At 33.3% G+C, this 57,671-nt stretch carries 35 protein-coding genes, 1 tRNA gene and 2 pseudogenes (2 of these 38 only partly in view); 23 read left to right on the top strand and 15 right to left on the bottom strand.

What is annotated here, in order from left to right; translation table 11 throughout:
* On the top strand, nucleotides 1-485 hold the 3' portion of the coding sequence (locus ACNC7R_RS11835) for a DUF2264 domain-containing protein (protein WP_417941287.1). Its footprint begins 1,522 nt before the window's first position; only the last 485 of its 2,007 coding nucleotides appear in the window; its start codon lies beyond the left edge, outside the window; its stop codon occupies nucleotides 483-485.
* Nucleotides 486-796: 311 nt separating this feature from the next.
* Here the strand turns inward: ACNC7R_RS11835 and ACNC7R_RS11830 are convergent, their stop codons facing one another.
* From ACNC7R_RS11830 to ACNC7R_RS11800, 7 genes are all read right to left on the bottom strand, one after another.
* Entirely contained in the window at nucleotides 797-3,604 is a 2,808-nt protein-coding gene (locus tag ACNC7R_RS11830; protein WP_417941286.1) for a M16 family metallopeptidase, read from the bottom strand.
* Nucleotides 3,605-3,716: 112 nt separating this feature from the next.
* Nucleotides 3,717-5,978, bottom strand: a complete 2,262-nt coding sequence (locus ACNC7R_RS11825; protein WP_417941285.1) for a Gldg family protein — start codon at nucleotides 5,976-5,978, stop codon at nucleotides 3,717-3,719.
* Nucleotides 5,979-5,989: 11 nt separating this feature from the next.
* Complete coding sequence (locus ACNC7R_RS11820; RefSeq protein ID WP_417941284.1) at nucleotides 5,990-6,937, bottom strand: ABC transporter ATP-binding protein; 948 nt, start codon at nucleotides 6,935-6,937, stop codon at nucleotides 5,990-5,992.
* Nucleotides 6,938-7,001: 64 nt separating this feature from the next.
* Nucleotides 7,002-8,375 (bottom strand): RagB/SusD family nutrient uptake outer membrane protein, encoded by a 1,374-nt coding sequence (locus tag ACNC7R_RS11815; RefSeq protein ID WP_417941283.1) that lies wholly within the window; start codon nucleotides 8,373-8,375, stop codon nucleotides 7,002-7,004.
* 11 nt (nucleotides 8,376-8,386) lie between these two features.
* On the bottom strand, nucleotides 8,387-11,788 hold the full coding sequence (locus ACNC7R_RS11810; protein WP_417941282.1) for a SusC/RagA family TonB-linked outer membrane protein: 3,402 nt from the start codon (nucleotides 11,786-11,788) through the stop codon (nucleotides 8,387-8,389).
* 181 nt (nucleotides 11,789-11,969) lie between these two features.
* The gene (locus ACNC7R_RS11805) at nucleotides 11,970-13,013 is read right to left on the bottom strand and encodes a FecR family protein (RefSeq protein WP_417941281.1); all 1,044 of its coding nucleotides are present in this window, start codon (nucleotides 13,011-13,013) and stop codon (nucleotides 11,970-11,972) included.
* A 203-nt stretch (nucleotides 13,014-13,216) separates the two neighbouring features.
* Nucleotides 13,217-13,804: an RNA polymerase sigma factor gene (locus tag ACNC7R_RS11800; RefSeq protein WP_417941280.1), complete on the bottom strand. Its 588-nt coding sequence runs from the start codon at nucleotides 13,802-13,804 to the stop codon at nucleotides 13,217-13,219.
* Between the two features lie 342 nt (nucleotides 13,805-14,146).
* On the opposite strand from ACNC7R_RS11800, the gene ACNC7R_RS11795 reads away from it, so the two are divergent.
* Both ACNC7R_RS11795 and ACNC7R_RS11790 read left to right on the top strand, forming a co-directional pair.
* Complete coding sequence (locus ACNC7R_RS11795) at nucleotides 14,147-15,619, top strand: M28 family peptidase (protein ID WP_417941279.1); 1,473 nt, start codon at nucleotides 14,147-14,149, stop codon at nucleotides 15,617-15,619.
* A gap of 317 nt (nucleotides 15,620-15,936) precedes the next feature.
* Nucleotides 15,937-16,044, top strand: a complete 108-nt coding sequence (locus tag ACNC7R_RS11790; RefSeq protein WP_417943170.1) for a DDE-type integrase/transposase/recombinase — start codon at nucleotides 15,937-15,939, stop codon at nucleotides 16,042-16,044.
* 492 nt (nucleotides 16,045-16,536) lie between these two features.
* Here ACNC7R_RS11790 and ACNC7R_RS11785 read toward each other — a convergent pair whose 3' ends face one another.
* Complete coding sequence (locus tag ACNC7R_RS11785; RefSeq protein ID WP_417941278.1) at nucleotides 16,537-17,592, bottom strand: GntR family transcriptional regulator; 1,056 nt, start codon at nucleotides 17,590-17,592, stop codon at nucleotides 16,537-16,539.
* Nucleotides 17,593-18,264: 672 nt separating this feature from the next.
* Between ACNC7R_RS11785 and ACNC7R_RS11780 the strand changes: the two genes are divergently transcribed.
* From ACNC7R_RS11780 to ACNC7R_RS11765, 4 genes are read left to right on the top strand one after another with little or no spacing between them, the layout of a single operon-like run.
* Nucleotides 18,265-21,510, top strand: a complete 3,246-nt coding sequence (locus tag ACNC7R_RS11780; protein WP_417941277.1) for a SusC/RagA family TonB-linked outer membrane protein — start codon at nucleotides 18,265-18,267, stop codon at nucleotides 21,508-21,510.
* A gap of 12 nt (nucleotides 21,511-21,522) precedes the next feature.
* The gene (locus ACNC7R_RS11775) at nucleotides 21,523-23,496 is read left to right on the top strand and encodes a RagB/SusD family nutrient uptake outer membrane protein (RefSeq protein WP_417941276.1); all 1,974 of its coding nucleotides are present in this window, start codon (nucleotides 21,523-21,525) and stop codon (nucleotides 23,494-23,496) included.
* A 21-nt stretch (nucleotides 23,497-23,517) separates the two neighbouring features.
* Nucleotides 23,518-24,732, top strand: a complete 1,215-nt coding sequence (locus ACNC7R_RS11770) for a DUF5000 domain-containing lipoprotein (RefSeq protein WP_417941275.1) — start codon at nucleotides 23,518-23,520, stop codon at nucleotides 24,730-24,732.
* 16 nt (nucleotides 24,733-24,748) lie between these two features.
* Complete coding sequence (locus ACNC7R_RS11765) at nucleotides 24,749-25,975, top strand: DUF4998 domain-containing protein (protein ID WP_417941274.1); 1,227 nt, start codon at nucleotides 24,749-24,751, stop codon at nucleotides 25,973-25,975.
* Between the two features lie 87 nt (nucleotides 25,976-26,062).
* On the opposite strand, the gene ACNC7R_RS11760 is transcribed toward ACNC7R_RS11765, so the two are convergent.
* Nucleotides 26,063-26,941 carry a helix-turn-helix domain-containing protein gene (locus ACNC7R_RS11760; RefSeq protein WP_417941273.1) on the bottom strand — a complete coding sequence of 293 codons (879 nt, stop codon included), beginning with the start codon at nucleotides 26,939-26,941 and terminating at the stop codon, nucleotides 26,063-26,065.
* Between the two features lie 253 nt (nucleotides 26,942-27,194).
* On the opposite strand from ACNC7R_RS11760, the gene ACNC7R_RS11755 reads away from it, so the two are divergent.
* The 3 genes from ACNC7R_RS11755 to ACNC7R_RS11745 all read left to right on the top strand — a co-directional run bounded on the left by ACNC7R_RS11755 (nucleotide 27,195) and on the right by ACNC7R_RS11745 (nucleotide 28,494).
* On the top strand, nucleotides 27,195-27,368 hold the full coding sequence (locus ACNC7R_RS11755) for a hypothetical protein (RefSeq protein ID WP_417941272.1): 174 nt from the start codon (nucleotides 27,195-27,197) through the stop codon (nucleotides 27,366-27,368).
* Between the two features lie 15 nt (nucleotides 27,369-27,383).
* Nucleotides 27,384-27,731 carry an L-rhamnose mutarotase gene (locus ACNC7R_RS11750; protein ID WP_417941271.1) on the top strand — a complete coding sequence of 116 codons (348 nt, stop codon included), beginning with the start codon at nucleotides 27,384-27,386 and terminating at the stop codon, nucleotides 27,729-27,731.
* Nucleotides 27,732-27,852: 121 nt separating this feature from the next.
* Entirely contained in the window at nucleotides 27,853-28,494 is a 642-nt protein-coding gene (locus ACNC7R_RS11745; RefSeq protein WP_417941270.1) for an NAD(P)H-binding protein, read from the top strand.
* A gap of 128 nt (nucleotides 28,495-28,622) precedes the next feature.
* On the opposite strand, the pseudogene ACNC7R_RS11740 reads toward ACNC7R_RS11745, so the two are convergent.
* A pseudogene (locus ACNC7R_RS11740) lies at nucleotides 28,623-28,748 on the bottom strand (mannose-1-phosphate guanylyltransferase); the annotation flags it as partial.
* Between the two features lie 244 nt (nucleotides 28,749-28,992).
* On the bottom strand, nucleotides 28,993-30,402 hold the full coding sequence (locus ACNC7R_RS11735; protein ID WP_417941269.1) for an MFS transporter: 1,410 nt from the start codon (nucleotides 30,400-30,402) through the stop codon (nucleotides 28,993-28,995).
* Between the two features lie 1,258 nt (nucleotides 30,403-31,660).
* Here ACNC7R_RS11735 and ACNC7R_RS11730 point away from each other — a divergent pair.
* The 6 genes from ACNC7R_RS11730 (at nucleotide 31,661) to ACNC7R_RS11705 (ending at nucleotide 43,792) form a co-directional block, all read left to right on the top strand.
* The gene (locus tag ACNC7R_RS11730) at nucleotides 31,661-34,855 is read left to right on the top strand and encodes a SusC/RagA family TonB-linked outer membrane protein (RefSeq protein WP_417941268.1); all 3,195 of its coding nucleotides are present in this window, start codon (nucleotides 31,661-31,663) and stop codon (nucleotides 34,853-34,855) included.
* A gap of 11 nt (nucleotides 34,856-34,866) precedes the next feature.
* On the top strand, nucleotides 34,867-36,882 hold the full coding sequence (locus tag ACNC7R_RS11725; RefSeq protein WP_417941267.1) for a RagB/SusD family nutrient uptake outer membrane protein: 2,016 nt from the start codon (nucleotides 34,867-34,869) through the stop codon (nucleotides 36,880-36,882).
* A gap of 30 nt (nucleotides 36,883-36,912) precedes the next feature.
* A complete protein-coding gene (locus ACNC7R_RS11720) occupies nucleotides 36,913-39,981 on the top strand; it encodes a SusC/RagA family TonB-linked outer membrane protein (RefSeq protein WP_417941266.1) in 3,069 nt (1,022 codons plus the stop codon).
* Between the two features lie 18 nt (nucleotides 39,982-39,999).
* Nucleotides 40,000-41,808, top strand: a complete 1,809-nt coding sequence (locus tag ACNC7R_RS11715; protein ID WP_417941265.1) for a RagB/SusD family nutrient uptake outer membrane protein — start codon at nucleotides 40,000-40,002, stop codon at nucleotides 41,806-41,808.
* Between the two features lie 22 nt (nucleotides 41,809-41,830).
* On the top strand, nucleotides 41,831-42,898 hold the full coding sequence (locus ACNC7R_RS11710) for a DUF5627 domain-containing protein (RefSeq protein ID WP_417941264.1): 1,068 nt from the start codon (nucleotides 41,831-41,833) through the stop codon (nucleotides 42,896-42,898).
* Nucleotides 42,899-43,093: 195 nt separating this feature from the next.
* Complete coding sequence (locus tag ACNC7R_RS11705) at nucleotides 43,094-43,792, top strand: DUF1826 domain-containing protein (protein WP_417941263.1); 699 nt, start codon at nucleotides 43,094-43,096, stop codon at nucleotides 43,790-43,792.
* A gap of 67 nt (nucleotides 43,793-43,859) precedes the next feature.
* On the opposite strand, the gene ACNC7R_RS11700 is transcribed toward ACNC7R_RS11705, so the two are convergent.
* Nucleotides 43,860-44,300, bottom strand: coding sequence for a response regulator (locus tag ACNC7R_RS11700; RefSeq protein WP_417941262.1), 441 nt, complete (start codon nucleotides 44,298-44,300; stop codon nucleotides 43,860-43,862).
* A 38-nt stretch (nucleotides 44,301-44,338) separates the two neighbouring features.
* Nucleotides 44,339-48,676 carry a PAS domain S-box protein gene (locus tag ACNC7R_RS11695; protein ID WP_417941261.1) on the bottom strand — a complete coding sequence of 1,446 codons (4,338 nt, stop codon included), beginning with the start codon at nucleotides 48,674-48,676 and terminating at the stop codon, nucleotides 44,339-44,341.
* A gap of 978 nt (nucleotides 48,677-49,654) precedes the next feature.
* Here ACNC7R_RS11695 and ACNC7R_RS11690 point away from each other — a divergent pair.
* From ACNC7R_RS11690 to ACNC7R_RS11680, 3 genes and pseudogenes are all read left to right on the top strand, one after another.
* Nucleotides 49,655-50,185, top strand: a pseudogene (locus ACNC7R_RS11690) (IS1595 family transposase); the annotation flags it as partial.
* A gap of 62 nt (nucleotides 50,186-50,247) precedes the next feature.
* Nucleotides 50,248-50,613 carry a transposase gene (locus ACNC7R_RS11685; RefSeq protein ID WP_417939511.1) on the top strand — a complete coding sequence of 122 codons (366 nt, stop codon included), beginning with the start codon at nucleotides 50,248-50,250 and terminating at the stop codon, nucleotides 50,611-50,613.
* Nucleotides 50,594-51,577, top strand: a complete 984-nt coding sequence (locus tag ACNC7R_RS11680; RefSeq protein ID WP_417943128.1) for an ISL3 family transposase — start codon at nucleotides 50,594-50,596, stop codon at nucleotides 51,575-51,577. Before ACNC7R_RS11685 ends, ACNC7R_RS11680 begins: the two co-directional genes overlap by 20 nt.
* 182 nt (nucleotides 51,578-51,759) lie before the next feature.
* On the opposite strand, the gene ACNC7R_RS11675 is transcribed toward ACNC7R_RS11680, so the two are convergent.
* Both ACNC7R_RS11675 and ACNC7R_RS11670 read right to left on the bottom strand, forming a co-directional pair.
* Nucleotides 51,760-51,840 (bottom strand) — tRNA-Tyr (locus tag ACNC7R_RS11675).
* Nucleotides 51,841-52,156: 316 nt separating this feature from the next.
* Nucleotides 52,157-52,915 (bottom strand): IS5 family transposase, encoded by a 759-nt coding sequence (locus tag ACNC7R_RS11670; RefSeq protein WP_417941260.1) that lies wholly within the window; start codon nucleotides 52,913-52,915, stop codon nucleotides 52,157-52,159.
* 947 nt (nucleotides 52,916-53,862) lie between these two features.
* Between ACNC7R_RS11670 and ACNC7R_RS11665 the strand changes: the two genes are divergently transcribed.
* From ACNC7R_RS11665 to ACNC7R_RS11650, 4 genes are all read left to right on the top strand, one after another.
* Nucleotides 53,863-54,696, top strand: a complete 834-nt coding sequence (locus ACNC7R_RS11665; RefSeq protein WP_091498989.1) for a 1,4-dihydroxy-2-naphthoyl-CoA synthase — start codon at nucleotides 53,863-53,865, stop codon at nucleotides 54,694-54,696.
* 98 nt (nucleotides 54,697-54,794) lie between these two features.
* On the top strand, nucleotides 54,795-55,757 hold the full coding sequence (menA, locus tag ACNC7R_RS11660; protein ID WP_417941259.1) for a 1,4-dihydroxy-2-naphthoate octaprenyltransferase: 963 nt from the start codon (nucleotides 54,795-54,797) through the stop codon (nucleotides 55,755-55,757).
* 25 nt (nucleotides 55,758-55,782) lie between these two features.
* Nucleotides 55,783-56,460 (top strand): metal-dependent hydrolase, encoded by a 678-nt coding sequence (locus tag ACNC7R_RS11655; RefSeq protein WP_417941258.1) that lies wholly within the window; start codon nucleotides 55,783-55,785, stop codon nucleotides 56,458-56,460.
* A 187-nt stretch (nucleotides 56,461-56,647) separates the two neighbouring features.
* A protein-coding gene (locus tag ACNC7R_RS11650) for a DEAD/DEAH box helicase (protein ID WP_417941257.1) crosses the window boundary here: on the top strand, nucleotides 56,648-57,671 show its 5' portion. The gene runs 311 nt beyond the window's last position; 1,024 of the gene's 1,335 nt are visible here — the first part of the coding sequence; its start codon is at nucleotides 56,648-56,650; its stop codon lies off the right edge, out of view.

The following is a 57,671-nucleotide window of genomic DNA, read 5'->3' as shown; positions in this document are numbered from 1 at the left end:
TAGTTTTAGAGACCGATGAGAATATAAAATTTAGTTTAGCAGATATTCCTTTACCAAACGGCATTTTAAGAGTGGATAAAAATAATAGTGACAAAGCTGTTTCAATGCGTTTGGGACATTATGCATTGCCTAAAATGGACAAAGAAATTATGACAACCAAAAAAAATATAAAAGGACATGAGGTTACCATCATCGACAACGGAAAATTCCAATTGGCTATGATTCCGCTTTTAGGTTGGGATAAAACAGAAATTGTAAAAACACAAGGACTGCATCCGGAAAGCAATGAAAGTGCTGTAATAAATGTTTTGAATGATATCAAATCAGATAAAACAAATATTTATGCAACCCTGATGCTTTGGAAAAAATCCGGTGAGAATTGGAAAAAAGAAGACTTACTTCCTATAAAAAATGTGGACCAGATGAATGATGGTGTTACAATTCAATTTAATAATGGAACAACTAAAACTATTGATTTTAAGTAAAAAAGTGGATTGTAAGGTTTTAGAATATATTTTGAGATACTACCGATTCTGAAAATATTTAGGTTATTTTACTTCTTTGGCAGATGTATCAAAAAAAGTAGTCCAGCTCCAGGCTAAATAGCTACTGGGATTTTTTATGTTTATTTTGACTCTTTTTGAGCATTTTCGTTTTTCTAATAGAATCACCTATTTTGCTGAAAAACAAATGACTATCATATTATAAATCTGCCTAGTATTCGTGTAACAAAAAAGGCTGTCTTGGCAAAGACAACCTTTAATGACTAATAAAATAAAAATGTATTCTAAAGCTCTTACTTTCCTGTGTTTTCAGGGCTCATAATCACTTCGACACTACTAGAACTATCCAAAACGTGCTTACTAAACTGCTGAATAGTTTTTTGATTAATTTTAAAAATTAAATTTTTATAGTCTTCATCCTGTAAAAACGGAATCTGATTTAAAGTGTTATTATAAATGGTACTGTTCCAGAATGAATTGGTTTTAAGCGATTCCTCTCTGTTTTTTAGGAGCGCTTTTTTAATGTCCTCCAAATCATTTGCATTTACCGGAACCGTCTTTAAATCATTTAATTCTTTCCAGACAATCTGCATTAATTTTTCCTGTTTATCAGGATTACAGTCAAAAGTCAGAGCAAGGCTAAAAGTTGGTGAAGGAATTTGTTCCAAAGTTCCGCCTACATTTACGCCATAACTTCCACCTTCTTCTTCGCGAATGGTCTGCAAAAATCGTTTTGATAACAGCTGACCTATCACATACATCGTAAGTGCATTTTCTTTGCTGTATTCTGTTTTTCCTGTTAAGTTCAGGTAAACCGTAGTTTTAGCTACTTCCATCGGACGTTTAAAATGAACAACTGTTTTTCCTTTTTTAGGTTCAATGTTATGATTGACATAATTCTCTTTTACAGCCGGATTTGATTTTAGATTTCCGATGTATTTCTGAATCAATTCTAATCCTGATTCCGGAATATTTCCAACAAAAATAAACGTGAAGTCAGCCGCGCTTTTAAATCGGTCACGGTAGATGTTTTCAGCTTTTTTCAGATCAATAGCTTCCAGGAATTTTTCGTTGAACAGAAATGTACGTGGGTTTTGGTTCGAGTTTGCTAAGTCAACAGCTTCTTTAAAAGCATTTTCATTGTCGTTTTTAATATTCTCTAAATTGTTTTTATATTGTTCTTTTAGAATAGTAAAAATGTTCGAATCAAAACGTGGCGACTCAAAAGAAAGATAAAGCATTTGTAGCATCGTTTCTAGATCGGCTTTATTTGAACCTCCCTCGAATCCCTGCGTATTTTCACCAATAAAAGGTGATGACTGTGCCATTTTTCCGGCGAGCTTTTCTTTTAAACCTAAATTATCAAAGTTCCCTAGTCCGGAAGATCTTGCAATAACAGTTGCGATTTCGGCAGAAGCCAGATCTTCTGTCTTTACTAAAGATTTACCGCCTTTTGAAAATGCTGAGAAAACAATCTGGTCCTGAGAATACGTTGTTGGAAGCACAATTACTTTAGCTTCATTTTCTAAAATATATCCTTTGGCATTTTTTATTCCGGCTACTTCAAATGTTTTTTTGATGGCAGCAGGTTTTAATTCTTTTTCTATTAAAGGCGCATTGTTTTCTTTTTTTGTATAAGGTTCTAAAGTCATGTTTTCTACTTTTTTCATGACATTTACAACGGCTTCTCTGTTTGGGAAATCATTTTTATCCTGATCAGAACCTGTTACCAAAACCACCTGATTTGTTGGTTTTTGAATGGTTTTCACATAAGCATTCAATTCTTCTAAACTGATGCTTTTAATAATGCCTGTTATCAGTTTGTAATCATCCTCAGCGGAAAGGAATGGTTTGGCTTTCAGGAAATAGTTTGTCAATTTATCAGCCCATGTTTCATTGTCAATTTTATCTTTATTACTGATAAAATCATCGTAAGAGCTTATAAAAAGTTTTTTAGTTCGGTCTAATTCGGCTTGTATCGCACCAAAGCGTTTTAAACGTTCTGCTTCTGTGTAGGCTTCTTCAAATGCCTCCAGCGTTTTTCCTTTTTTACCTAAAGCCAAAATATTATAAGTGGTGTTTAATCTTGAAATTTCGCTAAAATAGGTTTTTAAATTCAGACTTGAACCTTGATTTTTTAAGAGTAGTTCGTTAAAACGATTGTTTAATATACTGGTATAAAAAGAGTTCATGACGTTTTTGCGTGTTACAAGACTATCTTTTATAAGTGGTTCGTCTATGATGTACCGCAAAGTAATAGCTGTTGAAGAAGCTTCTTTATCTGAAGCAGTTTCAAAATACAATTCGTCATGTTTCGGGATTATTTCATACGTTCTTGGCGTAGTTTTTTTAGCTAAAGGAATACCAGAAAATATTGCTTTTACCTTTTGTTCCATGGCTTTTACATCGATATCTCCAACGATAATAACAGCTTGTAAATCCGGTCTGTACCATTTTTTATAGTAATTACGCAATTCAGCATATTTAAAATTATTGATGATATCCAAATCTCCAATCACATCGCGTTTACTATATTTTGAACCTTTGTACAAAACAGGATCGGTCTGCATTTTTAAACGGAAATCACTCGTTCTTCTTGTTCTCCATTCTTCGCGGATGACCCCTCTTTCTGCATCGATTTCTGCATCGGTTAAAGATAAAGAACCGGACCAGTCGTGTAACACCCAAAGGGTAGAATCGATTAGTTTTTCGTTGATTACCGGAACAGTACTGATGTTGTAAACCGTTTCGTCCTGAGCGGTGTAAGCGTTGATGTCCTTACCAAAACTAACACCGTTTTTTTCCAGCATTTTGATTATGCCTTTTCCTTTAAAATGTTCCGTTCCGTTAAACGCCATGTGTTCCAGAAAATGCGCCAATCCGTTTTGATTGTCATCTTCTAATATGGCACCCACATTTTGAACAAAATAAAAACTAGCCCTGTCTTTTGGCTCTTCGTTATGCAGAATATAATAGGTCAAACCGTTTTTTAATTTCCCGGTCGTAACGTTTTTATCGAGTGGAATTGTTGTTTTGAACTGAGAAAAAGCACCGTGAAAAGACAGTAACAGAATCCCAAAGATGATATTTTTTTTAGTCATTTTTTTATTTTTTATCCAATGGTGCTCGTTAAAAAAGTAATTCGGGTATTTTTTGATTGGGGGACAAAAAACAAATCGAAAATCATTTCTAACGACACCAATGGGGAAATTTTTATCTTCTGTTTCTTCTGATCAATATAAAAGTACCTGTAAGTATAATCAACAATGGAAACAAGCCAATAATTACGATTTTAGTACTATAGAGTTGGTTTGAGCTTATCGTAATGGTGTTGTCAATACTTTTAGGTCGTGTTGTATCAATTGGAAATTTATAATCACTAAACCAGGTAAAAACATCGGTTACAAACTGAAAAGTACCCGTTTGCGATCTATTTAATTCCGAATTGCTCATCAAGTCTGCATCACCAGACACAATTATCTTTTGGTCTTTACCCTTAATTTTTCTTGTCAAAGCCACTACAAGAGGCACTGATTTAGCAGATGGTTTTCTTTTTAAATCATCAGTTATTGCATTAATTCCTAATTGGGATTCCCAAACGGGTTGTGCATTGGTTTTAAGCAAAGGTGTTATTTTAAACCCTGTGTTTTTGTTTATTGCAACTCCACTACTACCTACTACCGGAATTGGATTACTGCTTTTAGTTAATTTAATCAAAGTAGTATCAATACCTTTTTGAAATTCAGTCACTAAAAAATCCGGAGAATTATCTCCACTTTGCTGAACCAATGCTTGTTTTGTGAAGCTTACACCTAACTTTTCAGTAATCGCAGCTAATGCGCTATTGGTTTCTGGTTCAGCCAAAAGCATCAAATTTTTACCTTGATCAATGTATTTACTGATACGATCGATTGCGCCTTGACTTAATTTTGCTTTTGGGTCAGCCACTACTAGAATATCGGTTTGCTCTGGAATATTTTGGGCATTAATATCAATTGCTGCAACATCAAATCCTTGATTTACTAAAGAATTTCTGAATGTTATTTCGTTGAACCCTATTTTATAATTCTTATCTCCGTTTTTATAAATACTGCGTTCCATGTTGCCTGTAGTAAATACAATTTTGACAGGAGGCGTTATCAAACGTTTTAAACTAGCGGAAATCTCTTTTTCAAAGGGCACTTTGAATAAGTCATCGAACATTCTTAAAAATGTTTTTTTACCATTATACTCAACGGTTCTCACCACTCTGTTTTGCTCAGGTTTCAAATCAATTATTTTGGCAATCTCTTTTGGAGAATACAGTTTTTTTAACTTAATATCTTGCGTTTCAATTAACTTTTTGGCAAGTTGTTTATCATTTAAGCCTGGATTTTGGTCATACAGTGCTGTATTGTTAGACGTATCATAATAATAGACATAATCCATTTTTAACTGAGGAAGAAATCGAGAATATTGTGAAAAACTAGATACATCTTGATTTTGAGAATATGGCATAACCATGAAGTAATTTATATCCAGCAAATTAGCATAAGTAGTTATTTTAATTGGTCCTTCTATCTTGCTTACAATATCCTGACTAGCTTTGGTCAACGTATTACTTTTGGTAAATGTCATGTCTTTGTAAAAAGTAAGTGGAGCAATAGAAGTAATGTATCCCATTGCCAGAACTACAGTCACCAAGCCAGCATATTTCATCACTCGCTTTGAAGTGGTTTGTGCATCCCTGCCTGTTTGTAGTTTAAATACACTCAATCCAATAAAAAGTGTACTTACTAAAATAAAGTAAAAGACGTCTTTACTAACAATAAGCCCTTCAATCATTTGGTTAGCACGACCCGCAATCGATAAAAAGTAAGTGATGTCTTTAACATAATCAACACTTTGCCATAGCTTACCAATAAAATTTAAACCCGCCAACACTACTAGAGTACTGATTGCAGCTACTACTTGGTAAGAGGTGAGACAGGACATAAAAAGCCCAATGGCTGCATACGTACAAACCAACAGGTAAAGCCCTATAAGACCTGATAAAATAAATGTTGCGTCTACATTTTCTATAGAAAAATACGCTACCACTCCTAGTATTCCTAGAATTCCCATAAATAAGATACAGTAACTTGCAATAGCAAGAAACTTTCCTAAAACAATATCTCTAATTTTTATGGGAGAGGATAGTAAAAGCTTAATAGAACCACTATTAATTTCCCGGCTCATTAACCCCATAGTCAATAAAGGTACATACAAGTATAAATAATTTTGCATTTCGGTAAAAAGACCGCTATATCCTGAAAAGACGCTTTGAGTTATGTTATCAAGACCTTCTCCTATTTTTTGTGCTTTCTCAAATCGCTCCAGTGTATCAAAGAATTTCCAACTCGACTGAATGGAAAAAATTACTAAAACAACCCACGCCACAGGCGAATAAAACATGGTATTGAGTTCTGTTTTAGCTATTCTGTATATTGTTTTCATTTATTTATTTTTTAAGAAGTAGGTGAATTTTTAGCAGGTGCTTTTTTTGATAATTGGGCAAAAATTTCGTCTAATGATACTTTTTCGAATTGAATCTCTCGCAATTTCCAATTATTAGAAACGCTAAGTGCTACAATTTTTTCTGCAACTTCCTGTGTGCCTTTAAAAGTAATCTGTACTTTTTTAGGAGAAAGATAAACTGCTGCTGTGATTTCATCTATTGCAGTTAAGGCGTCGATTGTTGGCGGATTCTCGAAACTTGCCGTTAATTTATCGGCTTCGATATAATTGTTGAAAGCATCCAGCGTATCAGCAAAAACCATGTGTCCGTTTTCAATCATTCTGATATCCTGACATGTAGCCTGAACTTCAGAAAGAATGTGAGAGGAGAATATAACCGCTTTATCTTCCGAAATTTTTTTAATTAAATTTCTAACTTCTAAAATTTGGTTTGGATCCAGTCCATTGGTTGGCTCATCTAAAACTACCAGTTTTGGCTCGTGAATAATGGCTTGTGCAATTCCAACACGCTGTCTGTATCCACCGGATAGGTTTTTAATTAATCGGTGACTGAAATGTGCAATACCGCATTTTTCTTTGGCTTTTTCAACAGCATTATGTAAATCTTCTTTTTTAACATGTCGCAATTGTGCGCAGTGAATTAAATATTCGTTTACTGTTAAATCTAAATGTAAAGGTGGGGTTTGGGGTAAAAAACCAATTAGTTTTTTAGCTTCTACAGGATTTTCTTTCAGGTTAATGCCGTCAATAAAGATATTTCCATGCGTCTGGTTTAAAACGCCACAAAGAATATTCATCGTGGTCGATTTTCCGGCTCCATTAGATCCTAAGAGTCCTAGAATTCTATTTTTTTTAATTTCAAAACTAATGTTTTGTATTGCCCAATCCTTACTGTATTGATGCGACAAATCCTCAACTTTTACAATTGTTGTTTCCATAGTGTTTTTTAAAATTGCAAGAATGTATTTTTGCTAAAACACATTCTTGCATCAATTTTAGTGTTTAATATCCTGAATTTTGTTTTAAGAAAGGATTAGAGCGAATAGCTTGTTCCGGTATTGGATATAAACGGTCAGTAGTTTTCCAGATTTTGTCTGATAAAACAGAGAGGGTTTCATCCAGTTTTCCGGTTCTTTTAAGATCCATCCATCTGTGTCCGTTTTCTGCAAAAAATTCACGTTGTCTTTCCAGCGCAATTAAATCCAGTAATTGATTAGGATCTGTTAAAGTAGTATTGCCTAATAAAGCTCTGTTTCGAATGACATTGATATCTTCCTGAGCTCCGGTAATATCATTTGATTTTACTCTGGCTTCGGCTCTTATCAAATACAACTCTGCCAATCTAAGTACTGTTGAGCGTTCTGAAAGAGCATTACCAAAATTAACTTTGTACTTATATGGTGCAATACCTAAAAATGCACCGTTTCTATCTTTAATATCAATTGTCCACTTTGTCTTTCTGTCATCACCGGTTTCAAAAAGGGCATTTCCTTTTCTTAATAATGACCGACCAGCGGTTGTAAATACAAAAGCACCTTCATAAGTATAATTGACATTATAATAAGGTATTTGAAGAATAGACTCCTCATTGTCTGAAATAAACGGACTGTTTGATTCACTCAAACCTGTAATTATTTTGTAAGTTCCCGTTTCGTTTAGTACTGCAGTAGCATGTGTAGTTGCATCAGTCCATTTTCCTAAATACAAATTTACTCGTGCAAGCAAAGCCTCAGCAGCCCATTTTGTAGCTCTGATTCTTTGTTGTTCTTTATATTTTGTATAATCCGTTGGAAGATCTTTTGAAGCCTCAGTTAAATCAAGTATAATTTGTTCATAAACAGCTTCTTGAGATGATTTCGGTAACAATGCAGAAACATCAATATTTGTAGTGAGTACTAATGGTACATCACCCCAAATATTAGTCAGGTAAAAATAACAATAGGCTCTTAAAAATTTTGCCTCTGCAATCCATTGTTTGCTTTTAACAGGATTAAGAGCCGTACTTTTACTCACTCCTTCAATAACATTGTTGGCATTATAAATTGTTTTGTATAATTCTGTCCACATAGAGCCTATGGTACCATCAATTTCCTCAATTTCATTGCTACTATAAACAGTTGCAATACCATTTTGAGGTATTAATTCGTCAGAAGTCTGTCCAAGAATGCTATGTACATTATTGTAGTATACTGCGGCAACCATACTCTGGTAAATTCCGTTTACAGCAGCATCTGCTGTGGGATCTGAAATATATACAGTTTCAGATGATATTTCGTTAACAGCAAGGTCGACATCCAGCATATCGTCACAGCCTGTAAGTCCTGCTAAAAGAAAAAACGAAAATATATAGATATATTTAGTGAAAATATTTTTCATAATTTGTAGAATTAAAATGTAAACTGAGTTCCAAAAGTGATGGTGCGTAACGGAGGCAATGCCAAGCCTGGTGTTTCCGGATCAAGCCCTTTGTATTTCGTAAAGGTTACTAAATTCTGCCCCTGAAGCGAAAGACGGATTGCTTTTATATATTTCTGAGTTCCTTCACTTAGATGAACCTGATAAGAGGCATTCACATTTTTAAGTTTTATATAAGATGCATCTATCATAGTAGCATTTGAACCAATATAGTCATAGAAGCCTCTCTGATAACCTGAGCTTAGGGCATTTCCTTCCGCTAAATAATCTCTATACTCATCTACCTGAAAATTAGCAGTACTGTAAGGATAACCTGGCTGTGCACCCTGAGTAGCCATTAATGTAGTGCCATCCTGTTTTACGAACTGGAATAAAAAGTCAAGAGTAAAGGCTTTATAGCTAATTGTATTCGAGATACCGCCATAATATTGCGGATATGCTGGGCCATAATATTCTAAGTCACCCACTTTTGTATCTGCAAACCCGCGGGAAATTTTTCCATCGCCATTTGCATCTTTAAATTGTGGTTTTCCATTAATATTGCCTGTATAAGTATATAAATAACGGCCACCTAAAGGTCTGCCCACAACGTATTGAGAGTAATAACTGGTAAATTCAATACCATCAAATTTGGCTAATTTATTGGAGTTAGTCGAAATGTTAAAAGAAGTTGACCACGTTAAATCTTTGGTACGGATGTTTGTTGTACTTAATGTAAATTCCCATCCCTGATTTTCAACCTGAGCAGGTAAATTTGCTGTGTAAGTGGTAAATCCTGCTTGTGGACTAAGTGTATAATCGACCAATTGATTACTGGAACTATTTTTGTAATAAGCTGTAGTAAAAGAAATACGATCCTTAAGGAAACTTAAATCTAAAGCTGCTTCAAATTTCTTGGTAAGTCCCCATTTAATATTTGGATTGGCAATTTTGGTAGCAACCATAGAAGGATTTCCAACACCATAAGTACGGGCTTCATAAGTATCAGCATATCTGTAATTTCCAATCTCGTCGCTTCCGATTTCTCCATAGCTAGAGCGGATTTTACCAAAACTTAACCATGAGTTGTCCTTTAAGAACTTTTCTTCAGTAAAAATCCATGCCCCTCCAACAGAACCAAAATTTCCATAACGGTTATTAGCACCAAATTTAGAAGAACCATCTCTTCTGAAGTTAACATTCAGAATGTATTTGTTTTCAATATTATAATTAAGTCTGCTGAAAAGCGAAAGGTATTTGTATTCTGAGCTTCCATTAGATGCAGATATTGTTCCCGCAGCCCCTACATTACCAATTAAGTTATCCGAAGAATAGTCGGAAGCGCTTAAATAAACCGGCATTTCAGCTTTTCTGTCCTGCCAGGATCCTCCAACAAGGGCTGTAAGGTTACCTTTCCATAATTGGGTTGTATAATTAAGCTGAGGGTCTATGGTAAAATTGTTGGTATTGTTTGTTGAAGTAGTATAAGATCTTGATGTATCATATCCATTTGCTTCATCATACACGTGGTTACTGGCAGATGCAGGCAGAAACTGCTTTGTAAGCATTTGAGCTCTTCCGTACCCCAAATCTGTTTTAAAAGAAAGCCCTTTAGCAATTTCATATTGAAGGGTTAAACTGCTAATTAAGTTAATTCCTTTATCATCAACTCTTTTCCCTAGAGCTGCAAGAGGGTTAATGTCACTAAAATAATCCGGAGACCAGTAATAACTGCCATCTGCATTATAAGTTGGGCGGTTTGGAGCAGTACCTACTGCATAAGTTGTAATATCAAAAAATGGAAGCTGATTATGATCTGTAGCGAAAAGGACAGATGCTCCTATTTTTAATTTTTTATTTAGTGTGCTGTGATTTACATTAAAATTAGTAGAGAATTTATCGTAGGTGAAATCTCCGGGTACAACAGTAGTTTCTTTGTGGTAAGCGGCACTTAAAAGAAAGTTTGTTTCATCATTTCCACCTCTTAGGGAACCTGAATAGTTATTGAAGTTTGCTGTACCGCCTATCAGTTTTTCCTGCCAGTTGGTGTATGCATTAGGATCCCAGTCTGTAATAGCAATACCGTTACTGTCCACATCTGCAACATCACCATTATTGTCTAAGGCAGTTTGCAACATATTGAGGTAAGCAGGGGTATCTAATGTTTTTACCATGTGGGCTACTTCAGAAACCCCGGAGTTTGTCGTTATAGTAAATTCTGTTTTTCCTGCCTTTCCTTTTTTGGTTGTAATAAGTACAACACCATTCGCTCCTCTTGAACCGTAAATGGCCGTAGCATCAGCGTCTTTAAGAATTTCAATGCTTTCTATATCATTTGGATTAAGAATGTTTAATGGACTTGTTCTTTTTTGTGCTCCTCTGACCACTTGCATATTTGCCTGACCTCCATCTTTTTGTGATTGTTCTTTTATATCATCACCTATATAAGGAACTCCGTCTATAATATAAAAAGGAAGGTTGTCTCCCTGAATAAAATTTCGACCACGTATACTAATATTCATATCGCTTCCTGCATATCCGGAAGTCTGCGTTACAAAAACCCCGGCAGTTCGTCCTTGTAATGATTGCAGAATGTTTGTTATGGGTTGTTTTTCTATATCCTCAGCCGTAATTTTAACTACAGATCCCGTGGTAGTTCTTTTTGTTGTTGTACCGTATCCAATAATAACAACTTCATCTAATTTGGCTAAATCAGGCTGTAATTGTATCACTACTGAACTTTGGTTTTCGACAGTAATTTCTTGTGTTTTGTAGCCTAGATAAGTAACTTTAAGGGTATGCTTTCCAGATGGTAAATCAATATAAAATTGCCCGTCAAAATCAGTTACACCGTGTTTATTACTTCCTACAAGTAAAACAGAAACACCGGGTAATGGAAATCCTTTTTCATCCAAAACTTTTCCAGTAATTGTACGGTCTTTTTCTGGTACATTATTTTTTCCGGATGAACCAATTTCTGTTTTAACCGTTTCTTTCTTATAAATGACCACACTTTTGTCTACTTGCTTATATCCTAGATTACTCCCTTCAAGTACGCGATCCAAAATTTCACTTACGGCACGTTTTCCTCGCGATGTTGAAATCTTCGGAAAATTAGCAATCATCTGTGGCTGGTAGGCAAACAGTAATCCTGTTTTATTTTCAATAGTCTTAAATAAGGTTTTAATGTCCTGATTATGAAGCTCAATATCAACAGATATATTGTCTAAACTCTGACCGTTCATTTCATTTGCAAATACCATTGGGGTACCGCAGGTGAGTAAAAAAATGTGGAATAAACTGATTCGCATGATCATAATGGTTTTTTTTGAAAGTCCGAACAAAGAATTGCTCTTTTCTCTTTCAAGCATGGTTGTTTTACAGCGTAATTTCATAAATTTGCTTGTTTTTTAATGGTTACTGGTTTTAATTGTTAAAAATCTGAGCCATCTGGTGTAGGAGCCGGATGGTTTTTTTTGTTTTAATCTTATACTACTGGTTTTGGTTACTACTATTTGATGCCATCTAAGTAGGAGGTTAGCTGGCTATCAATCTATTTTTTTTTAATATAAATATTTATTCACAGCCTTTTCCGTCTAAAATAACAGACCCTGTTTTATTGTAACGATATTCTGTTTCAATAACACTGCTGATAACTTTTAGCACATGATCCAGATCTTCATCATTTAAGAAGCTGGCCGTAATTCTGCAATTTTTAATCTTTTCGTTTGCCAATGAAATCTGTACTTTGTATTTCTGAGAAATCAAGGCAATTGCTTCTTCCATATTAATATCATCCAGAATCAGGTATTTGCTTTTCCATTCGGTTACAACGGCTGCACTTACATTATTCTGTTCAAAATCCAAGGTGCTTTTGTTCACCTTAATCTGTTGGTTAGGAGTAATTACGCCATATATTTTTTCTGTATCTCCAACCTGAACTTTACCACGGGTTACTGTAACTTCTATGTTTTTAGATGAATTGCGTGCATTGATATTGAATGCCGTACCTAAAACTTTTGTTTGTACCTTACCGGTATGTACAATAAAAGGTTTTGTTTCGTTTCTTTTAATGTCAAAAAAAGCTTCTCCGGTAAGTGTTACTTCACGGGTTTTATTGTTAAAAGAACGCTGATCGTATTTTAAGCTACTTTTATCGTTTAAAATAACTGTACTTCCATCTGGCAGGTGAATCAATTGTTTGCCGCTAAAATCGATTAAAGTATTTTCTGTAGCAATTTCTTTATTAATAACAGGTTCAGCAGTAGGTGATTGTGGTTTAAAGAATAATGAATTTCCAATTGCTGCCAATGCAATAATACTTGCTGCGGCTAAGATAGATTGCAGTATTTTTTTTCTGTTTCGTTTCCTTGGCTTTAAAGGCAAAACTTTACATTCTGTACTTGGTTTGGATAAAATGTACTGAAGAATATCATCTCCCTGTTTCTTATCTATTACCTCTGTCACCTCATCTTTTTCCAGCATATTTTGAATTTTTTCTTTAAGAAAATCATCATAAGTCCCCTGCTGAATTATTTCCATCATTTGCTGCTGTTCTGCTTCAGATAACTTATCCTTCAGATAGCTTTCAAATAATTCTTCGAATTTTTTTTGCGACATTTTTTCGTAGATTAAATTAGTTCTTGTTTGTTAATGATAGATTTTTTTTCAGACCTTCTTTTTTAAGGGTAAACCAACTTTAAATTGGCTCTTTTTATATAAAGACAATTTAAAAAAGGGCATGGAGTAGTCGAAAGTGAAAAAAATGTAAAAAAAATGTAAAAAAAAGTAAAACAAGGTTTTTTTGAGAGAAATACCTGTAATTATAATTTTAAAAACACAAGAAGCGATAGGAATATGTTCATGTATGGAGAAATTTTTAACCGTATAAATTTTAAGGCCTGTGCCATGTGTTTTTTTACAGTCTCGGTAGAAATTCCTAAATCTTCAGCAATTTTTTGATGACTCAAACCATCCCGCTTAGCCATTTGATACACTTTTTGCTGCTGCGGAGGAAGTTGTTCTATTATCTTATTTAAGATCGTATTGTACTGTTCGTCTTTTATGCTGATGTCGCTGTCGACCAAACCTGTATCAGTAAGGCTGATCTCTGATCTGACAGAAGTTTCTCTAGCAATTTTTTTAATTGAATTGAATAAATGATTGCGAGAAATAATGAAAATATAATTCTCAAAATTAGATATTTCGGCTAAATTTTCACGATTCTGCCAGATCTTCAAAAAGATATCCTGAACCGCTTCTTCTGCTAAAATTTTTGATTTTGTAATTTTTAATCCTGTTGAGTAAACAATATTTTTGTATCGATTGTATAGGTTTGTAAAAGCGAACTCGCTTCCCTGAGATAATTCAAGCAGAAGTTTTTTTTCGTCGCTATTTGAGTTTTGAGCCATTTTTTTAAGAAACAATCGATTCAGCAATATTATTTATTTTTTTTTAATTTAAGATTATTGGTCGATAATATGCTTCTAAAATTGCTGTTTTAGCAGGATATAATCAAAATAATAAGATATTGAAAAAATAACTAAGGTGATTTTGAAAAAGATTCAATGGTGTATTACAGTTCTGTTTGTGATATTGTAGGTTAACTCTTGTTTTAATTAAAAATTCAGCAGATTACAATTAAAATTTGATTTTTTTTTGAAGTATATTTATAAAAATATAGATTTGTCTTTTTTTTCAGCCCTTCTTTTTTTCATTAAAAGATATTCAATGTATAATTTGATTTTTATAGTATGAGAAAGAAGTTATTCTTATTATTCAGCTTAGGCTGTAACGTAATTTTTTCGCAGACAATCAAAAAACCTTTGGTCAGTGCGATTACTTTAAAGGACCTTAAAACCGATATGTATCAAATGGCTGGTGATCATTTTAATGGTCGTGAAGCCGGAACTTTAGATGAGATAAAAGTTTCTATGTGGCTGGCAGAGAAAGCCAGACAAGCCGGTATGTTACCCGCCGGAGATGATGGCACTTTTTTTCAATTTTTTAATTTATACAGACATCAGGTTACCAAAAACACAAGATTTAAAATCGGTGAAAAAGAATTTAAATTATGGAGTGAGGTACTAGTTGCCGAAACGACTACAAAAAAAGTGGAAGCGCCAATATTGTTTTTAGCTAACGCTTCTGCTGAAGAAATCAGAATAGCAGATGTAAAAGGAAAAGCGGTTGTAATACTGGCTTCTAAGGAAGGAATTTCTGATGATATTTCGCTTTTCGAGAGACGTTATCCAGGATTTGTCAAACAAAAATATTATGAAGATTTAGCTTATAGAGGCGCTGCAGCTCTTATTATTGTAGCGGATCAATTAGGCGAAAAAAGCTGGTCTGAAGTTGAACCACAGCTGAAACGAGGTGTTTATGGTATTGAGGGATACCGTGATAAAATACCAGAGCCTCCTAGAATGCCTGCTTTTTGGGTTCATAACGATCAATTAGAATTTCTAAAAAATACTAAAGAACATTTGTCAGCTGAAGTAATTTCAGAAACCTACCAATATCCTTCGGTAAATGTAGTTGGAAAAATCGAGGGTACAGATCCTAAATTAAAAAAGGAATATGTTCTTTTCAGCGGTCACCAGGATCATGATGGTGTTAGACAGAAATACGGCCAGGATTCGATTTATAACGGAGCAGATGATAATGCCAGTACTTGTGTGGCTATGCTAGCTATAGCGAGAGCTTATAAAAAACAACCCGCAAAAAGATCTGCTTTATTTGTATTTCACGGTTCAGAAGAGCGAGGTTTATTAGGCTCAACCTGGTATGCTTCGCATTCAACGGTGCCAGAAAAAGATATAATTGCGGTTTTGAACGGCGATATGATTGGAAGGAATGATATCAATCAGGCAGCACTTTTAGGTTCAAGCGATCCGCATCAAAATTCATCCGATCTTGTGAGCGCTGCTAAGAAAGCCAATGAAGAAGGTCCGAAATTTGAATTAGACAAGCTTTGGGACAGACCGGAACATCCAGAGTTTTTTTATTTTAGATCGGATCATCTGCCGTATGCCAGAAGAAATATTCCAGCTGTTTTTTTTACCAGCGTACTACACAGTGATTATCATACTCCAATGGATGAGTTCGAAAATATTGATTTTGCCAAATTGTATAAAATGACCGATTGGATTTATCGAACTGGCTGGATAATATCGAATTCTACTTTAAGACCAAAACTTTTGGTTAAGAGTGATAGAAACGAATAATTTTTTTATAAAATTACAAAAAACGGCTTTTTTGTATCTATGTATCTTATTGCCTTTAGAAATTCAAAAAATATTAAATGGGTGCTATAGGTCATTGTTGTCCCAAAGCTATTATTCTTAATTCGGTTTATTTCAAATTACAAATTTGAATGGAGTTATAGAGTTGTTGTGGAAATAATGGAAATAATGAAAATAATGAAAATACAAGAAATAGAAATTGATGATGCAACGATTCACCATTGAGTATTTAAACTTTTCCAAATGATTAAATCTCAGATCTGAAAAAGAGAAAGAATAGGGTAGGACTGAGTTAGGGGATTTATGAAACCTGTGTAAAAGTTAAAGGTATTTCATGCTATTTATATCGTTCAGTGGACCAATTTGATGATACAGTTGATTTTCTTCTGATTAAAAGCGATAGATAATATGTACCGATTTTGTCACAATGGAAAATTTAGAAGTGAGTCCGCTTTTGAGTAAAATATAGCAAAAACGACCAATTTTAAGATTCAAAATTGGTCGTTTTTATTGTTAATATATTTTTTTGATTCAAAAAGCAGTTTTATTTTAGCCAAACTGGTTTGAGACGGCTTAAAAACCCTCAAAATCTTTAGTGATGATAAAAATTGGAATTTAGTATTGAAACTCTTAAACGTGTTATTTTTAGTATTGTATTTAAAGGAAAAACTTCTTTTTTGACTCTTTTCGAGTATTTTATGCTTGTTTTTTACTAAAATTCACCAATTTTAGTAAAAAACAAGCGACTGTTATATTATGAATGTGCCTTGATAATCATTCGGTACGAGGCCTGTCTAATACCATTGCCCTCATATTCGTTTCGTTTATTGAGGCGTTGAAGCATATTTGATTTTTTAATAATCCTTGAATCAAAATACAAATTCGAAATAAATACGATTTTACAGTGAATTACGTTCGATATATAGAAACGGATTTTTAAAGTGGTTTTTTCTTTTGTTAAGTATGGCTTCAGCGGCTTTTTTACCCATTGTTATAAAATCACTGCTCAATACCGTAATATCTAATAAAACTTTTAGGGGAGTATCATTGTAAGAGATAATTCCAATATCATCACCTATTTTAAGTTTTTTTACTTTGGTTTGCTGTACCAGATTTACCAAGTCGTTATCTTCAATAATAATATATGCATCTTTTGATGTAAATTCCAGGCCAGTAGGTATTTCCTCCATAATTCGAGATTCAAATTTATGATTGGAACAAAATTCTATAAATCCTTCTAAGAGTCCAACCGGATAAGGAAATACAGCTTTGGTGGGATATACCAGAATTACTTTTTTATATTTTTTTAATTTTTCAGCACCTTCGTTAAGAGCGTTAATGACATCTAATTTAAAATCCTGATAAATGACAGGGAAACTTCCCGAAATTTCAGAATGTGAATTATCCAATAGAACTAATTTTTCTTTCGGGATAGAATTAATTGCTTTAATGGTTACGGGTGTATGGTTGATATGGCTTTGTTTTGCGTCTCTGAAGTGAGGCATGATGACAAAATAATTGTAATTATTTATGTTTTTCTTTATAGCATTAATAAAAAGTTGTTCATCGCAATAGTAAAGGTACATGTCAACCTGACCACTTTCTCCCAATGCACTTACAAATGAATTATAAATTTCCATTTTATAGGTACAAGGCTTATTTATAAGAAAAAAAACATTAATACCAGAATTAAGATCTTTTGATTCTACAAAATTCCCAAGTCCCGTAACCGAATAAATTAAATTGCGATCTCGTAATTCTTTATAAGCCTTTTCAGCAGTATCACGTGAGACGGCATTTTTATTACTGATAGTTCTTATCGATGGGAGACGTCCACCACTTACAAATTTTCCTTTCTGAATATCATCCGCAATGCTGTTAGCGATCTGTATATATTTAGGAATACTTGAATTTATTTGTAAATCAATTGCGGTATTCTCTGTTTCTGCTTTCATTTGTTATTAATCTATTTGTCGAATATAATCATTTTTTCAAACAATAGTGTAAAAAATACAATTATAAATTTTGTTTCTGTTAAAATTTTATTTCTTTCAGACAATATTTTGCAAAAGTGTGTCATATCCTGAGCCGGTTTTTCTGCATATGCTAAAAACAAAAATTATGTTTTATGGATATTACAGTTTGGTACATCTAAGTATAGTGGGGCGGTATTTTCATATAAAACCGTACTGATGAAAGATCATCAATTTTATTGGTTTCAATATGATAAATATGAAATTATATTTATTATTTTTTTTATGTTAATATATAATTATAAATTAATTAAATAATATGAAAATTTGTTTATTTTTTATTTTTTTTGACTCTAATTTGTTCTTTAATGTAAAAATACCCCCTTTTTTTTTCCAATTTACCCCCCTCCATGCTTAACTTTTTATCCTTATTTTACAAATGTAAAAATAACACTTATACGTAGTTGTTATCAATTTAACAAAAGTGTTGTAGAAATGCACTTACTTTTTAGTCAGTCAGCTTTTATGATTTCACTTAAAAAAATTTATTAAAATTTATAAATGTTTAAAGCACACTTATAAAAAAGTAACCTTTTAAATAAATCAGAATGAAATAAACTTTTTAACATTTACTAACCTTTAACCAAAACCAAAATGAAAACAAACTATTTGATTCAGTCTCTTATGATAAGGATTGAATTTCTAATGGCTATAATGATAGTCTTCAACACAAATGCTATTTATGCGATGAAATTGGCAGATCATCCATCATCAGTTAGCAACTTATTACAGCAGCAGCGACTCATTACAGGAAAAGTGATTTCGGGTGACGAACAGATGGGAGTTCCGGGCGCCAATGTAATAATAAAAGGAACCCGAAAATCGGTAATTACGGATATGGATGGTAATTACTCAATAGAAGTGGATTCAGATGAAGCCATTTTAGTGTTTTCTTTTGTAGGTTACAATACTCAGGAAATTAAGGTAGGCAGTACCAGCGTTATAAATGTAAAATTAATTCCAACTGATAATAGTCTCAAGGAAGTCGTTATTGTTGGTTTTGGAACTCAAAAGAAAGGAAGTATGGTGAGTTCTATTACTACAATTAAGCCAAAAGAGCTCAAGGGCCCTACCAGTAACTTAACTACGATGTTAGCTGGAAGGGTGTCAGGTTTAATAGCTTATCAGCGCAGTGGTGAACCAGGAAATGATAACGCAAACTTTTTTATTCGTGGTTTAGGATCTTTCGGGTCAGGAGCTTCTAATCCATTGATTTTAGTTGATGGAATTGAGTCGACTACAAATGATTTGGCTCGTTTGCAACCGGATGATATAGACAGTTTTTCGGTATTGAAAGATGCGGCGGCAGCTGCAGTTTATGGAGCCAGAGGAGCTAATGGAGTTGTACTGGTTACAACAAAAATGGGTAAAAATGGTGTTACAAAATTTAATTTTAGGGTAGAATCAAGAGTTTCGTCTAATACCAAAAATTTTGATTTTGCAGATAATATCACTTACATGAATTTAGCGAATGAGGCTGTAAGGACACGTAATCCGGAACGGGGGGATATTTACAACCAAAATAAAATTGCAAGGACTGCCGCCGGCGATGATCCTTATTTATATCCAAGTAATAACTGGATTGATGAATTGATTAAACCTTATACCATTAACCAGGGATATAATCTGAATATTAGCGGGGGTGGAGAAAAAGCAAGATACTATGTCGCAGGTACCTACAATGTAGATAATGGGGTTTTAAATGTTGATGGTGTTAATGACTTTAATAGTAATATTAAATTAAGAAATTATTCTATGAGGTCAAATGTCGATATGTCATTGACGCCTACTACAAAAGCAATTATTCGATTTTATGGGCAGTTTGATGATTATAATGGGCCTATAGGTGGTTTTGACAAAAAAGGAAATAAAACTTCTGGAGGAGCCCATATCTTTAATCTTACTATGTGGTCAAATCCGGTTGCATTTGCAAAAGTATATCCATCTAGTTATTTGCCGTATGTTGAGCATCCTCTATTTGGGGGCGCTTTGACAGGAGGAACTGCGAGTTCTATTTTAGTTAATCCTTATGCACAAATGGTTAAAGGATACCAAGTATCTAAAGCTTCAACGATTCAAACTCAGCTTGAACTCCAGCAAGATTTAAAGTCTTTAACACAAGGACTTAGTGTTAATGCAATGGCTTATATTAGAAGATATTCTTATTTTGATGTTGCCAGACAATATAATCCATTTTATTATATGTCTTATATAAGTCCTGAAACAGGCGAGCTTGCATTGCAGGTATTGAATGATGGTGGAAAAAGTTCTGTAGGCCTTCCAGGAACAGAATATTTAGATTATGCACAGGGGACTAAATCATTAGACTCTCGTATTTATCTTCAAGGAACAATTAATTATAACAGGACTTTTAATGACAAACATGCTGTGACAGGTATGATAACCAGTCTAATGTCAAGTTATGAGAAAGGAAATGAAGGCTCATTAGAGGGTTCTTTGCCCTCTAGAAATCTTGGAATTTCCGGAAGGTTTACTTACGGATTTGATAATAGATATCTTGCTGAATTTAATTTTGGATACAATGGCTCTGAACGATTTGCAAAAGGACATCGGTATGGTTTTTTCCCTTCGATAGGTTTTGCTTATAACGTTTCGAATGAAAAATTCTGGGAGCCAATTAAGGACGTAGTAACTAATTTTAAAATACGTTCTACTTATGGTTTGGTAGGTAATGACCAGATTGGGGATGTTAATCAGCGTTTCTTTTATTTATCTGATGTGAAAATAGGAGATGATAATTATGGAGCAGCTTTTGGGCAGCAATATAATTATTATCAGCCAGGAGTGTATGTTGCCCGCTATGCAAATGAAAATATTGGATGGGAAGAATCTACTCAAATTAATTTAGGTTTAGACCTGCAATTTTTTAATTCTTTAAATTTTGTTGTTGATGTGTACAAACAGCATCGTACCAATATTCTTCAGGCAAGAAGCAATATAGGTTCGACAATGGGACTTACCGCAGTGCCTGTAACTAATTTTGGAGAAATAGAAAGTAAAGGGCTCGATTTAGCTGTTACTTTTAATAAACAATTGAATCAGGATTGGTATACAGAATTACGAGGAAATTTTACGTTTGCAACAAACAAAATCTTAGTATTCGATGAAATTAATTTTCCTGAGAATATGAGATATCGCTCAAGAATAGGTCAGAATTTTGATCAGAGATACGGTTATATTGCTGAGCGTTTATTTGTAGATCAAAATGAGGTTGATAATTCACCAAAACAATTTGGAGATTATACAGGGGGAGATATTAAATACCGTGATGTTAATGGCGATGGAGAAATTACTCCCAGTGATATGGTTCCTTTAGGCTACCCTACAGCACCAGAAATTGTTTACGGTTTTGGAGGTACAGTTGGCTATAAAAAATTTGATCTTAGTATTTTCTTTCAGGGAGCAGCCCGAACTTCTTTTTTTATAGACTCAGAAAATATTGCCCCATTTGTATTAGACGGTTCGTATCAGAATAATTTATTAGATGTAGTGGCAAAAGATCATTGGTCTGAGGATAATAGAAATTTATATGCTTTCTGGCCAAGATTAAGTGATAAACTTGTTGAGAATAATAATCAGGTATCAACCTGGTGGATGCGTGATGGTTCATTTTTAAGATTAAAGTCTGTGGAAATTGGTTATAATGCGTCTAAAAACTTTAATACCAAACTTGGTTTGCAAGACCTCAGAATTTATATTAACGGAAGTAATCTTGCTGTTTGGAGCGCTTTCAAGATGTGGGATCCGGAAATGGGAGGAAATGGTTTAGGATATCCAATTCAGTCTGTTTACAATTTGGGTCTAAAAGTTAATTTTTAAAAAGATAAAGTAATGAAAATTAAAAATATAATTTCAGCAAAAACAAGCCTTCAAAAAGGAAGAAAGTATTTTGGAACCATAATGGCAATACTTTGTTTAGCAGGTTTACAATCATGTGAAAAAGATTTTCTGGATGTAGTACCTGATAATGTGACGACATTGGAAAATGCTTTTAAATTAAGAAATGAGGCTCAGAAATATTTATTTACCTGTTATTCGTATATTCCTAAAAATGGAGATGGAATCTATAATATAGGAATGCTGGCCGGGGACGAAACATGGGTGGCACCAAATCGTGCAGCTATAACAAGCTATGCCTTTAATATTGCAACAGGTACACAAAGAAAATCAAGCCCGTATATGAATGCCTGGGAAGGGAATTATCAGGCAGCAGGACCATCAGACCGTTATCCGCTTTTTGATGGAATAAGACACTGTAATGTTTTTCTGGAAAATGTAGAAGACAGAAGTAAAGTAGCAGATTTGTCAGAGGCAGAACGTTTAAGATGGATAGGCGAGGCTAAATTTTTAAAAGCATATTATCATTATTATTTAATGCGAATGTATGGACCAATTCCGGTGATTCGTGTTAGTCTGCCTATCGATGCTCCTGTAGAACAAATTCAGGTAGCAAGAGAGCCTATTGATTCAACAGTTGATTATTTAGTAAGTTTATTAGACGAGGCTGCAATTGCACTGCCTTCTCAAATTGCCGATACTCAAAATGAACTTGGAAGAATTACAAAACCTATAGTTTTAGGGATTAAAGCTGAATTACTTCTTATGGCTGCAAGTCCGTTATTTAATGGAAATTCTGATATGGCAGGATTTAATACAAAAGACGGAACTCCATTCTTTAATACAACTTACGATGTAAACAAATGGAAAAGGGCTGCAAATGCGGCTAAAGAAGCTATAATAGCCGCAGAAAGTGCAGGACATAAAATTTTCTATAAAAACGATATTGCTTTTACCATTTCGCAGACTGCTAAAACGAAACTTAATATAACACAGGCAGTAACTGAACCTTGGAATGATGAGGTAATCTGGGCGAATCCTAATAGCCGTACTTACGAACTACAGCGACTTTGCATGATGCCTCTTGATAATACGATTACTCATACACGTGCCAGAAAAGTACTTTCGCCTACGATTGAATCTGCCTCTAATTTTTATACTAAAAACGGAGTTCCTATTGAAGAGGATAAAACCTTAACCTTTGGTGATATTACAGAAATAAGAGAAGCAACGGCGGCAGATAAATTCGACATTAAAGAAGGGTACCGTACTTCAATTTTAAATTTCAACAGAGAGCCTCGTTTTTATGCTGATTTAGGTTTCGACGGAGCTATTTTCTATAAATATGACAGCGGTTCTGATGAGACGAAATATTATATCAAAGCAAAATATCAGGATTATGCAGGAAGCGCAGATGCTTTTGATTTTAATATTACAGGTTACTACATTAAAAAACTGGTGAATTGGGAACAACATTTTGGAAATGGAAGTTTATACAAAGAATATGCCTGGCCAGAATTACGTTTGGCTGATTTATATCTAATGTATGCCGAAGCACTTAATGAAGCGGATGGAATAGCGGCTTCAGGTGAAGTACTGCAATATCTGGATATTATACGTAAACGTGCAGGATTAAAAGGAGTGGTGGAGTCCTGGACTAACTTTTCAATAAATCCAGGAAAATATACTACTAAGGAAGGTATGCGTGAAATTATTCACAGAGAACGCAGTATTGAAATGGCTTATGAAGGTAAAAATTACTGGGATATCAGAAGATGGAAAAAAGCAAATCAGGAATTTAATGAACCAGTAAAAGGGTGGAATGTTTTTGGAGTTACCGAAGGAGCCTATTATCAGGTACGCACTCTAAACCAGCAACGTTTTATTGCACCCAGGGATTATTTTTGGCCAATTGACGAAACAACACTTATTCAAAATCCAAATCTGATTCAGAATCCAGGTTGGTAATAATCATAAAAAAATAAAATTATGAAACGAATTATAAAATCATTCACAAGATTATTTGTAATGTCCTTAATTCTGGCTGTTACTTCCTGCAATGACAATCAGGAGCCTGAACCTTTAGAAAACAATTCAAATCCCCCTGCTGAAGTAACCAATGTTATCGTACAGAATTTACAGGGAAAAGCAAGACTCACCTATACATTGCCTTCAGATGATGACCTGCTTTATGTTGTTGCGAGATATACGTTGGAAAATGGCAGGCCTATGGAAGTTAAATCTTCCTATTATTCTAATTCCATGCTTTTAGAAGGTTTTGCGGGTCAGTCTAAAACAGAAGTCAAAATTTATGCGGTTAATAAGAGCGAAACAGAATCTAAACCGGTTACGGTTACCGTAGCTCCTTCAAAGGCACCAATCTTTGATATTTTTGATTCTTTAAGTGTTAAGCCGGACTTTGGAGGTATCCGCATTACTGCTGATAACACAACAAAGGAAGAAATAGGTATTTTAGTGATGCAAAAAGATCTAAAAGGTGACTGGGTGCCTTTGCCTACTAGTATCTATACTTCGGTAGATCATATCGGACGAAGTCTGAGAGGTATGGAACCGGTCAAACAAGATTTTGCTATAGTTATCAGAGATAAATGGCTCAATTATACAGATACTTTATTTACTAATATTGAACCGTTTTTTGAAGTAATGATGCCAAAATCCGCTTTTGTCACGTTACATCTTAATAATGATACTAAAACAATTGATAATGCTTACCCGGTTACCAATTTGTGGGATGGACAATTTTTAGAATACTGGGGCTCTTATTTTACCGATAGAACGGTAGATGTAGGCAATCATTTGGTGACTTTTGATATTGGGAAAATTACTAAGTTAAGCCGTATTAGAATGTGGAATTTTTCTGAACCTATTGGAGGCCAGAGAATGTATTACTATCTGGGAGCTGTAAAAAAGTTTAGAATCTGGGGTAGTAATACCTTAAATGATGGTACTTTAAATAGTAATTGGACCTTAATGGGTGAGTACGAAATAAAAAAACCTTCAGGGTTGCCTTATGGACAAGAAAATAATGATGATTTAATAGCTGCCAGAGATGGTGCCGATTACGAAATTGCTTTAGAAAAGCCTGCTGTACGATATCTTAGAATCGAATGTTTAGAAAACTGGGTAGGAGGTAAATTTATGGCTATTTCGGAAGTACAGGTATATGGTAATCCTAATTTTTAATGCTAAAAACGAAACAATGAAAAATTTAAGAAATATTTTAATCGCAGTTTTTATAGGCTTTTCCATTTTCTTTATTAATTCCTGCACAAGTGGCGATGAATATTTAAAGTTTACCGAGGGAGGTGAAATTTCATATACTGGCAAGATAGATTCATTAAAAATATTGCCTGGAAGAAATCGTCTGGAAGTTCAGGGACTTATAATGTCAGATCCAAAGGTTAAAGAACTTCGGATTTATTGGAATAACAAGAAAGACTCTGCGGTTGTACCGATTATAAGAACATCGGGTATAGACGCTGTTACAAAAATTATAAATAACCTTGAAGAGAATATTTATAATTTTGAGTTTAGAACTTTTGATGCAAAAGGCAATTCTTCAATACCTGTAAATGCTTCAGCAGAGGTGTACGGAGATCGTTATATAAGCTCTTTAATCAATAGGCCAGTTCTTAATTATTCACTCGTTGAAAGTAACTTGAAGGTTAATTATGTAAATTTAAATACAGATTCTGGAGCGTTAGGAACGGAAATAGAATATACCAGCTCTTCTGATGAGTTGAAAACGATATTTACGGATATTAGCAAAACGAATGTAGTAATAAATGATTTTAAGTCAGGTTCAACTTATAGATACAGAACTCTTTATAAGCCTGTCCCGAAAGCAATTGATACTTTTTATTCGGCATATAAAGAGGTAAAACCTGTACTGACTCCAGTTTTACTGAATACTAAACAGCCTTTTGCTTATTCATCATATGATGGAGGAAGATGGGGAGTACTTGCAGGCTGGACCACAAATGCTGCAGCCAAAAATCATAATGGTTATGGAGGATATGATGGAGGATGCTGTGGAAAAGCAAATAATGCGACTGTGAATTTTGAATCAGGATGGGGATCACCTGGAATAACTAACGGAAAAATGTATCAAACCGTTACTGTTGTTCCTGCAACATACCAGTTAAAAGTTACTGTATTTGAATCCAATCATGAACAAAATGATCCAGGTGGATTTTATATAATTGTCTCTAAGGGTAATGTAGAATTGCCAAATGTAGAATCTGTTACTACTAACACTGAGGTTTTAAAATACAAAAGGGTTCTTAGCAACGGAATAGGAAATACAGAATATATTTTAGAGTTTACTGTAGATCAAACTACACCTATTACTGTTGGAATAACCACTTCACAACCAGACTGGGGTAGGTTTTGCACCATAAGCTCTTTTGAGATTTTAGCAAAGTAATTTTTTTAAAAACACTATTGTCTACTTTTAGGCAATAGTGTTTTTATTATTTTTAGGTTTGTTTACTATTTCTCCACTTTTATGAATTTAATTTAATTGACTAATCTGATTCCGGTACTCTCCGGGAGTGATGCTCACAATCTGTTTGAATATTTTTGAAAAGTGAGGCAGATTCGAAAATCCGGTATCCAGCGCAATCTCCAGAAAAGTTTTATTGGTAGTAGCGATTAAATATTGAGCTCTTTCAATTTTTTTTTCATGAATATAATGCAGAGGCCTTTGGCCGGTATGCAGCATGAATTGCTTTGAAAAATAATCCTGATTCTGATTTACCCTTTTAGCCAATTGTGCAACAGTAAGATTTTCCCTTAAATGAATTTGAATATAACTCATGGTGTCGAGTATTTTAGAGGAAGTAATTTGGGACTGATTGGTTTTAAAATCATTATTACTTAAAAAACGAGATATAAGCTGAAGAATAATGCCTTGGTTTTCAAACTTGAGATGCGTCTTCATGGCATCATTTAACGAAGTGTATTCTTTATAATAATTTTCTCTTTCATATACCTTTGGATTATCCGATCTGTTGATTCCTCTTCCCGGATTAATTTGAAGCATTTTTTTTATAAGTATGATGTCAATTTCAGTTGCCGGAAGTTTCATTACATTCCTATTGTTGCTAAACAACGAAATTCCGTCAGCAGATTCTTCAAAGAATTGGATGAAATACTGACTCAGATATTCATCACATCTCAGGTTGCATATAGTAAAACTTGGAATGAGATATAAAAAACCAGACTCTAAAATAAGCTGATTGCAACTGTCAGAAATAAAGCCCATTCCCTCATCAATGTAATACAGGCGATAGTAAGGGCTAACGACATTAGTGTAGTTCCATTTACTAGTAAGTTTCACATAATCAATGTGCAATAATGAAAAAGAATATTTAAAAATATTTTTAGACATGAGGTATGTATAAATCGGTTTCGGGTAATAAAAAATCGTTTTTAGATAAAAGTATCTGTATTGTCTAAGCTATATTTGTGGTAAATATAGTTGTTGAAAAATAGTATATAACTAATTTTATTTGTAATATATATAATAATAAACAAATATGATTTTTTTTCGTGATAAAATTAAATAAATCATGAAATAAATAAATCGGAAATATATAATTTATTCTCTAAAAGATATGGACTGACCGGAAAATGGTTCTGTATTGATTAAAAGTTTAGGAAAAGACGCAGGTTATTACGCCAATAGCATTAAACAGATTAAGTTAGTCAGTAGAGGTCAAAAACTTCAGTTTACACAGCATAACAATGGTTTAGAAGTTCGTTTTCCAAATCAAAAACTGGAAGCTTCTTTTGCTAATGCACTGGAGATTGTATAATTCAATAAATGTATTATGAATTCAAAAAGATTATGTTATGCCTGTGATTTAATTGATAATCCTGACTTAATAGAAGAATATAAAAAGTATCATGACAAGGAAAATAGCAGGCCTGAAATAACAAAAAGTATTAAAGATTCAGGAATTATAGATATGGAAATTTATATCCTTGCCAACCGGCTATTTATGATTATAGAAGTGGATGAAACTTTTACTCCTGAGCGAAAACAAATGTTGGATGCTGGCAACCCAGATGTTCAGGAATGGGAAAAATTGATGTGGAAATTTCAGCAGGCTCCACCTGGAGCTAAAGAAGGCGAAAAATGGCTCCCAATGGAACAGATCTATAAATTAGGGCATTAAAATTTTAAGTTTTCTGTAATTTTGGAATTAAGTGTTTGATTTTTAAAATTTTATTTTTTTTAATATTAACGCTTTATTACTGATGCTTTCATTAGATTTGATATAAAATCGTAAATGTACTATGAAAGCATTGGTAATTGGAGCTACAGGCGCAACAGGGAAAGAATTAGTTGAACAGCTTCTGGAGAATAAAGATTATACTTCTGTTTCAATTTTTGTCAGAAATTCAATGGGAAAATCCCATCCAAAACTTACGGAACATGTTGTGGATTTTTTAAAAACAGATCAGTTTACCGATTTAATTACCGGAGATGTTCTTTTTTCATGTCTTGGAACTACATTAAAATCAGCTAGTTCAAAAGAAAATCAATGGAAGATCGATTTTGATATTCCTGCGGCATTTGCTTTGGAAGCCCGGAAAAATGAAGTAAAGTCTTTTGTATTAGTTTCCTCTTATGGTGCTTCCTCAAAAAGCAGTATTTTTTATTCTAAAATGAAAGGAGCACTCGAAGATTATATTGCTGCCCTTAATTTTGAGCAATATCTGGTTTTTAGACCAGGACCACTTATCAGGAAAAATACAGATCGTTTAGGTGAGAAAATTTCAGTTGGATTAATAAAAACGTTAAATACAATTGGACTTTTTAAAAATTTAAAACCAATTTCTACTGCTTTTTTAGCTGATAAAATGATAAAAGCTCGTAAAAAACTGCCATCAGGATCTAGTGTACTTGAATTAAAACAGATTCTTGACCTTGATTGATTTGTTCAATATGAAAAAATGTAAGTGCAAAAGTCCTGAAGTTTATTAATTTCAAGACTTTTCATTTTTAGATCAATGTATAATTTCTACAGAAATTATTTTTTTGTCGCCAATATATTTTTTTTCTTCACAGTCATATTACCATACGCATCAACAGGGAGATTTCCTGACAAGAGATAATCATAAACTGATTCAAAAGACCCTAAATCTGACCATGAAAAAGAGGCACGTACAACTTTTATTTTCTTACTTCTTATTTTTGATAATGCTTAAAATGTACTAAACATCTGAATATTATAAAGTATAGGATTATGCATGCGAAAACAGATTGCATCACTAAGCCGAATATCTTTCAGCAACTTTTTGATTCACTTAAAAAAATCAAAGACATATTTGTTAATGTTTTGTATAGAAATAGGAAACTTACAGATCTGAAATTTATTTAGTTAACAAATTTGGACTTATAAAAAAAAGACTGAAGTATCATAATTATGTTATTTATTCTACTGATTTTAAATTATCACCGTCCTTATCATGAAGACGTCTGAAAACGCATCCTGAAATAATGGTGAGAAATCCTACTACTAAGAAGGTATACCGAAAAGCATTATGAATTTCATTGTGAATAAGTTTTACATCCCCCTTAAATATTTTAAGTACAAGTAATCCCAGAGCAATTCCAAAGCCAATAGCAAGCTGTTGATTTACAGAAACTAATGAATTTCCACTGCTGGTATGATAATTTCTTAAGTCCGCAATCGAAATAGAATTCATTGATGTAAACTGTATAGAGTTGAAGAATCCCAAAACTGCAATAATAGGAATGTACCAGTAAATAGAAGTATGGATAGAAGGAATTGCTAAAGTGCAAATCAATAAGCCGATAATAAAAGTATTGACCATTAAGGTTTTTCGATATCCAAAAGTATTTAAAATTTTAATTACTGCAGATTTTCCAAATATTGCAGTAAGTGCCATGGGCGCAACGATCCAGCCCGAAGTAACCGCTGATTGTCCATAAGCAATCTGAATCATCATAGGTAGTAGTAAAGGAATGGAACTATAACCAAGACGGGTTGCCAGATTTCCTAATATGCCAACCCTAAAAGTACGGACTTGAAATAAATTTAAAGGAAAAATAGGATTACTGTCTTTTATGGCATGACGATAGTACCAGAACAGCATCAGAAATCCCGACATAAGTATGAGTAAAACAGGTGTAAGACGTACTGTATTTCCAAACAATTCTAACGAAATAGATAACAATAGGGATGCAGCAGCAAAAATTAAAAATCCCTTAAGGTCAAAGTCAATTATAGCAGATTTGTAATCTGGCATGTATTTCATACTTAAGAGTATACCAATCATTCCAAAAGGTATATTGATAAGAAAAATCCAGTGCCAGGACAAGTAATCCACCATATAGCCACCGACCAATGGCCCTAATACAGGTCCGATTAATGCAGGAATGATAGCGAAATTCATTGCCTTTAACAATTCTCTTTTTGGAAATGTTTTAATAAGTGCCAGTTTCCCTACAGGAGTCATTAAGCTTCCGCCTATACCTTGAACAACGCGGGCTAAAACCAAATGTATCAAAGACTGGGAGAGAGCACATAAAAGTGATCCGACACTAAATAACATTAATGCAAAAATGAATACTTTTTTGGTTCCAAATTTATCTGATAAAAAACCACTCACAGGCATAAATAGTGCTAATGTTAATACGTAGCTAATAATTGCGTTTTGCATTTCTAAGGGGGATTCATTCAAATTTTTAGCGATTGAAGTTATAGATGTGTTGAGAATAGTAGAATCCAGCATTTGCATAAATATAGAAGTAGCCAGAATTAGAGGAAGTATTTTTTTAATTGTATGATTATTAGGTGTTGAATCGTTTTTTTGCATTGTTTCAGACTTATCAAATTATTTATAAATTTAGGATTAACAGTATTTAATTTAATTATAAAATTTGAAATTGATTTTTATTTATTCTCACTTTAAAGATTTACTTAACAGATTCAACATCTCTTTTCTGTTCTACATCTAATTTTCAACTGAAAATCACTAAGCTCATATTAAAAATATTATAATTTAATCACAACCAGTGATTTATGAAAAAAAGAAATTTTGTATCATCTTTTATAGAATACGGATTTAAGAAATTATCCGCTTATTATGTAAGAAAATTTTTTAAATTAAAACGAATCTTTTCTTTTTTAATGTAAGTTTATTCTTTATTTTATTTGTTTGGTTAGCCTATTTATTAAAAAATAAATGTTTTTTCTACATTTATCATTTTGATATGATTTTTAAAAATTGATTCCTGATCTTTTAACCAATGATTTAGATATCAATACATTTTTAAATAAAAATTAAAAAATTAACAATAATAATGTTTTATATACATAAAAAAACAACTATTTTACTAAATGCTATAATAAAAAAAATCAGCAATCGGTTGTTTGAAATATCTTTTTCTATATATTTGTTAAGAAATTTAACATTTAAATAACGGTTTAGTACTCAATATTAACAAATAATTCAAGGATTTTTTGAGATAATAGGGATGTTCATACCATTATTTAAGTTTATAAGTATTTAAATTTTACATATTCAGTTTTTTATCGGAATAATACTAATTTCTAAAAAAAATATTTTAAGACAATTAAGGTTTTATTAATTCTGTTCATTTTATTTTTAGAAATTACTATTTACAAGGAAAATTGCACAATCGATTGTTTTGTGAATTTTGCATATATTTTATCAAACAATTAACTCTCTAATAATTTAACTAACCTCAAAACCTCATTATGCCTATGAAATAGTGTACAACTCAAAATTTGCAATTTTGGAAGTAAAAAATTCAACAATACTATTCTAACCACATAGATTTAATTATTTTTCTTCTAAATACATTTAATGTATATTATAATTGATTATACATTTTGGCAGTTTTAATGGTAAAAAACATTTGACTTTTTGCCATAGATACATGTAGCAAATCCAATCCTTATTTTTTTATATTCTGGTTATAAACTTTTGTAAAAAAGGCAATTAACCAAAATATAGCTGATAAAATTCTATTCATTTTTAATCATATTGAAATTGGGTATAGGTGCTGCTATGGATATAAATTAATATTCTAATTTGAAATAATTAAAAAATGTTAAAACATTATAAAAAAGTACAACTTATAAAAATGCTGCATAGCAGTAAAATTTTGATTTTTACAGCTTTATTTTCTTTTTTGTTTTCTAATGTATTATGGACAAAAGAAACAAAAAATAGTTTTTCTTATGTGAAAAACGAGATAAAGTTAAAAGATCAAAATTATACTGTGACAGGTATTATTACTTCTACAGTAGATAAATTACCTATTCCTGGTGTAAATATAACAGTCAAAGGCAACTCAGGACATGCCGCTATTTCTGATTTTGATGGAAAATTTAAAATTACCCTCCCTTCTGCAGAGGCTATATTAGTATTTAGCAGTATCGGAATGAAGACGATAGAACAAAAGGTCTTTGCGAGTTCAAGTGTAAATATTAGTATGTCTCCTGACCAAACAGCTCTTTCAGAAGTTATTGTTGTTGGTTTTGGTAAACAAAAGAAAGAAAGTGTTGTTGGTGCTATTACGCAAACATCGGGTAAAGTTTTACAGCGTACTGGAGGTGTTACCAGTTTAGGAGCTGCTCTTACAGGTAACCTGCCGGGAGTAACCACTTTGCAAACTACTGGGAAGCCTGGTGAAGAAGATCCTGAAATTATTATTAGAGGAGTTAGTTCCTGGAATAATAGTAGTCCTCTTATTCTTGTTGACGGAATAGAACGTTCTATTAATAGTATTGACATTAGTTCAGTTGAGACTGTTTCAGTATTGAAAGATGCTTCAGCTACAGCAGTGTATGGTGTTAGAGGAGCTAATGGTGTAATACTTATTACTACAAAAAGAGGGGTTGCAGGTAAAGCTAAAATCGATTTTGGTTTTAATTCAGTAATGAAATCAGTTTCAAAGCTTCCGGGTAAGATGGATGCTTATGATGCTCTTATGGTAAAAAATAAGGTGATTGAATATGAACTAAATCAGCAACCATCAAGCTGGGAATATATGAGATCTCAAGCCTTTATTGATAACTACCGTAATCAGACTACTCTGGAACAAAGAGAAAGATATCCTAATATTGACTGGCAGGATTATTTATTTAAAGATGAGGCAATGGCGTATAATGCTAATTTAAATATAACAGGAGGTACCGAGCGGGTGAAATATTTTGCAGCAGTAGATTATGTTAATGAAGGGGATCTCGTGAAAGTACCTCCAAGCGGCCAGGGTTTTGAATCCGGATATAATTATAACAGATTAAATACCAGAGCAAATTTAGATTTTGAATTGACTAAATCTACTACGTTCAAAGTAAACCTTTCTGGTTCTTATGGTGTAAAAAAAGCACCCTGGAGGGTAATTTCTGAGGGCTATATGTGGGCGGGAGCTTATGGTACAGCTCCTGATATTTATATGCCGATTTATTCAGATGGATCCTGGGGGTATTCTCCTGCTAATCAGGTTGATGGTGCTAATTCAGCACTAAACTTAGCTATAGGAGGATCAGAGCTAAAAACAACAACCCGTATTACAACTGATTTTAATTTAAGACAGGATTTTGGTAAACTACTTAAAGGTCTTTCCGCTAATATAACTTTTTCTTTGGATAATAGTTTTTTTGAAGAACAAAGAGGAATAAATAATAATAATTATATAGTTAAAGAAAAATATATAGATCCTCTTACAGGAATTGTTACTGTAAGAAATACTCCAGATGTAACAACCAATTTTGATTTTTATGAAGCAACAAACTGGACTGTAAATGGGGGTACAATGAATGATTTGGCAACTTATCGAAATTTAAATTATCAGGCACAAATTAATTATGTACGGGATTTTGGTAATCATGCTGTAACAGGAATGGGGAATTTTCAACGTCAGGAACAAGCTATAGGAGCTAATATTCCATCTTATCGTGAAGATTGGGTTTTCAGGGGTACTTATGGTTACAAAAAGAAATATTTTATCGACTATAATGGTGCTTATAATGGATCTGAAAAATTTGCAGCAGCAAACAGGTTTGGATTCTTTTCTTCAGGAGCTATAGGCTGGATGATTACTGAAGAAAAATTTATGAAAAAACTTACTTTTATAGATCAGCTAAAAGTAAGGGCTTCTTATGGTGAGGTGGGTGATGACAGTTACAGTGGTGGTCGCTGGTTATATGAGAGTGTGTACGGTAGTAATATTTCGCAATCTCTTTTAACTCAGGGAAACCAGGGAGAATTAAGTACATACGGCTGGATCACTCAAACGCAGATAGGCAATCCTAATATAGCATGGGAAAAGGTAACTAAAAAGAATTTAGGAGTCGATTTTTCTTTTTTAAATAAAATCTTTTCTGGTAGTGTTGATTTCTTCAATGACTACAGAACTAATATTATCTTGAGCGGAAAAGACAGGGCAGTACCCTCTTATTTTGGATTTGCTCCACCTGTTACTAACACCGGTATAGTAGAGGTTAAAGGTTATGAGATAGATTTTCGATATAGTCAGCCAATCTCTCAATATTTGCGATTATGGGCTAATTTTTCGTGGACACATGCAGTGGATAAAGTTATATATAAAGATGATCCGGAACTTCTGGCTGCTTATCGTCAAAAACAAGGCTTTCCTAACAGACAATCGTATTCAATGATTGATATGGGTTTTTATAATAGCTGGGATGAAGTGTATGGAAGTACTGCATTTGAAAACAATGACTATAAGATTCCGGGTAATTATAGAATATTAGACTACAATGGTGACGGAGTAATTAATGGCCCAGGAGACACTGTACCTTATGGTTATCCAACAAATCCTCAAAATACCTACAATGCTACTATTGGTTTTGACTGGAAAGGTTTTAGTGCAATGGTTCAGTTTTACGGAGTGAGTAATGTTTCCCGTTTCATAGCTACAGAAAGTTTTCCTAAAGCTTATTTTAATACAGTTTACGAACAAGGAAGTTATTGGTCTAAGGACAATCAAAATGCAGATTCCCCAATGCCCAGATTAAATAGCACTTTAAATTCGGCAAGTAATGGTACCCGTTTTTTGTATGATGGTTCTTATGTTCGTTTAAAAAATGCAGAAATAGCCTATACTTTTACTTCAAACTGGACCAAAACTATTGGATTGGAATCATTACGTATTTATGCAAATGGTAATAATCTTTTCTTATGGACTAAAACACCTGATGACAGAGAAGTAAATGGAAATACCGCTTATCCATCAGTAAGACGTATCAATTTAGGTTTTAGATTAACATTATAAAATAGTATAAAATGAAAAAATATAATAAGATAGTACTGTATTTTGGACTCTTCTTTTTTCTGGCAGGAAGTATTACTTCATGTACTGATTATTTAGATATTAAATCTGGAGCTACAGGCGATCCTGACGATTCATACGCTAATTTTCGCAATTTCCAGGGTTTTACTGAAGAATTGTATAACTGTATTCCTAGTTTTTGTAATCGTGATGATAATAATTTCTTTAACAATGGCGAAGAAGAAATGTGGCAACAAAATGCTACTAATCAAAATGCCTGGATTTGGAATGTTGATTTGGGGAATTTTAGAGCCTGGATAGGGCCTGGTTATGGACTTGGAGGTTCTTTCCTTGATGCTACTCATACCGATCAGATAGGTGCTCCGACTGGTTTAAGTACGGATAATAATAAAAAAACAAAAGCATTATGGGGAGGTTCCTGGTATGGAATAAGAAAAGCCAATATAGGTCTTGCAAATCTTGAAAAGATGGTAGATGCCACCCAGGAAGAAAAAGATCTGATAGCAGGTCAATTGTATTTCTTTAGAGCCTGGTTTCATATGCAAATTATAAGTTACTGGGGAGGTATGCCTTATATTGATCAGGTATTGCCTTCAGATCAGCCTTTACGATTACCACGTCTGACTTATCAGCAAACTGCAGATAAAATTGGTGAAGATTTTAAAAAAGCGTATGATTTACTGCCAGGAAACTGGGATGATATAGCAGCCGGAAACGCAACCAAAGGTAAGAATGAACTTAGGATTAATAAATGGATGGCTATTGCTTATTTAGGTAAAAATTATTTGTATGCCGGAAGCCCGTTGATGAATAAAACATCTGGAGGAGGAGAAACGTATAACGCAGAATATTGTAAAAAAGCAGCAGAAGCTTTTGGAGTTTTACTGAACGCTGTTGAAAATGGTTCATGCCAGTACAGACTTCTTCCATGGGGTACTAATGGTACATCTTATGAGCAGGTATATCGTACTAATGGTCAGGGAGGAAGAATGCCCGGGTCTTTAAATACAGGAGGAGTAACCTATTTGGAAGCCATTTTTAGAGGTCCGAATTATGGCGGTACTAGTCAGTCTATGGATAAAGAATATTTATGTGCCGGAGTTTTATGGGACAGAAGCTGGTCACAATATCCTACAGCAAATTATGTGAATTATTTTGGTATGAATAACGGAATGCCAATAAATAGTGCAAACAGAGCAGATGTTGATGATCCAGTTTCAGGTTATGACACACACTATCCTTGGAAAAACAGAGATCCTCGGTTTTACCTTAATTTTGGTTTTGACACCAGAAAAATGGTAAATTCAACTAGTACAGCTCAGGCAAAACAATATACATATGCTAATTTATATGATGGTGCTAAAGTAGGAAATTATAGATCGGATAGAAATAAGGGAAGCAACACAGGGTATTTGTTGATGAAATTTGATCCTCTTGGGTTTAATAAATTTGATAATGCTTTTAATAATCATCAAGTTCATATTCCGTGGATGCGATTATCAGATGTTTATCTAATGTATGCTGAAGCAATTGCTATGGGACACAACAATATTCATGCTACAGCAACAACTTGTACTCTGGATGCTGTAGCAGCTATAAACAAAGTACGTAACCGTGTATTGTTACCTAATGGAGATCCTTTACCAGGTGTAAATGCTGCTTTTTTAACATCTCCTGAAATTTTCATGTCAGAAGTAAGACGCGAGCGTGCTGTAGAATTAGCCTATGAGGGGCATCGTTTTAATGATTTGCGTCGCTGGCTTCTATTAACTAAGTATCCTTATAATATTAAAACAGGAATTAGTTTTGATCGTGATATTCCAGAAACAAATGATGTAACTCCCACAAATGTTTTTCTTGACAAAGTTAATCCTGAAAATAATAAAATAAATAATTTGAAGGAATATGTAGTTTTTGAACGTCTATATTCAGATAAGCATTACTGGCTTCCATTAAAGCAGGCAGACGCTAGTATCTATTTAGAATTTGATCAAAATCCTGGCTGGTAATTGCAATATATAATCGAAAAATAAACAATAATGAAATATATCAAATTAGTATTTTTTATATGCGCAATACACACTCTTTTTTCATTAAAAGTGAGTGCTCAAGGCAGCAAAATAATAGTATCCGGTATTGTAGTTAACAGTAAAGGGAATCCCGTTTCAGGCGCAACAATTACCGGACAAAATAACCAGACAAGTGTTGCTAATGACGCTGGTGAGTTTGGTTTAACAGTTGATGAAAATAGTTTTATGACTATAAACGCGCCAGGATATAAAACTACTTCTGTTCAAGCAAAAACGGATTTACAAACAATAGTTTTAGAATCCACAGAAATGGTACAAGTTGCTTTTAATACTGTTGATAAAGCTGATATTCTTGGTGGAGTTTCAACTGTAAACATAGCTAACATGTTAGGAAGTAATTATACCACGAATAGTTTAGACAACTTATCCAGTTATATTCCTGGGTATCACGGCGCAAACATTTGGGGTATGAACGGTAGAATAGTGTTAGTTGATGGGATTCCACGTGATGAATTTAATGTGATACCTTCTGAAATGGAAGATATTACAGTATTAAAAAGCGCAGCTGCTGTTGCATTATACGGAAGTCGTGCAGCAAAAGGAGTAATTTCTATTACCACAAAAAGAGGTGCAGAAAAGAAGAATAGGTTCGATGTGCGTTTAAACACTGGGATAATGGCTCCAAAACGTTATGCAGAGTATTTAGGTTCAGCTGAGTATTTAAGCTTGTATAATGAAGCACTTATAAATGATAAGATTTCAATTGTTAACAATGGTTCTTATACTTCTGAGACAGATTTAGCAAATTATGCTTCAGGTACAAATCCGTATCGTTATCCAAATGTTGACTTTTATTCATCTGACTATCTTAAAAAATTTTCCAGACGTTCTGAAATAGTGACTGAATATACCGGAGGAAATGAAAAAGCTATGTTTTATGTCAATGTAGGAAATTACAATACCACTACTTTACTTGACATAGGGAATGGGAAAAAAGAAGGAGAAAATCGTTTTAATATCAGGGGAAATCTGGATATTAAGTTGAGTAGTATGATTACCAGTAAAATTAATACTAGTGTTACTTTTTATGATGGTAATTCTGCACAGGGAAATTTTTGGGCAAATGCGGCTACTCTTAAACCAAATTTGGTAGCCCCTCTAATTCCAATTAGTTATTTAGATAAAGCAGATGCGGCATCTTTAGCTTATATAGAAAGCAGTCCTTTCATAATAAATGGGCAGTATTTTTTAGCGGGTACTGCTACACAGACTACCAATCCTTTTGCAGATATTTACACTAAAGGAATTATCAAAGGAACTTATCGTAAATATCAATTTGATGCTTCACTGAATTTTAATTTAGCAAGCATTCTAAAAGGATTGACTTTTGATACCCAATTTGCTATTGACTACAATACACAGTATTCGCAAAACATTGATAATAATACTTACGCTGTCTATACCCCTACATGGAACACTGACGCTGATGGTGATTATATCTCAAAGTTGACCAAAATCGGGGCTGATTTAAATAATAACTCAAGATCGCTGGATAATGCTTATCAGCGTCAGACTAAGTTTTTTGCAGGAGTACTTAAATACAAGTTTGATTATGACAAAGTACATAACTTCTCAACAATGTTGGTTGCGCATGGTTATACTCTTGCTGAATCAGAAGTGTATCACGCTATTGGAAATGCTAACTTAGGGTTTCAGTTTAACTATAACTATAAGAACAAATACTATGCTGACTTTACTCAAAACATGGTTCATTCTGTAAGATTTGCACCAAAACAGCGTGATGCGTTTTCTCCAACGGTTTCGGTAGGATGGAGAATAAGTAAAGAGAAATTTTTATCAGAAGCTAAATTCATTGATGATTTAAAATTGACGGCTAGTGCCGGTATCCTAAATACAGACTTAGACTATGATGCCAATACGGGTTTTAATTTATTTAGAAGTTCTTATAGTACAAACAATGGAGCCTATTTTTCCTGGCAGGAAGGACGCCAGCTTAGAACCACAGATGTTTTGCGTGGAGAAAATTATGCTTTGGGATTTGAAAGAAGAAAGGAAATTAGCTTAGGATTAGAAGCTTCTCTATTTAATAATATGGTTCAGGTAAGCGCATCGTATTTCTATAGCAGACTGCTAGGTATTCCAGGCCAGGATGTAAATTCGTATCCTAATTTTTTATCAGTTAATAATCCATCTCCTTCGTCATTCATACCTTATTCTAATTATCAGGCTGATCAAAGGGAAGGATATGATTTAGGAATCTCTTTGAACAAGCGAATTCAAAAAGTAGATTTAAATATAGGATTTGTAGCCACTTATTATGATACTAAAGCCTATACACGAAATGATGTATTGTATGTTGACGATTATCAAAAACGTCAGGGAAAACCAGTCGATGCACTTTTTGGACTAAAAAGTGATGGTTTTTTCAGTGTAGCAGACATTGAAGCTATGGCTAATAAATCTCCAGGAGCTCCTGTACCGCAATCATTTGGTACTGTAAAACCAGGTTCGATAAAATATGTTGATGTTAATAATGACGGGGTTGTTGATAATAACGACCAGGTTTATTTAGGCAGAGGTGGATATGCCGGGGCACCGCTAACATTAGGTCTTAATACGACTATTAAATGGAATAATTTTTCTTTATTCGTATTGGCGAACAGCACTAGTGGTGCTTATGGTTTTAAAAACAGCTCTTACTATTGGGCATCAGGGATAAATGCAAAATACACAGCTGCTATGCGAGGTCGTTGGACAGAAGCAACTGCTGAAACAGCAACTTATCCAAGTTTATCTACCGGTAATAATGGAGATAATAATTTCCGAAATTCAGATTTTTGGCTGTTTAAAAATGACAGAATTAATTTAGCCAGAGTACAGTTGTCTTATGATATTCCTAAGAAATTATTAGCGAAGACTTTTATTAATAACTTAGGTCTTTATGTTAATGGAAGTGACTTGTTGACCATTTCAAAAGAAAGGCAGCATTTAGAAACAAATATTGGTACTGCTCCTCAGATGAGATATTACAGTTTAGGACTAACGGCTGCATTTTAATTTTAAAAATTTAGAATAATGATAAAGAATAAAAACATATTTGTAATTTTAATTCTATCCGTCTTATTTGTAAGCTGTACAGATCTTATAGATCCGGCACAGGAAAATATTCGGGATAAGAATACTACATATGATGATCCAAACTTTGGATTAGGACTTTTAACTCAGGGTTATGCAAGGATTCCAACAAATGGATGGTCTTTTAGTGAGGTTGCTACTGATGATGCAGTGACTAACGTACCGACTAATGGCTATTTAAGATTGGCTACAGGTCAATGGAGCGCCTCAAATAATCCTGCAGATCGTTGGACATCATGTTTTTCAGGTATTCAATACATGAATATTGTGCTAAATGAGGTAGATAAAATGACATTTGCAGAGGACCCTCTTGTAGATAATCTTTTTAAAAGCAGAATAAAAGGAGAAGCATATGGTCTGCGTGCCCTTTTTATGTACCATCTTTTGCAAGCTCATGCAGGGTGGGTAAGCGGCACTTTACTAGGTGTCCCAATTTATTTAACAGAATTAGATATCAATTCAAATTATAACGTGCCTCGTGAAAGTTTTAATGCCTGTACTGCACAAATTTATAGTGATATCAATAAGGCAATTGAGCTTTTACCGGTAGATTACGTAGATGTAGCCAGCTCTAGCAGTATACCATCCAGATACAATACACCTGGAATGACTACAGCAAGCTTCAATCGTGCCATGGGAGCAAGATTTATAGGACTTGTTAGTGGACGCGTTGCGATGGCAATTCGTTCTCAGACAGCTTTACTGGCCGCTAGTCCTGCTTATGCTGGTGGTTCTAATGGTACATGGGAAGATGCAGCCGGATATGCTGCTCAGATTATTACTCTTAAAGGAGGTCTTGCCGGGTTACCAGCCACTTTTAACAGTGGTGTATCCTGGTATAGAAATGCATCAGAGATTAGTGCATTATCTGCAGGATCCAATTCGCCGGAAAGTTTATGGAGGGGAGGTACTTCTAACAATAATGATTTAGAACGCGATCATTTTCCACCTAGTTTATTTGGTAACGGAATTGTAAATCCTACTCAAAATTTAGTAGATGCGTTCCCGGCCAGCAATGGTTATCCTATTTCTAATCCACTTTCTAATTATAATCCGTCCAATCCTTATGCGAACAGAGATCCAAGGCTAAATGAGTTTATTCTTTTTCAGGGTGGAAGGGCTGGTGTGACTAATGCACAAGTGAATTTGATTCCTGCTACCAATCCTGTTAATCAGGATGCTGTTAATGCAGTGACCACTTCAACCCGTACAGGATATTACTTAAAAAAGTTATTAAGACAGGATGTTAATTACAATCCTAATGGCAGAAATACACAGCTTCATTACAGACCACGTATTCGTTATACCGAAATATATCTCAATTATGCTGAGGCTGCTAACGAAGCATGGGGGGCAGTTGCTGATCCAAGATCATATGGTTTTACAGCTTATGATATAATTAAGGCTATCCGTAGAAGAGCTTTAGGTATCAGTAATGATCCCTATTTGGAATCTATAAAAGCAGATAAGGTGGCTATGCGTGAATTAATTCGCAATGAACGCCGTTTAGAATTAAGTTTTGAAGGATTCCGTTTTTGGGATTTGCGTCGATGGAAAGTTGCTCTTCCAAAGTTAAATGAACCGGCTATGGGGATTACAGTTTCCGGCACGACAGCTAGTCCGGTTTATAGTGCACCAGCTGTTGTAGAAGAAAGAGTCTTCCAGGATTATATGTATTACGGACCTATTCCTTACAGTGAAACTCTAAAATTTAATAATCTATTTCAAAATGATGTCTGGAATAATTAGAAATAACTTAATGATACAAAAAATGAAAAAATTAATTTTAGCTTTATTAGTACTAACATCTATAATAGGATGCGAAAATGAACCTATCACATATGACGATTATGACTTTTCTGCGGTATATTTTCCTTATCAATATCCCATCAGGACTATTACTTTAGGAGAAGATATATTCGATAACAGTTTGGATCTTCAGCATAAATGCAAAATTATGGCTACACTATCAGGTGTTTATGATAATAAAAAAGATGTCACAATTAATTTTGTTGTTGCAGACACTATACCTGATCGATTTAATTTTGTTTTTTCTCCCCAAACAAATCCTGTAAGAGCAATCCGTCCTATGCCACGTAATTATTATACTTTAACGTCAGATCAAATTGTTATTAAAAAAGGCGATATTTCGGGAGGAGTAGAAGTACAACTAACAGATGCTTTCTTTAATGATCCTCAGTCTTTACAGGCAAATTATGTGATACCATTATTAATGAGGACTGTTACGAATGCAGATACCATCTTAAAAGGGAAGCCACTTATTGCCGGGACATCACCAAGGAGATTAAGGCTAAAACAATGGGATGTAGTTCCAAAAGATTATGTGCTATATGCTGTAAAATATATTAATACCTGGCATGGTTTTTATCTTAGAAGAGGTAAAGATGTAGTGACAGGTGCTGTAAATACTACAATTATCAGACGTCCAAAAGACATTCAGACTTATGATTCCGGAATCGATAATGTTTCAAAATGGCTAGTTAGTTTAAATTCTACATCTCTTAAGGGATTGAAATTTCCAGTTGTTTTAAAAGATGCTGCCAATGCAGACTATACGTGCAATTTAAATATCACTTTTGATGATAATGGCAATTGTTCCATTACTTCATCTGATCCATCTACATTTACTGCCACTGGAACTGGCAAATTTGTAAAAAAAGGGGAGAAGAATAGTTTTGGTAATGTGGATAGGGATGTGCTTTATCTGGATTATACAATTAATCACCCAGGGAAAGGCATTACAACACAAACAAAAGATACACTTTTGATGAGAAACAGGGGTGTTGTTATGGAAACTTTTGGTGTCATAGCCCAATAAAAAAAAATAATATTCTAATAGTAAAAACAAAAAAAATGATTAGCAGCAGTTTATATGCTGCTAATTTTTTTTATAGTAATTTATGATTTTATTACTTATTAGCACATACTAATAAAAGTTTTAAAGGTATAAAATATCATAAGTATCTAATATTGCATAATTTTGTAATATCTGATTCGTATTTTTATATTTTTCATGAATAAAATATTTTCTACTGGTAACCAAATAGGGATAGTATCTACTTTCTCTGAGCTTGTATATACTGATTTCAAAGAGGAAATGAATGCGCTATGCTGGTATAGAAGTTTAGATGGTGATTTTAATGAGATTGTAGCTAAATTGACTTTAAAAGAGAATATAACAGAAGTTTATCCTGAGGATTTAATGGCAGTTCAGTTGTCAGAAAAAGGAGATATGGCAAGGAAAATAATTTTACGGGATTTACAATTATTATCTGATTTTGGAGCTTCACCTTCTCTTAATTTAATAAAATGTTATGAACGCGATGATGAATTTGATTTCATATCTACTGATGTATATTCGTTTCATGTTGATCGTTCTCCCATTGCTACAGACACTTTTTTGTGTACCTATCACGGAGCTTCAGGAGATATAATATCTAATTTACAAGCAGAGCAAAAAGTCCTAATCCCGGAAGTCCGTGCAAAACTAAAACAACTGCATGATGGACCAGAGGAAGAGTTCGAAAACTTTTTAACAGAGAATTACTTTGATTTGCATTATAAAATGCATGAAGATACAGAACCAGTTAATTTAGGATTAAGGCATCTTTGGCGTCTGGCTGTATGTCATCCAAATCAGGTCGTACTTCCTTGTATTCACAGGGCACCAAAAGAAAATGAAGGAGAATATCGTTTGTTATTGATTTGTTAGGCATGATAAGCACTTAATTGTTTCAGGAATTCAGTCTTTCCTCAAAACAAAAAAATAATGATAAGCTCTATTTTGCTAAATGTTTTTCGAAATGTTTTTTTACTATTTCCTCAAGCATTGTACTATTTAAAGTTTTTTGTCTGTAATCAGTGATCTCTTTTATCGTGTCAGCTTTTGCTTTATCTGCAGGGTTAAAAGAACTGGTGAGCATTATGATACTAATTTTTTTCTTTCGTTCTTCAGGCATCAGATTCTTATATTTTTTTATAAATTCCCAACCGTCCATAACTGGCATGTTAATGTCCAGAAAAATTAAATCTGGCTGTGGGTTCATTGCGTGCTGAGATTCAAAATCTCCGTTACTGCATAGGTAATCAATCGCTTCTTTTCCATTTAAAGCTACCTGAATATGTTCTGTAATATCTGCTTTTTGAACGATTTTTTTATTGATAAAATTGGTAGCAAAATCATCATCTATTAATAAAACGCAATTTAATTTCTGTTCCATCTTATATAATTTATTTGTTCTCAATTTATGCTTGTAGTTTATTTAAATGGTAATGTCCATTTGAAAGTACTTCCTTCATTATATTTAGATTCTACCCATATTCTTCCATTATGATGCTCAATGATTTTTTTACAGTGTGACAATCCTATTCCAGTTCCATTATATTCATTACGATTATGCAAACGTTTAAAAATGACAAAAACTTTATCGGTATCATCTTTTTTGATCCCAATTCCATTATCAGTAACTGAAAACACCCATTTTTTTTCTTCTATTACCGCTGCTATTTTTATTTTTGGACTTAAATCTTTTTTTCTGAATTTAATGCTGTTACTAATCAAATTTTGAAACAACTGCCTCATTTCGGTAGCATTAGCTTCAATCGTTGGCAGATTTTCATATTCTATTATGGCATTGCTTTCATCAATACTGCTTTTCATATCCAGGATTACATCTGCTACAATAGTATTGAAGTCAATAATTGTCTTTTTTCTTTCTTTCCCAATTCTTGAATAATCTAAAAGACCTTTGACTAATAACTGCATCCTTAAAGTCGAACTACGAATAAAACCTAAATAATGCTGCTGATCTTCATCCAATTTACCAGTTAGTTCTTCTTCAAGCAACAGAGAGCAATGACTTACAGTGATTAATGGCTCTTGCAAATCATGAGATGCAATGTAAGCAAATTGTTCCAGCTCGGTGTTTTGAAATTCAAGTCTCCTGTTTTTAGAAAGCATCTCATCCTGCATTTGTCTTCGTTCATTGATATTTCGCATTGTTCCTTCAATATTTACAGGAATTCCTTTTTTATCGTATAACAGATGAGCATTTATAGAGAAATATAAAGGTTTCCCTTGAGGATCATACAATTGAACATCAAAATCAGAAATATGACCATTTGTTTTTAACTTTTTTAAGAAAAGATCCTTATTTTTTTTATTATGATAATAATCGAACACAGATTTTCCTATAATGTCCGAACTTGGAATCTGGAAATTCTTTTCAAATGACGGACTTACATCCAGCAGGATTCCTTCCATAGTAGTCTTCATATATATGTCCTGGAAGTTTTCATAGATAGATCTAAATTTTTCCTCACTAACTTTTAGATTTTTTTCAGTTTCTATTTTATCGCTTATATCACGTACTGAGCCCACAATATAGTCTGGCTCATTATTTTCATCAAAGATTATTCTGGCGTTGACAGAAACCGTGTACAATTTGGTATTGATTTTTATTTGTACGTCATAGTTCTTTATTTCTCCGGCACTTTTTAATTCCTCAAGTATATACTTTCTATCTTCGGGATGATAATAAAAATCGGCAAAGTTGCTTCCTATAACTTGTTCCTGCTGAATGTTAAAATAGGAGCAGGAAGGACTAATGTCTATTATTTTTTGATCTTTTACAGATGCTCTAAAGAAGACATCTCGTACGCTTTCAAAAATAGTACGGTATTTTTTCTCACTTTCCTTAATTTTTTCATTAGCTAACTCTATTTCTAATTCTGTTTTTTTTCTCTCACTGATATTCCTCATAGTGCCTTCAATGTATGAAGGTACATCATTGATATAACGGAGTTTCGCATTTACGGAAAAATACAAAATTTCTCCATGATTGTTGACCAGACGCTTTTCAAAATCATTAACTTCTTTTTCTGCAATGAGGGTTTTTATAAATTCATCAGCATCATTTATATCGTAATAAAAATCTTTAAAATTGCTGCCTATAACGGATTCCCGATTTAGATTGAAGTGTTTTTTTACCGATGGACTGATTTCCTTTATAGTGCCGTTCAGATCTCTTCTGAAATATATATCGTCAAAATTTTCATAGATGTAACGAAAGTTTTCTTCGCTTATTTTTAAATTTTCTTCAGCTACCCTTCGTTCAGTAATGTTTCGTAAGGCACCCACTAAAAACTCTGGTTTGCCTTTTTCATTGCGAACTACCTTAGCATTGATTGAAACGTAATAGTGTTGGTTCTTTATAGTTATTTCATTGTTAAAATCGATAATCTCATTATTTATAGTTAATATTTCTGTCATTTGATTTAATTGGGCTATATCAGGATAGATGTTATAAATTGATTGCCCAATAAGTTCTTCTCTTGTTATGCCGTTGAAGTAACTGCAAGACGGACTTACATCTAATATAATGTTGGTTTTCAAATCTGTTTTAAAGAATACATCCTGAACATTTTCGAATAAAATGCGGAAATCCTGTTCGCTTTTTTCTATTTTTTGATGTTGTTGACGGATTAATAGCTGGTTCTGTTTCCATTCATCCAAAGAGCGTACTGTGCCTTCAAAATGTGATATATCTAGTTTTTTATTGTATATTAATTTTGCTGTCATAGCAAAGGAACTAATCTGGCCGTTTTTCTTAATCAATTCAATTTCATAATCTTTTACTTTACCATTCGCAATCAGTTCCTGTTTAAGTTTTTTTCTTTCCTCCGGATCCACATATAGGTCACTCATATTTATGGCAAGCATTTCCTCCCTTGTATAGCCAAGGTAATTAATGATGGATGGGCTAACTTCATATAAATTACCTTCTGGAGAAGAGATAAAATAAACATCCATCACGTTTTCAAAAAATGAGCGGAATTTTTCTTCACTTATTTCTAGGTTTTCTTTTGCAAAATGATTCTCAAATGATTTGGACAAAATGTTAGCTATAGCTCCTATCAGATTCGTTTGTTCCTGTATGTGACTCATATAATCTTTGCCTCCTTTACATGAACCTATTTCTAATGTACCATATTCTTCTCCGTTTAAGGGTATTGATTTCCGGATGTACCAATGAGTGGCCTCATCTTTATCTGTATAGTCGTATTCAGGAACAATAATTCTGCAGTTGGTACTTTCGGGAAATTGAAATGCATTTGGAATAATTTTCACGCAACTGGCAATCATATCCGCTATTGAAAGCGAATTATCACTGTTGATTTCAAAAATATTCTGCAGGCAAGTAATTTCTTTAATACGTCTATTTAAAATCTGATTGCTTTTTTCTAATTCTGTTTCGTTTAATTTCTGTTTCGTTATATTGATAGAAATTGTACTTATACCAATGATACTATTATCTTTGTCTATTATTGGAGATATGAAGTTGTTCCAGTAATTTCCCAGATGGTTTTTTCCCTTATCTTCCTCTATATGAATATTTCCGTTTAGTACAGATTGGTAAATTTTCTGTGTCTGTATTTTTGCTTTCGGATCATGGATGTATTCAAACATATTGTCTCCCATTTTAATATCAGATCCGTACAAATCCCTCATGTTATCTTTATGAGTTAAATTAAAATTGATATAATTAAAATTAGTATCTAAAGTAAATATACTGATGCCATTTGGGCTTTGCATCGTTGCTTCTAAAATGTTTTTCTCAATGTTAAGTTTATATTCACTTTCACTCAATTTCTTTGTTTTATTGCGCTTTTCTGCAAGTATGCCGTGCAGAAACAGTATGGAAACAAAATTAACAAACAGGAAAAGCTGTAGCATAAAAAAGCTGTGTGACCATTTATAATTATGAGATTCATCAGCATAGAGTGATGTTGCATATAAAGAAATAATAGTTACTAAGACGGCTATAAGAGTTATAACTTTTAGATTAAAACGGTATGCCGCCCATATCAGAAAAAAAAGGATAATAGACTCATTATTCGCATTGGTGGTAAACACAAACAAAGAAACTGCTATTGTCAGTAACGTAAGGACGATTACTTCTGCTTTTTTATTGAAAGTCCAGGGAGTATTTTCTTTGGTTTTATATAGCCAGGACAGTACAAAGGGGGTAAATAAAACTGCTCCTAAAATATTTGATCTAAGAATAGTATTCCAGATTGAAATGAAATTATTTATAGTAACAAATGGAGTTACAATAAGAAAAATGCTGCCCAGAGAAATACTAAGAATGCAGCCAATCACACAGGCAAAAGTGAAATACAAAACATTAATTCCTTTTTCAAATGGATATTTGCTTTTACACCAGACTTGTATTAAATAGGATACTGTAAAGACATTAAGCCCAGTAAGAATCGGTCTTAAAATACAAAATAAAAATATTTCTAATAAATTTTCAAGAGAAGTAGCATTTCTAATATTAAGCTCAAACAGCCATACACTAAATAAGAAGCTTCCCAGAAGTACACCAATGATTGCATTTCTCCCCAAAATGATGACCGCAGCTATACTAAAACCAATAGCAGGAAAAAATGGAGCAATTTTTGTCTCAGGCATAAAATCGAAACTAGACGTTTTTGCTATTATAACATATAAAATTGCAATGAAAATCGTAGTTTTTATTTTGGAATTCAAAAAAGATAATTTATAATATTCGCGTTCATTTACGGGTACATTCATCTTTGCTATTTTTTGGAAATTCGCTATGGTTTAATTAAATACCAGATACTATTTTATCGATTTCTGTATCTTGACGGTTAAATGAGCATTTTGCTGACAGAAACTTAATCCCTAACATTCCTATAATTTATTTAATTTTTGAATATAAAGCTATAAAATGCTGACTAATAACTCTTTGTTGTTTTTTTTTAGTTTACTTTTTGTGTTTTTTTGAAATAGGATTTTATAATATTGCCTCAATCAATTTACGAAAAAAAATAATTTGAAACACAAGAATATAAAAAAATGGTTGCTACATTTATCACATTTACTTAGTTAAAGGAACTAAAAATAGAATTCTGTTACTTGATTTGGATAATGAAGTGATTTAAACTTTTGCCATTTAAAATTTTTTAAGTGCGATGATGATAAAAACAAGGTAATTATCCCCTGCCAACTTGAAAAAAGAGGTGTCAAATCTATTTAAAAGAGAACGAAAAAAATTTGCAATATAAATTCAGAGATATACTAATTATAATAATCAATTGAATAACACTTAATAGTGAAGATTCATTACGTTATAATGCAACTTAAAAGTACAAAATAAAAACTGACGCTTCGTTCTTCTATAAAGCGTCAGTTTTATTAAATTGAATTTGATTATACAAGGGAAGTACCCCTAAGGTATCTAAAAACTTATAATTTCTAATATTGAAGATTTAGGGTATGGTGAGAAAAATATTGAGCAAGTTAGTCCTGTTAAAGTTAACATTGAGGGTTCAACAAAGGTTACGATATTATGAGCAATTAATGGTGATTTGCCTATAAAGAGTTTTGGGACTACTTATACAGTAAGTAGCATCATGAGACTACATAATTGCTAAGTTTAGGCCTTTAAAATGATTTTAGTTTGTAAAATAATTGACTAATAGAACTCTTCTTAAAAAATAAATTACGACTTATTAATTTCCGTATATTAGTCCTTTATTTATAAAGGCTATGGAAGATTTTAAGGGTCAAAATATACTCAATTTGGTAAAAGAATTACCAGATGATTTGTCATGTAAGGCATATTTAAGCAAAATCAAGTGGATGGATGGCTTTAAATTTAGTAAATGTGGTTCCGATAAAGGATGTGAGAAGAGTGGTTATAATTATCACTGTTACGGTTGTAATCATGTAGAAAGTTCAACTGCTAACACGCTTTTTCATAAGGTTAAATTTGGTTTGCAAAAGGCATTTTTAATTGTATTTGAAATGAGTACATCCACTAAAAGTTTATCCAGTACTCAAGTAGCAAAGCGCTATGGAATTAGTCAGACTACAGCCTGGTTTTTTATGCAAAAAGTGAGAGTTGCTATGAAAAGCAGTAAAAAAAACTATCCTTTATCAGAAATTGTTCACGTGTATGAGTTTGTAATTGGTGGAAAAGAAGATGGTAAACAAGGTAGAAGCTATGATACAAAGAAGACAAAAGCAGTCATAGCTGTTGAATTGACTAATAAAAAAAGAATAAAACGAGTATGGATCATAACATATTGTTGTGGGGAAATATTAAAATCTAGATATTTGTATGTTCAATCTATCCCCCAATGCAAGATTCTTTTATCGATATCCTTAAGTTGTTATTACCTGAGATAATAGTAGACTACTTCGAACTTACTTCTTATAAAAAGAAAGATGAAACACTCCATCTGTATTTAAAAGAGATTAATTCGATACCTAAAGAATACAGAGAATCAAAATTAAGCTCAAAAGGATTCTTCGAAGAGATAACGGTTCAGGATTTTCCTATCCGTGGACACCAAGTATACCTTCACATCACTCGCAGAAGATGGCTTAATGAAGATACTCGAAAAATCGTTTTTAGAGATTGGAATTTAGTAGCAGACGGAACTCGTGTAACCCAGGAGTTTGCGTCTTTTTTAAAAGAGATCAATAGATTCCAGTCCAAATGATTGCAATACCATTGCCTCTTTCTATGGAGTTTCTGGTAGAAACCTGCAATGTCAATACAAAGATTTTCTAAGTGATTTCAAAGTTTGGGATCAAATATCACATGCTAAAAAATGGCTTCTTTTTCCACAAAATATTGGAAAGCGTTTATCAATAGACGAAACCTCACTTTCAAATGGCGAACTCTATACTATTTTAACCAACAAATCCGGTAAAGGTAGAAAAGGAACTATAGTAGCTATGATTGCAGGAACTAAAGCAGAAACAGTTATTGGCGTTATTGAAAAAATTCCTCTTAAACAGCGGAATCTAGTCAAGGAAATTACTCAGGATATGGCCGGGAATATGGGATTGATAGCTAAAAAGTGTTTTGCTAATGCCACTCGAGTTACAGACCGATTCCATGTTCAAAAGCTAGCTGCAGAAGCCCTGCAGGAAATCAGGATTAAATATCGTTGGCAAGCCATTGATCAAGAAAATGATGCTATTGAAAAAGCCAAAAAGTCAAAAGTAAATTTCGAATCTAAAACACTTTCAAATGGGGATACCCTTAAGCAATTACTAGCGAGGAGTCGCTATTTCTTGTATAAATCCAAATCGAAATGGACTCAAAATCAAATAGAACGTGCTGCCTTACTATTTGAGTTATATCCTGATATTCAAAAAGGATACAATCTAACTCAAGAGCTCCGTGGCATCTTTGAGAATACAACCGATAAAATCATTGGTTTTGCAAAATTAGCCAGATGGCATGAAAAAGTAGATCAATCTGGATTTAAGTCTTTCGGTACAATCTCTCGTACAATTATGAATCATTATCAAACCATCTTAAATTATTTTGATAACAGAAGTACTAATGCTTCTGCAGAATCATTCAATGCTAAAATAAAAGCATTTAGATCAAAATTTAGAGGTGTTAGAAATATAGAATACTTCCTTTTTAGGCTAACTAATATTTATGCTTAATTTTTGCCTCCCCACAGGTTTTTGCTTTGATCCCCTTTAATTTTGTGAGGATTTATAAATATTGAAAATAGTCCTAAAACAAAAAAACCTGCAAATCGTTGAATTTGCAGGTCTTAAGACATTTTTTATGGCTTTTTGAAAAGATTGAAAACTTTAAGTTTTCCGGCTTTTCGGCCTTTCCGTGGGGAGAGCAGGATTCGAACCTGCGAAGTTCTCACAGCAGATTTACAGTCTGCCCTCGTTGGCCGCTTGAGTATCTCCCCAATTTGACTATTATTGTGCTTTGTTGTTCTAAGCGGTTGCAAATATAGGAACGTTTTTGGTGTTTGCAAACAAAAAGCGAACTTAATTTTAAGTTATTTTTTAATTAATTGGTAGTGAATAAAATAAAAAACAATGTTTTTTTGTTCCTTAAAATAAGTCCGGTCTAAAAGCACTTTTTTGGGTTCAAAAGATCAAGTACAAATATATAAATATAAACCAGTTTTCAGAAAATACTTATTTATTAAAAAATAAAAATTTACCGCTTAATAGAGCCTGTTTAAAATTTAAATATTTAGAGCCTGTTTAAGAGCCTGTTTAAATTTTATTCAATAAATGTTTAATAGCTGCTAATTTGACTACGTTTTCAGCAGAATCAATTAATAGTTCATAATTTCTGCATAATCTTCTATCGTTGTCAAACCATGCAAATGTTCTCTCTACCACCCATCTTTTGTGTGTAGGCTTGAAGCCTGATTTTTTATCATCCGACCTCATAACTACTTGAATTATATAACCAAAATTGTTTTTAACTTGTTCTATAATTTCACCTCTATAGCCTCCATCGGCAAGGATAACTTTTACAGAACAAAGTAAATCCTTTAGGGTTCTGATCAATAAAAATACTGCTTTGCTATCATGAATACTCGCTACCGTTACCATAATGGCTAATAAAAAGCCATTTTTATCAACGACAACGTGTCGTTTTATACCTTTTATTTTTTTATTTCCATCAAAACTTTTTAAAGAACGATTATTTCCCCAACGAACGCTTTGGCTATCCATTATTCCTAAACTGGGTTCTGCATTTTGTCCTTTTTTACTACGGACTCCTTCTCTTAACTTCGAAAGCAATAAATCAAAATAATCTAAATCTGCCCATTTTGAATAGTAATAATAAACAAGCTGCCATTTTGGAAAATTACTAGGTAGCATTCGCCACTGACAACCACTCTTAATAAGGTAGTTGATCGCATTCCAGATGAAACGCAAGCTGTGTTTACGTTTTCTATCACCTAATTCTAATGTTTTTTTTATAAATTGCCACTGAGTTTCTGTTAAATCGGTTGGATACATCTTATTTGTAGTTTGGTAGCACAAAAAGAATAATTCCAATCGGTTTCTTTAACTCATAAAGACTTTTTTTTACATTTTTAAACAGGCTCTAAGATTTTTATGAGATTATTTTTCGATAGATGAGGCAAATTTTGAAAGAATAATAGACTTGTTTTTGAGTAAATTTAACGAAATATAACGGAAAATAAGCCGTAAAAAGCAATTAGATAAAATCTAAACAGGCTCTAACCTTAAAATTATTTTTTTCGGTAAATAACAAGAAAGACTATCCTGTACGAATAGCCTTTCTCTTTTTATTCTAGTTTTAAAAAATTGTAATTAAAAAAAAACAGAAATAAAATAATTTTTAATGCATTTTAAAAAGTAAAAATTTTACGAATTTTAAGATTTACTTTTAACGTATGTCTTCTAAATAATTGATCCATCTATTCAACAACAATCAATCAATTTCACGGCTTACCCTTTGGTTTTGTACTATATTTTTAGAAAGTTTTCAATTTTTAGTTCTCATCTATCGTAATCTTTTTTTGATAAATTGAAACAAACAATTCTACTATTTAACCCTCGGTGTTACTATCTTTTTCTTGAAGTTGAAACATATGAATAAATCATTTGCCCATTGTTTTTAGTGTTATAATTAAAAACCATAAAAAAATGAGCGACAATTTTTTTAATTTTTCTCAAAAAAAGTCATTTTTTAGGTTAATAAATCAGTGAAAGAAGTCAATCTATAAAGCAATAAAAAAAATGTATCTTATTGATTTATAGGATGTAAAATTAATTATTTTTTTTAAACACAAATGTTAAAATGTGTTATTTTTTATTTTTTCACTATTAAAATATACTGGAATATTGTTTAGAAAAAGTACTAACAAAGAATTGAGTAGGTAAAAATGTAAAAATGGTTTATTTTTACACTATAATTATTAAAAAAAATAAACAGAAAAATGGATTGGATAACTGCCAGAGAATTCGAAGATATAACCTATAAAAAATGTAATGGTGTTGCAAGAATAGCTTTTAACAGACCGAATGTAAGGAATGCTTTTCGCCCTAAAACAACATCAGAGTTATATCAGGCTTTTTACGATGCACAGGAAGATACTTCAATAGGAGTTGTTTTACTTTCTGCCGAGGGACCGTCAACAAAAGATGGTATATATTCTTTTTGTAGCGGAGGAGATCAAAATGCTCGCGGTCACCAGGGCTATGTGGGAGAAGATGGACAACACCGTTTAAATATTCTTGAAGTGCAGCGATTAATTCGTTTTATGCCAAAAGTTGTAATTGCAGTTGTTCCGGGTTGGGCAGTTGGAGGAGGGCATAGTTTGCATGTTGTTTGCGACATGACACTGGCAAGTAAAGAACACGCTATTTTCAAACAAACTGATGCTGATGTAACCAGTTTTGACGGTGGATACGGATCAGCTTACCTGGCAAAAATGGTAGGACAGAAAAAAGCTCGTGAGATTTTCTTTTTAGGAAGAAATTATTCCGCTCAGGAGGCTTTTGAAATGGGCATGGTAAATGCGGTCATTCCTCACGATGAACTGGAAGCAACCGCATACGAATGGGCGCAGGAAATTCTTCAAAAATCTCCAACGTCTATAAAAATGCTAAAATTTGCCATGAACCTCACAGATGATGGAATGGTTGGGCAGCAGGTTTTTGCAGGCGAAGCTACACGTCTTGCTTATATGACCGAAGAGGCTAAAGAAGGAAGAAATGCCTTTTTGGAGAAAAGAAAGCCAAATTTTGGCGAGAATAAATGGTTGCCATAAATTAATAAAATTGTTTAAGGTTTCAAATTTAAGGTCATACGCCGTTATGTAAAAACCTGAAACTTTAAACCTGAAACCAAAAATAAACAAAAAACAGAATGAAACATTGGATTGAAGCCGCCAGATTGCGCACATTACCTTTATCAGTTTCCGGAATTATTGTAGGAAGTATATACGCCTTATCTAATCCGACAGAAACAATCAATACACCAACAGAAGTTTTTAGCTGGAAAGTTTTTGGGTTTGCTATCTTAACAACATTGGGACTCCAGGTTTTATCCAACTTTGCGAATGATTACGGTGACGGAGTAAAAGGAACTGATAATGCCGATAGAGTAGGTCCCCAAAGAGCTATTCAGAGTGGTGTAATTACGCCACAGGCAATGAAAAAAGCAATTATAATAACTTCATTATTAACACTTTCGTCTGCTGTTATCCTGATATATTTTGCTTTTGGAGAAAATAACTTTGGATATTCTATCTTCTTTTTATTACTCGGCATCACAGCTATTGCTTCTGCAATTCGTTATACAGTTGGCAATTCTGCTTATGGCTACAAAGGATTTGGGGATATTTTTGTTTTTGTTTTCTTTGGACTTGTAAGCACTTTAGGCGTTAATTTCCTGCATACCAAAGAAGTTGACCCGCTGTTAATTTTACCAGCGGTATCAATTGGTTTATTAAGTGTCGGGGTTTTAAACCTGAACAATATGCGTGATGAAGAATCAGACAGAAAATCTGGAAAAAACACAATTGTAGTTCAGATAGGAGGAAAAAAAGCCAAAATTTATCACTTTTCATTGATTACTACAGCAATGCTTTTAGTAATCTTTTTTGCTGTCTTGAGCCATTACAGATTTGACCAGTATCTTTTTTTACTGGCATATATCCCTTTAATTAAACATTTAATTACTGTTTATAAAAATCAGAATCCTAAACTGTTAGATCCGGAATTAAAAAAATTAGCGATAAGCACTTTTTTACTTTCTGTATTATTAACAGTTTGTATGATTTCATTAATTTCAGACATTATTGTAAATCTTTTTTTAGGAGGAAGATAATTGTTTCACTTTAAAATTTTATCAAATGAAAATTACATATTTTGGTCATGCATCTTTAGCGATTGAAGTAGGAGGAAAGCATATCATCGTTGATCCTTTCATCACAGGAAATCCATTAGCAGCTGCGATTGATATAAACACATTAAAAGCAGATTATATTTTACTTACCCACGCACATGGTGATCACGTTCTGGATGTTGAGGCAATTGCAAATCGTACAGAAGCAACCATTGTTTCAAATGCCGAAATCGCAAGTTATTATGCAAAATTAGGTTTAAAAGCGCATCCTATGAACCATGGAGGAAGCTGGAAATTTGATTTTGGAAAGGTGAAATATGTTAGTGCTATTCACTCAAGTTCTTTTCCTGACGGAACCTATGGAGGAAATCCCGGAGGTTTTGTAATCGAAAGCGAACATAAAAACATCTACATCGCTGGAGATACTGCCCTAACAATGGATATGAAATTGATTCCTTTGAGAACAAAACTGGATTTAGCCATTTTGCCAATAGGTGATAATTTCACAATGGATATCGAAGATGCCATTATCGCTTCTGATTTTATAGAATGTGACAAAATTCTCGGCTATCACTACGATACGTTTGGCTATATCGAAATCAATCATGAAGAATCTATTCGCAAATTCTTTGACAAAGGAAAAGATTTGATGCTTCTAAAAATAGGGGAATCAATCGAACTTTAAAATTATATTTCATTTATTAAGAAGCTCTTTCCTGCTGTACACTATATCTTTTATGCCGAACCCCGGCATAAAAGGATGCCGTTTCCATCAGGGCTAGGGCTTTAGTTTTTTTAAGATATTGATTATCTTAAATATATAACTATTAAAATCCGCATACAACAAAATTTAAAAACCTAAAATAAAAACAATGTCTAAGCAATTTGCATCATTAGGAATTTCAGCACCAATTTTAAAAGCACTAAGCGAATTGAATATTGTTGAACCAACCGAAATTCAGCAAAAAACAATTTCTTTACTTTTATCTGAAACGCATGATCTGGTTGGCTTAGCCAAAACCGGAACAGGAAAAACAGCTGCTTTCGGACTGCCCTTACTTCAATTGATTGATTCAGCATCTCCGATTGTCCAGGCGGTAATATTAGCTCCAACACGAGAACTTGGACAGCAAATTTTCAAGAATCTGGAAGATTTCGCAAAACATATTCCCAATATTTCTATTGCATCTGTTTGTGGTGGAATCCCAATAAAACCTCAAATCGAGAGGCTTAGAAATCCAACACATATTGTGGTTGCAACACCAGGACGTTTAATTGATTTAATTCAACGAAAAGCAATCGATTTAAAACAAGCACAGTATTTGGTTTTAGACGAAGCAGACGAAATGGTTGCTATCCTTAAAGAAAGTTTAGACGAAATCATTGCTGAACTTCCTAAAAAACATCGTACTATATTGTTTTCCGCTACATTGCCTGGAACCATCAAACAGTTAATTCAGAACTACTTAAATAAAAATGTAGTTCAGATAAGTGTTAACATGGAAACGGTAGGAAACCAGGGAATAGATCACCAATATATTGTAGTTGATCCCATTGAGAAATTAGATGTTTTAATGCATTTTTTAAACTCAAAAGAAGGAGAACGCGGAATCATTTTCTGTAAAACCAAGGCTGCTGTAAACAAACTGTATAAAAATCTGGCCATAAACCGCTTTTCATCAGGAGCACTTCACGGTAGTTTGTCACAAGGAATTCGTGACAGAATTATGGAACAGTTTCGTGAAGGACACATTAATATTCTAGTAGCAACCGATTTAGCAGCCAGGGGAATTGATGTGAAAGAAATCTCCTATGTTGTCAATTATCACTTGCCTGATACTTACGAAAACTATGTCCACAGAAGCGGAAGAACAGCAAGAGCAGGAGCAAAGGGAC

It is taken from the genome of Flavobacterium adiutor, assembly GCF_048282555.1.
GTDB lineage: Bacteria > Bacteroidota > Bacteroidia > Flavobacteriales > Flavobacteriaceae > Flavobacterium.
The sequence above is the reverse complement of the archived record's forward strand: the minus strand, read 5'-3'. Positions and strand labels throughout refer to the sequence as shown.

What these genes read in the sequence shown, in the direction of transcription:
- ACNC7R_RS11670 (WP_417941260.1), bottom strand. Translation starts at nt 52,915, where the DNA reads ATGTATCCAACCGATTTAACAGAAACTCAGTGGCAATTTATAAAAAAA.
- ACNC7R_RS11685 (WP_417939511.1), top strand. Translation starts at nt 50,248, where the DNA reads ATGCAAGATTCTTTTATCGATATCCTTAAGTTGTTATTACCTGAGATA.
- ACNC7R_RS11780 (WP_417941277.1), top strand. Translation starts at nt 18,265, where the DNA reads ATGAAAACAAACTATTTGATTCAGTCTCTTATGATAAGGATTGAATTT.
- ACNC7R_RS11700 (WP_417941262.1), bottom strand. Translation starts at nt 44,300, where the DNA reads ATGGAACAGAAATTAAATTGCGTTTTATTAATAGATGATGATTTTGCT.
- ACNC7R_RS11710 (WP_417941264.1), top strand. Translation starts at nt 41,831, where the DNA reads ATGAAAAAATTAATTTTAGCTTTATTAGTACTAACATCTATAATAGGA.
- ACNC7R_RS11695 (WP_417941261.1), bottom strand. Translation starts at nt 48,676, where the DNA reads ATGAATGTACCCGTAAATGAACGCGAATATTATAAATTATCTTTTTTG.
- ACNC7R_RS11705 (WP_417941263.1), top strand. Translation starts at nt 43,094, where the DNA reads ATGAATAAAATATTTTCTACTGGTAACCAAATAGGGATAGTATCTACT.
- ACNC7R_RS11770 (WP_417941275.1), top strand. Translation starts at nt 23,518, where the DNA reads ATGAAACGAATTATAAAATCATTCACAAGATTATTTGTAATGTCCTTA.
- ACNC7R_RS11760 (WP_417941273.1), bottom strand. Translation starts at nt 26,941, where the DNA reads ATGTCTAAAAATATTTTTAAATATTCTTTTTCATTATTGCACATTGAT.
- ACNC7R_RS11795 (WP_417941279.1), top strand. Translation starts at nt 14,147, where the DNA reads ATGAGAAAGAAGTTATTCTTATTATTCAGCTTAGGCTGTAACGTAATT.
- ACNC7R_RS11830 (WP_417941286.1), bottom strand. Translation starts at nt 3,604, where the DNA reads ATGACTAAAAAAAATATCATCTTTGGGATTCTGTTACTGTCTTTTCAC.
- ACNC7R_RS11800 (WP_417941280.1), bottom strand. Translation starts at nt 13,804, where the DNA reads ATGGCTCAAAACTCAAATAGCGACGAAAAAAAACTTCTGCTTGAATTA.
- ACNC7R_RS11810 (WP_417941282.1), bottom strand. Translation starts at nt 11,788, where the DNA reads ATGAAATTACGCTGTAAAACAACCATGCTTGAAAGAGAAAAGAGCAAT.
- ACNC7R_RS11750 (WP_417941271.1), top strand. Translation starts at nt 27,384, where the DNA reads ATGAATTCAAAAAGATTATGTTATGCCTGTGATTTAATTGATAATCCT.
- ACNC7R_RS11715 (WP_417941265.1), top strand. Translation starts at nt 40,000, where the DNA reads ATGATAAAGAATAAAAACATATTTGTAATTTTAATTCTATCCGTCTTA.
- ACNC7R_RS11665 (WP_091498989.1), top strand. Translation starts at nt 53,863, where the DNA reads ATGGATTGGATAACTGCCAGAGAATTCGAAGATATAACCTATAAAAAA.
- ACNC7R_RS11730 (WP_417941268.1), top strand. Translation starts at nt 31,661, where the DNA reads ATGTTAAAACATTATAAAAAAGTACAACTTATAAAAATGCTGCATAGC.
- ACNC7R_RS11825 (WP_417941285.1), bottom strand. Translation starts at nt 5,978, where the DNA reads ATGAAAACAATATACAGAATAGCTAAAACAGAACTCAATACCATGTTT.
- ACNC7R_RS11785 (WP_417941278.1), bottom strand. Translation starts at nt 17,592, where the DNA reads ATGAAAGCAGAAACAGAGAATACCGCAATTGATTTACAAATAAATTCA.
- ACNC7R_RS11775 (WP_417941276.1), top strand. Translation starts at nt 21,523, where the DNA reads ATGAAAATTAAAAATATAATTTCAGCAAAAACAAGCCTTCAAAAAGGA.
- ACNC7R_RS11765 (WP_417941274.1), top strand. Translation starts at nt 24,749, where the DNA reads ATGAAAAATTTAAGAAATATTTTAATCGCAGTTTTTATAGGCTTTTCC.
- ACNC7R_RS11745 (WP_417941270.1), top strand. Translation starts at nt 27,853, where the DNA reads ATGAAAGCATTGGTAATTGGAGCTACAGGCGCAACAGGGAAAGAATTA.
- ACNC7R_RS11820 (WP_417941284.1), bottom strand. Translation starts at nt 6,937, where the DNA reads ATGGAAACAACAATTGTAAAAGTTGAGGATTTGTCGCATCAATACAGT.
- ACNC7R_RS11815 (WP_417941283.1), bottom strand. Translation starts at nt 8,375, where the DNA reads ATGAAAAATATTTTCACTAAATATATCTATATATTTTCGTTTTTTCTT.
- ACNC7R_RS11725 (WP_417941267.1), top strand. Translation starts at nt 34,867, where the DNA reads ATGAAAAAATATAATAAGATAGTACTGTATTTTGGACTCTTCTTTTTT.
- ACNC7R_RS11735 (WP_417941269.1), bottom strand. Translation starts at nt 30,402, where the DNA reads ATGCAAAAAAACGATTCAACACCTAATAATCATACAATTAAAAAAATA.
- menA (WP_417941259.1), top strand. Translation starts at nt 54,795, where the DNA reads ATGAAACATTGGATTGAAGCCGCCAGATTGCGCACATTACCTTTATCA.
- ACNC7R_RS11805 (WP_417941281.1), bottom strand. Translation starts at nt 13,013, where the DNA reads ATGTCGCAAAAAAAATTCGAAGAATTATTTGAAAGCTATCTGAAGGAT.
- ACNC7R_RS11720 (WP_417941266.1), top strand. Translation starts at nt 36,913, where the DNA reads ATGAAATATATCAAATTAGTATTTTTTATATGCGCAATACACACTCTT.
- ACNC7R_RS11655 (WP_417941258.1), top strand. Translation starts at nt 55,783, where the DNA reads ATGAAAATTACATATTTTGGTCATGCATCTTTAGCGATTGAAGTAGGA.